We start from the raw sequence: 57,671 nt of genomic DNA, 5'->3' as shown, positions 1-57,671 counted from the left end.
CAACGCCTTTACATCGATCACCGTTTTCGCCGGCGCGTGCGTTGCGGCAGGTTGTACTTCCTTTGCAGCTTTTTCGATTACAATGGGTACAGGAGCAGGCGCATGGGCAGCGAGTCCTCCCAATGCAGGCTCATGGATTTCGATGTTTCTGGAAGGCGGCACAGACTGGCCCAGGTAACCCAGTACCACGTCGCGTTGCGCCTGAATGAGGTATTTGACGCTATTCAGGTATTCGTGGACAACGCGTTCGGCCTCGGTACCTGCGGCAACATGTGCTGCTACCGGCTGCTGGAATGCGGCCAGTTTCAACGGCTCGGTTACCGGCAGTGCGCCGTGGTCGGGCAGCTTGCCGTTCAGCGGGAGCGCCATTTGACCGTCTACGAGCCAGGTCGTGAGGCTCTTGCGGTATTGCTCCGGCTTGTCGAGGTCCAGCACGCGCGCGTCGCGGTCTTCGAATAGTTTATTGAAATCAATATTTCTGCCCGTGGCGACATAGCCAGCCAGGGTGTGCAGCAGTTGCACGATACCCGGCTGGTCTTTGTCTTCGGTGTGGAGACAAATTTCTTCTTTACCCAAAATCGATGTGGTAAGGCCTGTAAGCACTTTGCCCGGGCCTACTTCTACAAAAATGCGGGCGCCGTCCTCGTACATCTGCGCGACTTCCTCCGAAAAACGGACCGGCCGCACCAGGTGATCGGCCAGGCGTTCCTTAATGGCTTCGGGCGAAACGGGGTAGGGGGCCGCGGTGGTATTCGACCAGACGGTCAATGCGGGTTCACTAAACGCTACTTCGCTTAGTACGGTTGCATAAAGGTCTTTCGAACCGGCCAAAAGCGGGCTGTGGAATGCACAGGCTACTTCCAACTGTCGGAAGGAAATTTTCAGTTCGGTCAGTTTAGCCGTCAGTTCGGCGATGGCCGGCGTGGTGCCTGCGAGTACCCACTGGCGCGGGGAGTTGTGGTTCACCGGATAAATATGGTTGATCTCCGACACAATACGCGTCAGTTCATCTTCCGGGCAATTCACAGCTACCATCGCTCCATTATCGTCGCCGATTGCGTCGAGAATGGATTTTGCGCGTTTTTCGCTGAGCGGTACGAGTTGGCTGGCTTCAAATATACCTGCAAAACACAATGCGGGCAATTCGCCGTAACTGTGGCCTGCTACCATGTCTGGTTGTATGCCAAAACCTTTCAGCAATTCGGCAATCGCAAGGTCAACTATACCTAACAGCGGCTGGGCCAGGCGGGTATCTTTGATTTGCTCTTTTTGCGCCTTAGCCGATGCCTCATTGAAGACAGCGTCGGGGAAGATAACCTGCTGGTAAGAAGGATATTTTTTCAACAACTTCCGCATGGCAGGGAATGCCACGAACAAATCGCGGGCCATATCCACCCGCTGGCTACCCTGGCCGGGGAACATGAATGCCACTTTACCGGCGGTCGCATTGGTATAGTAAATGCCCTTATCGGCTGGCGCGAAGGTCTCCCTACCGGTTGGCGCAAAGGTCTCCCTACCGGTTGGCGCGAAGGTCTCCTTCGTGCCTCCCCCCGATGCTACCAAGCTCTGCTTGGCATGAGCAAGCGCCACGTCTAGCTTGGCCCGTGCATCCGTATGGTTTTCAGCTACCATACAAATTTGTACAGCTTTCTCACTATACAAATTCAAGCTATGAGCCACATCGCGCAACGAAACCGATTCATTTTCGAGAATATCATGCGCAGCCTTCAAAAGTTGCTGCGCTTCCGCAAGTGTTTCTCCTCTGAAAATCAGCAATTCGGCAGGCCACGCCTTCACCGATTTCTTCGGCTTTTTAGCGGAAGCACTTTCGATGACAGCGTGGAAGTTAGTCCCTCCGAAACCGAATGCGCTGATTCCCGCTACACGGCGATCATCTGTCCAGAGCGCGGGCTTCGTCTGGAACGCAAACGGACTGGTTTCCGGATTATAGTAAGTGTTTGGCGTTTTCAGGTTAATGGTCGGCGGCTTGATCCCGTGGTACACGGCCAATGCAGCCTTCATGAGGCCCGCGAGGCCCGCGGCGCATTTGGTATGGCCGATCTGCGTTTTCACGGAGCCTAAATGCGTCTGGCTGGTCAATGCGCCGGAGGCCAGCATCATTTCGGTCAATGCGCTGAGCTCGGTTTTGTCGCCAACGACGGTTCCGGTACCATGTGCTTCCACAAGGCCCAGCTCGGCCGGCGAAATACCCGCCTGATCGTAAGCGCGTTCCAGGGCTTTTACCTGGCCAGACTTGCGCGGGGCGGTAAGGCCCAGGCTCTTGCCGTCGCTCGAACCGCCTACGCCTTTGATGACCGCATAAATTGTATCACCATCGCGCAATGCGTCCTCTTCGCGTTTCAGTACCACCATCGCCACACCTTCGCCCAATGCGATACCATCGGCTTCGGAGTCGAACGTGGCGCAGCGGCCCTTGCGTGAGAGCGCGTGGGTGCTGGAAAACATCAGGTAGTCATTGATACCGTTGTGCAAATCGGCACCGCCGGCGAGGACCATTTCGGAGCGACCCAGGATCAGTTCCTGGCAAGCGAGGTCGATCGCCGCGAGCGACGAGGCACAAGCCGCGTCGACGGTATAGTTGCGGCCTCCCAGGTTAAGGCGGTTGGTAATACGGCCGGAAATGACGTTAGCCAGTACGCCGGGGAACGAATCCTCGGTCAGCCTGGGCAATGCTTCGTCGAGTTCTTTGGGAATTTCTCCAAAAAACTGGGTAAAAAGCGAGCGGAAACCATAGTTGTTGGCCAGGTCGTTACCGCCTTCCGCGCCGATGATCACCGACACGTTATCGCGGTTCGCATCCGCCCCGTAGCCCGCATTTTCCAGCGCTTGCTTTGCTACGAGCAAGCTCAGCAGCTGTGTAGGGTCGATGGCAGCCAGCGATTGCGGCGGTATGCCGAATTCAACAGGATCGAAATCGATTTTGGGAATAAAACCACCCCATTTCGAATGCGATTTGCTGCCGTCGGAAACGGTCGGGTCGTAGTACAACGCCTTGTTCCAGCGGTCGTCGGGCACTTCCGTCACCCAGTCTTTGCCGGCCAGGATATTGCCCCAGAACTCTTCGATATTGCGCGCGCCGGGATAAATACAGGCCATTCCGACGATGGCGACATTCAATGCTTTTTTCTTTCTTCTCGGTGGTTTAGGCAGGTTTGCCCGGCCGATATATGCGTAATTGCCGGTTGCGACGTCTTCGTGCAACTCGTTCATCGTCATGATTTTGTCGAGCATCGCGGCTGCCTGGCCGATCATGTACATGCCGCGGCTCATTTGCTCTGCTTCGCCTATTTCCACCAGGTTATCGGCTTGGCGCTCAATTCCCTTGGCAGCAATGCGGAGCCGGCCTACATTGAGTTTTTCGAGCTCTGCCCAGATCTCTTTTTTATCCAGACCGGCCTGCTCCATTCTTTCTTTCTCCGCATTGAAATCGGCGGCGAAAGGCGATTCCAGGCAGCGGGTTTCGTGGCCGGGAGCAGTTTCGAGCAGGACGGTTTCGGTGTGTTCCAATGCCTGGGCCTGGAATTGCGGCAGGATAGCGCCCGTAGCAACGGCTTCCTGCGTGTACAGGTAAGCGGTGCCCATCAGCACGCCGACTTTTACGCCGCGCGCTGTCAATGGAGCAGCCATGACGGAGATCATCGCCGCGGAAAACGCGTCGTGGATTCCTCCGGCGAAGAACACTTCGAGCTGTTCGGTCTGCTCTTCCTGCAAAAGCCGGTTAATCTGTTTTTCCCAAAGTACAAAGCTCGAAAGCGGCCCCACGTGGCCGCCGCATTCACGCCCCTCGAAAATGAACCGTTTGGCTCCTTCTTTGAGGAACATATCGAGCAACGGTGCGGAAGGCACGTGCAGGAATGTTTTGATACCCAGCTTTTCCAGTGGTTTTGCCTGTGACGGACGGCCACCGGCGATCAGTACGACGGGCGGCTTCTCCTCGGTGATGTAGCCAAGCTGTTCTTCGCGGAGCTCGGCGTCTGCAAAGCCGAGGATTCCCACGCCCCAGAGCTTGTCGCCTGCGAGCGCACGGGTTTCGCGGATCAGATTGCGGGCTTTCTCGCCTTTCAGAAGCGATAATGCCACAAAAGGCAATGCGCCGGCCTCGGCGACGGCTGCGGCAAACGCAGGTACGTCGCTGACGCGCGTCATAGGGCCTTGTGCAATAGGGTAGTGTGTGCCGAGCGTCTTGGCCAGCGGGTTGTGCGCCGCCAGTGGATTGAGGTGTTTAGCTTGCCGCAAATGGCCGTACATCGCCTCTTTGAAAGCGAATATGAGCCGTGGGAGCTTTTTGTATTGTCTGAAAAGGTCTGTACCGATGGCAATGTCCTGTCCCATAGGAATATAACCCTGGTCGAGATCGAGTGTGTGCAGGTAGGAGCGCAGGTCCTCCCGGGTGGGTGTTGCAGGCAATGCGGGCGAGTTGGGCCGCACGAGCACGCGGAAACCGTCGATCACGCGGGTTTCGTTGCCGTTGAGCTTCTCGCTGATGTTTTTGAGCGAAGCTGGCGCAGCGCATTCGGGGAAAGGAAGCAGCTGGCTGTCGAGCACCACGCCGCGCCCGCCGAGAGCCGTCACGGCTGCCGCATTGTGAATGCCGATCCCGCCTTGTACCCAAACCGGGATATCGCTAACCTCCCTCATTATACGTTGAAACAAAATGAAGGACGAATCGTTGCTCACCAGACCGGATCCCTCGTTGCCTTTGGCGATGATGCCCGTGGCACCGGCCGCTTTGGCCTGTTTCGCTTCGGTTACGCTGCGGACCTGGAAAATGATTTGAATGGAATTGGCAGGGTTAGGAAAAGTCAGACCATATGGTAGAATTGCTAGTTTAACTTGCTGAGGTAAAGTAATCGTCAACGGGGTATTCTCTGAATAACATACGCCAAATGGTTTTTTGCTTTTGGCGGCCATTTTCTCCAACGCATTCGTAGCGATTTGCTGATCTCTTCCAAGGTGGATTACTGGGAAAGCTCCGGCTTCTGAGAGCGCTAGTGCCAGGGTCACATCCGGTCGCTCCATCGGGCCTATACCGATCATTTCCAGGTTTTTCATAACGTAGTTCTTTTTAGTAAGTCTCTATAAATCAGCTCAGTTTGAGGGTGGTAGCTGGCGGGGTCAGGAGAATTACGGATGGTTTTAACTGATATCGTCCGGTTCATGGCGAAATATACGTAAATTATAATACGGGAAATTACTTCGAATCTCAAATTGAAATTTTACTACAAGAAATCGTCACCAGTGTGGTATTTATTTGTGAAATAATTTTAACATTTCGATTACACTGATTGACAGCATGATAAAAGAGAAAAGCCGCCCCGCTGCTCTGAGACAGCGATGGCGGCTTTTTGTGATATTTGCCTGCCGGCAATACCCGGGTTACCAGTACCGTTTGAGGCCGGTCATGTAGAGGTCGTACCCTCCTTTGCCGCCAGGACGGTTGGAAGAGAAGATCATTAGCCAGTAGTTGAAATTCGACAAGCGCGGAAGGATCGGACGGTACTCGTTATAGGCGGTATTGATCCGTGATCCGGCATTGATCGGCGTCGACCATTTGCCGTCTTTGTACTCGGAATAATAAATGTCCTCGCCGCCTTGTCCGCCGGGGCGGTCTGACACGAAAACCATCATGTCCTCCTGGATGTAAGGGCATTTATCGTTGTACGGACCCGATAGTTCTTCTACTTTTCTCAACTCATATTTAGCAGGTGCCACGAGGCTTTCTAACGTAATATGCTCCGTTTCTTTGCGCGGAATTTTTACCTCGTAAATATCGAAGTTGCCGCCACGGTCGGAACAAAAGTACAGGCGGTCGCCCATCCTGGAAAATGTAGGGTAGGCATCGTTTGCCGGTGAATTGAGGTATTTGACGGGTTCGGGACCCGAAGGGCCACGTTTGGCATATTTAATATCCATTTTGCCGGAGGAATCGTCGGCATAAAAAAGAAACAGATCGTCCTCCGCCCCTCCAAAAGAATTGAGGTCGTCGTGAAGTGAAATCAGCCTCGGACCGTAGACATTGAAATTGCCGTTTGCTTTGCCAATAAGCTGCCCTACATTATCATAAATATCACCCAAGAAAACCCCGCCGTTTTGCTTTCTGCCTTTTCGAAGACTCAGGCGCTTGTCGTAATCCAGATAAGCATGCATATGAACGAGATTCAGTACGTCTTTCTTCTCCCGTCTAGACGAAAATACGAGTTCCAGATCTCCGCGACGATTGCTGGGAAGATCGGAATTGTAATCGTCGTACTCCGAATTGATCTCTTCCAGATTAACGACGTCCGAAAGGAACTTGCCATCCTTTTTATCAGGGTCCATCCCCGGAGGCCAGCAGCCGAACACCAAAAAGAGGATGATAACAGGCAGGAGCTTTTTCATATTCACAGCGGTTTAAGTTTGTAGACGAATAGACACAAAAAAGCTCCCGAAGTGTTGCGGCGTTGTTACTTTATAACGTATCACAGTAACCAAGAAGCCGCGCCAAATCCGCTTCTTTGCCGAAGTTAACGGGCTTTTCCCGCAAGTATTGGTCGATCTGTTTCCTGTGGGCCGGATAGAGTTTTTTGACGCTCCCCGCGGTGGGAACGTAGAAACGATTGTTGTTGTCGATCAGGTAATGTGCTGTGCGGTAGGTGAATACGCCTTCTGCGTTGGTGTTGAGTTTTTTGGATGTTTGAGCCTGATCGCTGGAATAGGAACGGTACGTGGTAACCGACGACGCCGTGTAGGAAATGCCATAAGGCCCGCCCTTCTCGGTGCCGATTCTGGCAAGTACTTCGCGTTTGGCCAGGCTGGCGCGATTGTACGAGCCCACGATTTCGGCGTATCCGAAGCGCTTGTCGAACCGGTATGATTTTTCCCCGACTGTAATACCTTTCAGGAGTGCCTGATCGATGATTTCCAGCGTGTCCAGCTTTGCATCGAGAAAAAGGATATGTCCGCCGATGTAATTGTAGTTGAAGCGTGCCTGAGAAGTACGTCCGTCGATGAAATCCGCCTTTCCGGTTGTGAACTGGCTGAGTTGGTAGCGGTCGGCGTAGGGTATTACTTTATCGGGATACTCGCCTGCTTTGATCTTGAATACTTTCTGAGCCTGCGCAAAACAGGGGCAGGCAGCCAGGAGGAGAAAGAGGGTTATAGGTTTTTTCATATGCGTTTTTTTGAAATTTCAGTCTTTTAATTCGATCCATACCGGGGCGTGATCGCTGGTTTTTTCCCACCCGCGCACCTGCTTGTCCACGCCTGCGCCCGTGAGCCTGGGTGCAAGTTGCGGGCTGAGCAGGAAATGATCAATGCGCAGGCCGGCATTGCGCCCGAAAGCATTGCGGAAATAATCCCAGAAGGTGTAGATCTTTTCATGGGGATACAATATCCGGATAGCATCGGTCCAGCCCTGTGCAGTCAGTTTGGCGAACGCGGCGCGGGTTTCGGGGCGGAAAAGCGCATCGTCGACCCAACTTTCGGGTTTGTAAACATCCAGCTCGGTAGGCATTACGTTGAAATCGCCGGTAAGCAGCACGGGCTTGTCGGCCGCCAGAAGACTCTCGGCATGCGTATGGAGGCGGTCGAACCAGCGTAGCTTATAGTCAAATTTCGGTCCCGGCGCCGGATTTCCATTCGGCAGGTATAGCCCGCCGATCGTCAGTCCGCCGATTTCGGCCTCGATGTATCGGCTGTGGACATCCTCCGGGTCGCCCGGGAGCGTACGGCGGATTTCGTGCGGGAGGTCACCGCGGGACAGGATTGCTACGCCATTCCAGCTTTTCTGTCCGTGCCAGATTGCCTTGTAACCGGTATCGAGAATAGCCTGTTCGGGAAATTTTTCCTGCGGCGCCTTCAATTCCTGCAAGCACACAATATCGGGCGCGGTTTCTTCCAGCCAGCGCAATAGCACAGGTAGCCTGCCATTCACTCCATTGACGTTGTACGTAGCGATTTTCATAAGTGACCAGGTCGGATTAATAGGGCAATGGTAGCATGATTACAAATGTCGTGCCCTTGCCGGGATTGACTTCCGCTTTGATAACACCCTTGTGATTCCGCACGATTTTGCGGCAATAGGCCAGCCCTACGCCTTCGCCTTGCCTGAATGAGCCGGTCGGCAGACGGGCGAAAATATCGAATACTTTTTCCAGCTGGGAATCTTCTATGCCGATGCCGTTATCTTCTACCCTGATTTCCACATAGGCCATTTGAAGCGGCTCGGGCAGCAGGTCGTCGATTTCGTGCAGCGCCAGCTCACGACTGGTAATGCGGATGCGCGGCGGGTTTTCGTGGCCCGCGAATTTGACCGCATTGTCGAGCAACTGGAAAAAAAGCTGTTCCATTTGCTCGGGGATAGCCATAACGGACGGCAGGCGATCGGTTTCGACGATGATGCTCCGCCGTTCGATCTGCGACATCAGCTGTGTGGTAACGTCGGCCAGCACATGATCCAGGTGGACCTGCGTAAATGCATTGCTGTTGTTAAGTCCGGAGAAGTCGGACAGATCTTTGATCATCATCGAAAACTGCCTGGCGCTGCTCCGAATCTTGACGGCCAGTTCCTTGGCCTTTTCGGCCTCGTAACGATCGGTGGCATTTACGAGCATATCACTGAAAACGCGCAGCTTACGAAGCGGTTCCTGCAAATTGTGGCTCGAAATGTGACGGTACTGCCTGTTTTCATCGTCCGACACGAGCAGCTGGGCGGCCAGGTCGTGCATGGCTGTGCGTGTGCGTTCCATGAGCGAGAGGCTGTCGAGGTGAAAGGCCAGCAATTCGGCAAAAAGATGGAACATCCCTATCACCCGCGGGTTCTGCAACTGGTTCGGCTTGGGATCAATGGCGCAGAGCGTCCCGAAAAACTCTCCGCTCTTCAATTTGATAGGAAGAGAAATATAGCTTTTGAAACCATACATCCGGGGTGTGGGATGCCCGGCGTAGATTTCGTTTTCATCCACATGATCGATCACCACGGCTTGCCCGCTGTCCCGGATTTCATTGCAGATCGTCGTCCCGATTTCCAGCTCCTCGCCGGGTTTCAGCCCGAAGCCGATCTCGTCCTGCACACTGCAGGCGATCCACCGGTCTTCCGTCACACGCGCCACGGCTGCGAACCCCATACCCGTTGAGCGACAGATCACTTCCAGTACGGTTCTGACGATCGGTATCTGGTTTACCTTTTCAACGTCGGCAAATAAAAAGTCGTCAGGTTGTACCATTTTTTTCCTGTGGGATAGCGGGTGGATTAGTAAATTTAGGTGCCGGGTCCCGGATAACCTAAACTTACTTATTATGAAAGTCTTCTTTCTTTCCCTGCTGATTGCAGTGGCGGCTTATCTGGTTGCGGCGGTAGGAGGGTATTTCCTGATCAATAAATTGTCGTCGAACACGCACGATAAATCGATGGAAGCGACCATGACGGCGGCGTTCGTATTAGGGCCTATCGCCGCGATCATCGCATTTATTGCCGGGTATTTTTATCTCCGCTCGCATTAATGGCCGCCAGGCGTTCCGCGAGTTGGGTAAAGCCGGGGGGAGGAGTCTGTCCCCAGCTCGTGAATTGCTTCGACTGGTAATCTACGGCCTGAAAAATGTCCCAACCGCTTTGTGTTTTGTAATTAGGATCGGCCCCGTGATCGAGCATGACATTGCAAATGTCCCAGGCTTCGGCGCTGGCGGCTGACAGGAGCATGGAAGTAACAATGACGCGCTCGTCTTGTTGGGGCGGGATGATATTGGGGTCGGCGCCGTGGTCGAGCAGCAGCCGTACTTTTTCTGTCTTGGTGGTATCGGATCTGTCGCGGTGGATGGCCTGGAAAAGAATGGGCGTGCCGGTTCCGGCTTCGCGGGCATTTGCGTCGGCACCGTGTTCGAGGAACCATTTCAGCAGGACAGGGTCGTAGTCGATTACCTTGAAATGCGTGGGTGAATGCTTCGGATCGCCGTTGTCGATTTTAGCTCCGTTTTTTAGTAATACTTCAAAACACGCTATCAACCGGGCCGGATCGGCTTCGAAGCCTTGCAGGGCCACGAAGTCGAGCAGGGTAACTTGCTCACGGCCGGTTTGGTTGAGCTCCGGGACGGGCTGGGTCATATCTGCGCGAAGCAGTTCCGCGTTGAGCGAAGCAATGTCTGCGGCGAGTTTTTGCCGGGCCGCATCTTTGAAATAATAGGAACCATTGGCCCGTGCGGTGTCTTCGTCGGCCCAGCTGGCGCTGCGCCACTTCTGTATGATCGGAGAGGCGATCAGCATAATCAAGGCCATTAGGGCGGGTGCAACGCTGAGTACGAGCACCATGATGCGCGTAAACGGGAATGGGAGCAGGTTGATCGCCGCCAGAATACCCAGTGGAATAAACAGCATGATCACATAGCCGCTGGCAATGCGGTCGTCCGAGGAACCGGAGCGGGCGAACAGCAGCAATCCAATGAGTATTGCCGTGTAGAGACCCAAAAGGCACCAGCTTACGAGGGTAATTGTTTTCATGCCGCAAATTAGCTAGCCGGAGTGTCGCTCCATGATTGGTCAATCAGCTATTTATTGAGCGGCTTGGTGCCCCGCAGTCTCCCGGCGTATGCGCGCTTAGTGAGCGGCGATGAATTCGTCGAGCATTGCCTTTACCGGATGGTAATAGACTTCCGCGCGACGGCTCGGGCGGATATCCCAGCCGCGGTCGTAATTGACGATACAAGCGCCGATGAAGTTGTTCGTCGCTTTCCTCACCGCCGGATCCCAGATGGATAGTTTCGAGATTCGACCTTTTTCCATGGCCGTTTTGGCGGGCGTTTTAAGGATTAATGCCGAAAACTCGTACTGGTTCACGGTTCCTGATACCCATACCGCACCTTCGATCTGCGGATCGTTGCTTTGATCTTTTACTTTCGTGCGGATCTGCGCCTGGCTTTTCAGGGGCACGTCGGTCTTCTTGGATTTCAGATAGGCGTCGATGGCACGCATCGCATGCTCCGCCGGATCGACCCCGTCGAACTCGCTGAGTTCGTATAGTCTTTTGATTTGAAATTCAGTAAGTTGTATGTGTTTTCGATAGACTTTTTGCTTCACCATAACCCTTCTAAGTAGCGCACATTCAAACATACACAGCTTCCGGGACGGATTCAACGGCTTGCCTGCTTTTTGTGCCTGGGGTATAGAAATTTGGATTTATACCGATTCTTGATAAGGTGTTTGTGATCCGGGGTTGCTTCGAAGCGTTTTCAAACCGTTACGATTACCCGTAGCCATACCAGGGTATTGTATTTGAATAGTGCAATATATACTTCGATTGTTTTTCAATTTTTATTCAAAAGTAAATAATCGAAAATGTGTCGATTTTACACTAACATGTGTTTGGGTAGAACTTCTACTACCCACTGCAAACGTTCCCGGTATCGTGTGCAGAAATAAATCTTGCCAAATGTTTGCCTGCAATGAGGGGCTTAAATAGACTTGATCGTGGTTTCAATTGGACTTTATCAATGAAATCCGGCGAATGTCTTGAAATAGTTATATTCTAAATGACTCAATTACATGAGAAAACCACTTCTACTCATCTTCACCCTGCTGCTGACGGCTTTGGCCGCTCACGCGCAGAACCGCGTACTGAAAGGTGTTGTGATCGATGGCGTTTCGAAGGAACCGATGCCTGGGGTTTCGATCCTGATTTCGGGGACCAACTCGGGAACGGCCACCGACGCCGAGGGAAAGTTTACTTTGAATGTGCCGGAAAGCGGCGCTAACGTGATTATCAGCTATGTCGGGTTTGTGAAACAGACGATCGACGTGGCCAACCGGGGCTCGCTCACGGTGGTGCTCGAACCGGATGTGAAAGCACTCGAAGATGTGGTGGTGGTAGGTTATGGCGAGCAGAAACGCTCACACCTGACAGGCGCCGTCGCGACGGTGAAAATGAAGGACGTCGACGAACTGCCCGTGGGCGATATTTCTTCCGCACTGGTAGGGAAACTGCCGGGCGTCAATATCTCGGGTGGTACGGCGCGGCCGGGCACGCCTGCGTCTATCGTAATCCGTAACCCTACGAAAGCGTCCAAAGACGGCGGAAGCAACTCGCCACTCTACATTATCGACGACGTGATCCGTTCGGAAGCGGATTTCCAGTTGCTGGATGCTTCCGAGATCGAAAACCTGTCGATTTTGAAAGATGGCGCGGCCGCCGTGTATGGGGCGCGTGCGGCATTAGGTGTTGTGGTCGTGCGTACCAAGCGCGGGAAAGCGGGTAAGCCGACTGTCAGCTACACGACGACCGTGGGCGTTTCGGATGCTGCCTATAAGTCCAAAATGATGAATGGCGTTCAGCTGGCCACTTATCTCAACGATTTCAACCGCAGCCGCGGCCTGGCAGCCAACGATCCGGAATATTACTCGCCCGACGAGCTCGAATATTTCAAAAACAACAATAACAACTGGTTTGATATGGCCTGGAAGCCTTCGCTGAACACCCGGCATGCGGTGAATATCAGCGGTGGTACCGAGCGTGCAACGTTTTTCGCGGGCGCTACCTATTTCGCGCAGAACGGGAATGTCGATAACATCAGCTACAAGAAATGGAACTTCCGCGCGAGCGCCGACGTGAACGTGACGAAGCACATTAAAGTAGGTTTGGGCGTAAGCGGTAATTTGTCCGACAACAAGCTGTTTTACCTCAAACAAGGCGGCGAGAACGTGGAAAAAGACGTGACGAACCTGCTCAACACGCCGCAGTTCATTCCGCCTTATGTGGATGGTCTGCCGGTATTGCTGCCGGGCGGCTCGGGTGCAACGGGTTTCCATTTTTTCGAGGCACAAAAACTGAACAACTACACCCGCTCCCGCAATGTGGTGCTGAATGTAAATGCATATCTGGAATACAATGTGCCATTCATCCGCGGCCTGAAACTCCGCACGGTGTACAACAAGAACCTCGGCAACGACTGGGGCAAGCAGTTCGGTACCTATTATAAGGTATATGGCTTCTCGATGCTGGGCGAAAACAAGCACATCTTCGGAGGCACGCCCAATGCGCCCACGCGCCTGAACAACGGCGACCGCCTGCGCTTCAACCCCGGCTATACCGACGGTTACCAGTTGAACTTCAACCTGAGTTACGCCCGCGATTTCGGTCGGCATTCGGTAAGCGCGCTGGCGCTGGTGGAGCAATCGGAGATTTATACCGAAAGCATTGCTACCATGAAGGAAGGGATTTTCGAAGGTGGTAACGATTACCTGATGTCGGCATTTGGTGCGAAAGACATTGGTCCGAATGCGGCGAATGAGAGCGGGATACTCTCTTATGTGGGCCGTTTGAACTACTCCTTCGCCGACCGCTATTTGTTCGAGGTTTCGTTCCGCCGCGATGCTTCCACGAAATTTGCGCCGGAATACCGCTGGGGTACATTTCCGCAGCTTTCGGCAGGGTGGGTGATGTCCGAAGAACGCTTTTTCCGTGAAAAATTACCTTTCATCAACAACCTGAAACTGCGTGCGTCGATAGGTTTCCTGGGCGGCGACCGCACGGCGGCCTGGCAATGGCTGCAACGCTACACGCCGCAGGCTTCCAATGGTGCGGTGTTTGGCGGCAACAGCGACCGCACGGTGGGTATCAAACTCGAAAAGCTGCCTAACTACTTCGGTCGCTGGGATGACGTGACCAAAAAGAATGTCGGTATCGACGCTGCATTCCTGAACAACCGTCTGTCGACCACCATCGATGCTTACCACGACCACGGCTATAATTTGCTGACTACGCTCGCCTCGTCGGTGCCGCTCACGATTGGCTCGGTCATGCCAGCCGAGAATTATGAAACCGTAAACTCGTTCGGTCTGGAATTTGCAACCGGTTGGAGCGACCGCATCGGCAAGAATATCGATTACAACATCGGCGCATTCCTTGCTTGGAGCGATAACAAGAACATCCTCGTGGATGTTGCTGCCACCAACCGCGGCAGCTGGCAGGATCCGACCGGCCGGTCGAGCGACCGCGGTTTGCAGGGCTACCGCTACCTCGGTATGTTCCGTTCGCAGGAAGAGGTGGATCGTTACCTCGAAAAGAACCCGGATTACACCATTATGGGTTATGCGCCGAAGCCGGGAATGCTCTATTACCAGGATATCCGCGGCCCGCGCCAGACCGACGGCACCTATGCCGCCCCGGATGGTAAGATCACCGAGGACGACCAGGAGTACCTGACCAAAAAGGAGAATAACCATTACACGTTCGGTCTGTCGTTCGGTTTCGGGTTCAAAGGATTTAAAGTGGACGTAGTCACAGCCGGTTCTTTCGGCGGACAGGGGATTGTGGATGGTGACGCGCGCAAGAAGGCTGCGAAGGATGTTTCCCGCCCCGTTTTTTGGGCAGATCATTACACGCCTGAAAACACGAATGCAAAATACCCCGACCCTTACTGGGAAGAGACCTATTCGATGGTGTCGTCATTCTGGTTCCGCAATGCATTCGCATTCAACATGCGCAGCCTCAATGTGTCGTACCAGCTGAGCCAGAATGTGGCGAAAAGATTGGGGATCAGCTCGGCGAAAATCATTGGTGTGGGCATGAACCCGATCACTTTCTTCAACCCCTACGACTACAAGGCTGCCTCGGGCGCCTATAACGTGTACCCGCAGATGCGCACGTGGTCATTGGGATTAAACCTTACACTCTAAAAATCGGTACAGCGATGAAAAAGCATTGGATAATAGCCGCATTTCTCGGTCTTGCATTGACCGGCTGCGAAAATATACTCGACAAAACAGACCTTTCGGCCTTCAATGAGGAGCAGGTTTTCAACGATACCCTGCTGGCCAAAGGTTATGTGGATTATGTGTATGACCAGAACTTGCCTACCTGGCCGACAGGCGATTTTCTGAAATGTACCGATGAAATCGGCGGTGAGAGCCGGTTTTTCGAAGGTACGGTGCAGGTAAATACCGTGCAGGATTTCGGGATCGGCGTGAATGCGACGAATAATTACGGTAAGCTCCGTTCTATCAACCAGTTCCTGGCCAAGCTGCCGACCGGCGGTTTGAGTGAAGATGCCAAGAAACGCCTGATGGGGCAAGTGACGTTCTTCCGCGCGTTCCGCTACTGGGACCTGGTGCAGCTTTACGGCGGCGTGCCGATGGTGCTCGAACCGCTCGAAGGTGTGGGGGAGGAGGCGAAGGAAGAAGCAGCCATTCCGCGCAGCAGCACTTCGGAAAGCATTGCGCTGATCGTGAAGGACCTGGATTACAGCATTGCCAGCTTGCCGGGCCGTTGGAGCAATACCAACGACTGGGGCCGCATTACCAGCGGTGCCGCGGCCGGTTTCAAGGGCCGCATTCTCCTGCATTATGCGAGCCCGCAACATAATCCCAACGACCTCACCGAGCGTTGGCAGGCTGCCTATGATGCCAACAAAAAGGCGATGGAGCTGCTTTCTGCGAACGGCTTCAAGCTGCATAGCAGTTTCAGCGACCTGTGGTTCCAGGAGGTGAATAACCCCGAGGCGGTTTGGGTGGCCTGTTACAATAATAAGGTGGGTGACCAGATCAACAAGAACATGACCTGGGATAACAATACACGGCCTTCTTACCTTGGTACGGCGGGCGGTTCCAACCAGCCTACCTGGGAAGTCGTGCAAGCGTTTCCAATGAAAACCGGCAAGAATATCGAGGAAAAAGGCTCGGGTTACGATGCACAGCTTTTCTATAAGAACCGCGACCCGCGTTTTAGCCAGACCATCGCGTTCAACGGTGCTACCTGGACCATCAATGGTAATCCTAACTATCGTTTGTGGACGTATTTTGTAAACAATAAAACCGTCGAGCAAAAGGCCACGTCCACCGGCTTCTACGTGCGTAAGGCTATCGACCCGAACCTCGCAGCAGGCGCAGTTGCCAATGCCGGTACGGACTGGATCGAAATGCGTTATGCGGAGGTGATGCTCAATATGGCCGAAGCTGCCTGCGGTGTGAACAAACTGGATGAAGCCTACGCGCAGCTGACGGCTTTACGTAAACGTGCCGGTATCGAACCGGGTGCAGATGGGTATTATGGGTTGAACCCACAAATGTCCCGTGCGGAAATGTTTGAAGCTATTTTGCACGAGCGGCAAGTGGAGCTTGCATTTGAAGGCAAGCGCTTCTACGACCTGCGCCGCTGGAAGAAATTCGAAACGGTACTGAACGGCAAAAGCCGTAACGGGGTGACCATCAATCTGAAATCATCGGCCCCCGACGATTTCGCAGCAAAACGCGACGGCATGAACCTTGATTCTGTTTACAAAAACTATATGGAAATCGTACCTAAAAAACTGGATACCAAATACCTCGTGAACTGGAAGCCTGAGTATTACTTCTTCGCGATCCCGCAGCAGGCATTGACCAATAACCCAAGGCTCGAACAGAACGTTGGCTGGCCATCGGGGACGTTTGACCCGTTGAAATGATTAACGGTATTGATATGACGGTTAATCATCATGGTGCATTACATCACAATCATTCCGATGCATCTACAATTATTACGGTGCTCTGCACCTCGTCATTAACCGATGGCTATTTATCTGCTACAAATATTACGGCGCTCTGCGCCTTCACGACAAGGCGCAGAGCGCCGTAATATTTGTAGATAAGAAGGCCGTAACAGAAACGCATCAGGTGCAGCGCACCGCAAGAATTGTAAACGTAAAACAAATATGAATCCTATCCCTAAACATTCACTCCAACTGGCATTAGCGGGCCTGCTTCTTGCCCCGGTCGCCTTCGCCCAGTATCCGAAAATCCCCGCTGCCGCGAAGAAAACGAGCGACTCACTCCTCGCGGAGGCCGAGCGCAAATCTGAAATCGCTTGGCAGAAAGCATTGCCGGTCATTGAAGCGGAAGCCAAAAAAGGGAAGCCCTACATTCCCTGGGCGGCGCGTCCGGTGGATTTGCCGCAGTCCGACATTCCGGCGTTTCCGGGTGCCGAGGGTGGTGGTGCATTCAGTTTCGGCGGCCGGGGCGGACAGGTGTATGTGGTGAAAAGCCTGGCGGATAGTGGTCCGGGAACGCTGCGCGATGCCTGTGAGAAAGGCGGAGCGCGTATTATCGTGTTCAATGTGGCAGGGATTATCCGTTTGAAAACCCCGCTCATCATCCGTGCGCCGTACATTACCATTGCAGGGCAGACGGCACCGGGCGACGGCGTTTGCGTGGCGGGCGAGAGTGTGTGGATCAATACGCACGACGTGGTGATCCGCCACATGCGCTTCCGGCGCGGCGAAACGTTCGTAGGCCGCCGCGACGATTCCATCGGCGGCAACCCGATCGGCAACATCATGATCGACCACGTGTCGGCAAGCTGGGGATTGGACGAAAACATGTCGATGTACCGGCATATGTACAACGACAGCACCGGCGCGCAGGAACAGAAGCTGCCGACCGTGAACATTACCATTCAGAACTCGATTTTCTCCGAAACACTCGATACCTGGAACCACGCTTTCGGCAGCACATTGGGCGGCGAGAACTGCACGTTCATGCGCAACCTCTGGGCGAATAATGCGGGCCGCAACCCGTCTATCGGCTGGTTTGGGATATTCAATTTTGTCAACAATGTGGTGTTCAACTGGGTGCACCGGTCTATCGACGGCGGCGACTACCGGGCGATGTATAATATTGTAAACAACTATTTCAAACCAGGCCCCGAAACACCGAAGGACTCGCCGATCGGCTACCGCATTCTGAAACCGGAAGCAGGCCGGAGCAAGCTGAAATACCAGGTTTACGGCCGCGCCTACGTGAGCGGCAACATTATGGAAGGTTACGACAAAGTCACCAAAAACAACTGGGATGGCGGCGTGCAGGTGGAAGATCAGCCGAATGCAGGCAAATACACCGATAATATCAAATGGCACGAGCCGCTTCCGATGCCGACATTCCCGATCATGACCGCAAAAGAGTCGTTCGATTATGTGATCGCGAATGCAGGTGCCACGCTCCCGCGCCGCGACCCCGTGGATGCGCGCGTGACGACACAGGTACGTACAGGAAAGATCAATCCGCTGGATAATGTAAAATTGCCGGAGAAGCAGTTTGAGCATCGCCGCCTGCCGATTGATTCCTACAAAAACGGCATTATCACCGACATTTCGCAGGTAGGAGGTTACCCCGAATACAAGGGCACGCCTTACGAGGATTCCGACGACGACGGCATGCCGAACGACTGGGAAATCAAATACGGCTTGAACCCGAAAGACCCGTCGGATGCCCGTAAAGACATGAGCGGGGACGGTTATTCCAATATCGAGAAATTCATCAACGGCATCGATCCGAAGAAGAAAATGGATTGGAAAAACCCTAAAAATAACCACGATACCCTGGCATCGCTGAAAGGCGGCCAAAAATAGTACTCCATTGGACAAACTCAGAAACTTGGTTAAGGTGATGAAATTCGATACGATCCTGTCGCTGGCAGGATTGTATTTTCTTTTGATACCCATTGCATTTGGTCAGAAGAAACCTAAAAGGCCATCACCAGTTGTCCCGGCCGAAGATGGGCGGCTCGCATATGCTCCCGATTCGCTCGGTAACCGCATTGTGGATTTCTCGTACGCGGGCTACATGGCGGGTGCGCAGGCGATCCCGGATGCGCCCATACGCGTAACCGTCCCTGCACGTGAGGATGACGCCACGGCGCGCATCCAGGCGGCGATCGACTATGTGGGCGGGTTGCCTGTCGATGCGAACGGGTTGCGGGGGGCGGTGTTGCTGGGTGCGGGTACGCATCGGGTTTTGTCAGGTGTTGTCATTAAAAAGTCAGGTGTTGTTTTGCGGGGCTCTGGAATGGGAGGGAATGGAACGGTATTGCTTGGCGATGGGCGGACGCGGGAGACGGTGATCCGGGTTGTAGGGCAGGATAATGTGGTATTAAAACCTAAACTGCGCATTACCGATGCCTATGTTCCGGTAAATGCGATGCAATTCGAGGTTGAAAATGCAGGTTCGCTGAAACCGGGAGATCGCATTCGCGTGGTGCGGCCTTCGACGGCGGAATGGATCAGGGGTCTGAAAATGGAGGAATTTGGTGGTGAAACCGGCTGGCTCGGCTGGAAGCCGGGGCAGCGGGACGTTACCTGGGACCGGACGATAACGGCCGTTTCCGGCAACAGCATTACGATAGATGCGCCCATTACCACCGCGTTGGACGAGAAGCTGGGCGGCGGGTTGGTGGTTCCTTATCAATGGACGGGCCGCATTAGTCAAGTTGGCGTGGAGAACCTCCGCATCGAATCGACATTTGACCAGCATAACTCCAAAGATGAGAACCATCGCTGGATGGGTGTTACTTTTGAAAATATTGAAAACGCCTGGGTAAGGCAGGTTACGTTCAGGCACCTAGCCGGCTCGGCGGTGGCGGTTTACGAATCGGGGTCGAAAATTACGGTCGAGGATTGCAAGTCGCTGGAACCGGTTTCCGAAATTGCCGGGCAGCGGCGGAACACGTTTTTTACGCAGGGCGGGCAGACGCTCTTCCAGCGCTGTTATGCTGAAAATGGCTTGCATGATTTCGCCACAGGTTACCTGGCGCCGGGTCCGAATGCATTTGTGCAATGCGAGTCGCACCTGCCGAACGGTTTCAGCGGTGCCATCGATAGCTGGGCTTCCGGCGTGTTGTTTGATATCGTGAATGTGGATGGCCAGGCATTGAGTTTCAAAAATCGTGGGCAGGACGGGCAGGGTGCCGGATGGACGGCCGCTAACTCGGTGTTCTGGCAATGCTCGGCGTCGCGCATGGAGAATTTTGCACCGCCGGGAACGCAAAACTTTGCATTCGGGGCGTGGGCCGCTTTTGCCGGTGATGGTTTTTGGGAAAATGTGAATGAGCATATCCAGCCCAGGAGTTTGTATTACGCGCAGCTCTCCGACCGGCTGGGCAAGCAGGTTTTGGCTAAATCGTTCCTCGTACCCAAAGAAACCGAGGCGTCCAGCAGTCCAAGCCTCGAACAGGCGGCTGCATTGGTCGCGGGTTCACATCAATCCGCCGTTTTGCTCGCCGACTGGATCGATCAATCTGTGCAGCGCAACCCAATCACAGTGGTCGTTACTGCGGAGGTTTCCTCCGTGGCTCCCCGAGTGAAATCCATTGATGAAATCAATTTTAATCAAATCAAAAACACGCACACACTGCCTGCGCTAACGATCCGAAATGGACGACTGGTACGCGGCAACGAATTGGTAACCGGCGCACGGCATGAGGTGCCCTGGTGGCGCGGAAGCATTCGCCTGCACGACGTGCGGGCCGCGAAGCCGCACATTACCCGTTATGTGCCTGGGCGCGCAGGCAAGGGCTTCACCGACGATCTTGCCGAAATGACCGACTCGCTCCAAGCACAGCACATCACCGTCGTGGACCATAATTACGGCCTCTGGTACGATCGCCGACGCGATGACCACGAACGCGTCCGCCGCATCGACGGCGAAACATGGCCGCCGTTTTACGAGCAGCCGTTTGCCAGAAGCGGACAGGGCGCCGCCTGGGACAACCTTAGCAAATATGATTTGACGCACTATAACGAATGGTACTGGAACCGTCTGCGCGAGTTTGTATCACTGGCCGATCAGAAGGGGCTTTTGTTGTACCATCAAAACTATTTCCAGCACAACATCCTCGAAGCGGGGGCGCATTATGCCGATTTCCCCTGGCGGACTGCTAACAATATCAATCAGCCCGGCTTCCCCGAACCGCCACCTTACGCGGGCGACAAGCGGATATTCATCGCTGATCAGTTTTATGACATCAGCAATCCCGAACGCAGGGCATTGCACCGGGCCTATATCCGGCAGTGTCTCGATAATTTTGCCGGGCAAAGCGGTGTGATCCAGTTTATTAGTGCCGAGTACACGGGGCCGTTGCATTTTGTGCAGTTTTGGCTGGATGTGATCGGCGAATGGGAGCGGGAGAAGGCCCAAAATGCCTTGGTAGCATTGAGTACGACCAAAGATGTGCAAGACGCGATCCTGACCGATCCGAAATATACCGCATTGGTGGATATCATCGACATTCGCTACTGGCACCGCCGCGAAAATGGTACCGATTATGCGCCGGAAGGCGGCAAAAATCTGGCTCCGAGGCAGCACGCGCGCATTCAGAAAGTGGGTAAGGTGTCGTTCGGTTCGGTGTACAATGCGGTTTTGGAATACAAAAAGAAATATCCAACGAAAGCCGTGCTTTACAACGCGAATGGCGCGGAACAAAATGCCTGGGCGGTGCTGCTTGCCGGTGGCTCGGTCAGTGCGGTACCCGTATTGCCGAAGGGATTTTTGGAGGCAGTGTCCGCGATGGAGCCTGTGGATTTGAAAGAGCGTGCGGAACGGCAATCGGAATTGCTGCCGCGGGATAACCGGCAATATGTTTTATCCAAAGCGGGCGAGGGGCTTGTCATTTACCAGGAGAATAATGCGGTTTCGCAAGCGGATCTCACGCAGTTCAATGGGAATTATCAAATGCAGCGTATTAATGCACGAACGGGTGCCGTGTTGGGAAAACCTGAAAAAATAAAAGGAGGAAAAGTGGTTTCAATAACTTCCAAAGAAGCTGGTCCGGTGATTTATTGGTTTTCGAAAAAATGATGGGGTATTTAAAAATTGGGTTGGGAGTAATAGGCATCGCTCTGGTGGGCCTGACAGGCTGTGCGAGAAAAGCGACCGGTCCTGCGGTTTTGAAAGCGGAGGACTACCGGCACCACGTGGCGTATTTCAACCGGATGGAGGATGAGAATAAGGTGAATGCGATCCCGAATGCGCAGTCGTGGGAGTGGATGAAGGCCAATATCCCGCTGTTCGACTGTCCGCAGGATAATTTCCGGGAGATTTACTACTACCGCTGGTGGACGTACCGGAAGCATATTCATAACACGCCGCAGGGGTTTGTGATCACCGAGTTTCTGGTCGACCGGAATTACGCAGATCAGTACAATATGATCAGTTGCGCCCTCGGCCATCATATTTACGAAGGCAGGTGGCTGCACGACCAGCGTTACCTGAATGATAATGTACACGTGTGGTTCCGGGGGAATAACGGCGCACGCATGAAAAAGCTGCTCAATTTCAGCAGCTGGACCGCCGATGCATTGTACAACCGCTATAAAGTGACGCAGGACAAGGTATTCCTGCTTGATATGCTTCCTGACCTCGATTCGGAATACAAAGCCTGGGAAAAAGACCGTCGAACCGAAAGCGGGCTTTTCTGGCAGACCGATGTGAAAGACGGCATGGAAGAATCGCTGAGCGGAGGCCGTCGCGAGCAGAATGCGCGCCCCACGATCAACAGTTATATGTATGGTAATGCCAAAGCGCTTTCGGCCATTGCGGCATTGAAAGGCGATCAGGCGATGGCCGGACTTTACGAAAGCAAGGCGGATACTTTGAAGCGATTGATCGATAGTAAGTTATGGAATGCCGATAGCGCCTTTTTTGAAACAGTAAAGAAGCGCGGAAAAGGGCCTTTTGCGGGTGTGCGCGAGGCGATCGGCTTCGTACCGTGGTATTTCAATTTACCGGATGAGCAGCACGATGCGGCCTGGCGGCAGGTGTCGGACCCGACGGGCTTCCAGGCGCCATTCGGCCTTACTACCGCCGAGCGTCGCCACCCCGAATTTCGCACACATGGCTGCTGCCAATGCGAATGGGACGGTGCCGTCTGGCCTTTCGCTACCGCTCAGACGCTGACAGGCCTGGCCAATCGCCTGAATGCGCCGAAACCCACGGTAGTAGCGGATACGACCTATTTCGGATTGCTGGAAAAATATGTGGAATCGCAGTATTACCGTGGCAAGCCTTACATCGGCGAATACCTCGATGAAAAGACCGGTTACTGGCTCAAAGGCGACCAGGAGCGCAGCCGCTACTACAACCATTCGACGTTCAACGACCTGATCATTACCGGCCTCGTCGGCCTGCGCCCGCGTGCGGATGAGGTAATCGAGGTGAACCCGCTCATACCGCAGGATAAATGGGACTGGTTTTGTCTCGACGATGTGCATTACCACGGCAAGCGCCTCACCATTCTCTGGGACCGCGATGGCAGCCACTATAAAAAGGGCCGGGGCTTGCAGGTTTTTGTGAACGGCCAAAAAGCGGGCTCCTCCGAGCGAATTTCAAAGATTTTAATTAACCCTTAAACCCTGCATTAACCTACATTCCAATGCAAAAAACCATGCGAAAAACATTGCTTAAATGGCTGCTATGCGGCACCGCGGCTCTTTTGACGCAGCCTGTCGATGCACAGAGCTTTAAAGACGGTATCCTCGTCGATGAAAACATTTTTGAAGCCGCGCCATTTCCGGAAAGCCACGCTTCCACCATTGCCGAGACGCCCGCGGGGCTGGTAGCAGCCTGGTTTGGAGGTACAAAAGAGCGTAACCCCGATGTGGGTATCTGGGTGAGCCGTATCGAAAACGGTAAGTGGACGGCGCCCGTAGAAGTGGCGAACGGCATTGTGAACGAAAAGCTGCGCTATGCCTGCTGGAACCCGGTTTTGTACCAGATACCGAAGGGCGAGCTGATGCTTTTTTACAAGGTAGGGCCTAATGTGCCGGGCTGGAAGGGATTTCTGATCACCTCCAAAGACAATGGCAAAACGTGGTCGAAGCCGGCTGAATTGCAGGAAGGCTTTTTGGGGCCTATTAAAAACAAACCGGTACTGCTGGCGAATGGCGAGCTGTGGTGCCCGTCGAGTACTGAGGGAGAAGGCGGCTGGCGGGTGCATTTCGAGGTGACGCCCGATTTTGGTAAGACCTGGCGGAAGGTTGGGCCGCTGAATGACGGAAAAACCGTTAAAGCTATCCAGCCGAGCCTGTTGACCTATGCCAATGGCGATATGCAGATCCTGTGCCGAAGCCAGAGCCGCTCGATTGTGGAGTCGTGGTCGAAAGACGGGGGGAAGACTTGGTCGGAGGTGGTGCCCTCGACGTTACCGAATAACAACTCGGGTACCGACGCCGTGACGTTGAAGGATGGCCGGCAGCTGCTCGTTTACAACCACGTGAAACCGCCGGTTGGTCAGCCGAAAGGACCGCGTACCCCGCTGAATGTGGCTGTTTCCAAAGACGGCAAAAACTGGGAGGCGGTATTGGTTTTGGAAGATTCGCCGATCAGCCAGTATTCGTACCCGTCGGTGATCCAGACGGCCGACGGGATGGTTCACATCGTTTACACCTGGCGCCGGCAGCGCATCAAGCACGTGAAAATCGACCCGTCGAAGCTCAAAGGCAAGGCGATCGTGGAGGAACAGTGGCCCATTTGACTCTGAATCATGAAAAGAAGAAATTTTTTGAATGTCTGCGCTGCCGGAATCGTGGCAGCACCGTTTTCGTCGTGGGCATCGGAAATATCCGGAATGCGCATTACATCGAAAAAAGCACGGTACAAGATTGCGGTGATCGATCTGATGATTTTGAAGAGGCAGAAAATCAGTGCATTGCCTCTCGCAGGCGAAATCGGGGCCGATGGCCTGGAAGTGGATATGGGCGGCCTGGGCGACCGGCCGACGTTCGACAACAAGCTGGCCGACCCGGCTGTGCGGCAGCAATATCTCGATAAAGCCAAAGCGCTGAACCTGGAAATCTGTTCGCTGGCTATGACCGGTTTTTATGCACAATCGTTTGCCAAACGCGACGGTGCAGAGAAAATGGTGGGCGACTGCATTGAGACGATGAAACAAATGAATATCAAAACCGCATTTCTGCCGCTGGGTATTCAGGGCGATCTGGTTAAAAATCCGGAACTGAGGCCAGCGATTGTGGAAAGGCTGAAAACGGTAGGCAAAATGGCTGAGAAGGCCGGTGTGGTGATCGGTATTGAAACTGCGCTGGATGCGAAAGGAGAGGTGGAGCTGCTGAAAGAGATCGGCTCTAAAAGCATTCAGATCTATTTCAATTTTTCCAATCCGCTCAAAGAGGGCCGCGACTTGTGCGACGAGCTGCGCATTTTGGGTAAAAACCGCATTTGCCAGATCCATTGTACCGATGAGGACGGTGTCTGGCTTCAAAACAATACACGGCTCGACATGCAGAAAGTGAAGGCTACGCTCGACAAAATGGGCTGGAAAGGCTGGCTCGTGATCGAGCGCTCGCGCGATGCGAATAAGCCGCGCGACGTGAAAGGTAATTTCAGTGCCAATACTGCTTTTATGAAAACCGTTTTTCAGTCCTGATTTTTCAATTCTGCCATTTCATGCTTAGTAGCTATTGCCGGTTCGCTCTGATTTTATTCTTGATTGTCAATAGTTTGCCGGCCGTGGCGCAAGGGTTTTTACCGGAGCAGTACAACTTGAAATGGGCGAGCCAAAGCCGGAATTCGGGTGAATCGATGCCTTGCGGAGGCGGTGATATCGGGTTGAATGTGTGGGTTGAGCAGGGTGATTTGCTTTTCTACATTTCGCGCAGCGGCGTTTTTGATGAAAATAATGTGCTTCCCAAGCTCGGGCGCGTGCGTGTGAGGCTTTCTCCTAATCTCTTTGATGCGGGCGAACGCTTTCAGCAAGAGTTGAAGTTGCAGCAGGGGTATGTGGAGGTCTCAGGAAAAAAAGGAAAGCTGAATGTTACGGTAAAAGTTTGGGTGGATGTTTTCAAGCCGGTGGTGCATGTTGATATCGATGGCAGCAGCCCCGTTTCGGCGCAAACCTGGTACGAAAGCTGGCGAACGGAGCCAACGGATCTAAAAGGAAATGCAAGAAGTGCCAGTTCCTACAAATGGGCCGCGCCGAAAGTGCCCGTTTTTCCGGACAGTGTAAGGCACGAGGGCAATGGCGTGTTGTTCTACCACCAGAACCGGGATTCTACGATTTTTGATCTGACCGTCGGCCAGCAAAAGCTGGAAGCCGTGAAATCCAAACTCTGGAATCCACTGGCTAACCTGACTTATGGTGGCTGGATGGCGGGGGAAAACATGGTCGCCGATCCGTCGGTTGTCACAGGCCGGTATGCCGATGCGGCATTCAAAGGCTTTGGATTGAAAAGCAAATCCCCTTCACGCAGTATCCAACTGAGCATTTACTTGCATACTGACCAGCAAAAGGATGTTGCCGTTTGGAAAAAGGGCCTTTTGGAAACCATTGCCCGCGCTAAGACAGAGGAGAAAATGGCGCGGACTAAAACGCTCGAATGGTGGAAACAATACTGGCAGCGGAGCCATATTGCCTTGAATGTGAGCAAAAAAGATAGTGCTTCGCGCGTTTGGCAGGTGGGGCGTAACTACCAGCTTTTCCGCTACATGCTCGGGTGCAATGCATTCGGAACATACCCGACCAAATTCAACGGCGGTCTGTTTACCTACGACCCGGTTTGGGTAGATACTTCCTACCATTTCACGGCCGACCATCGCAACTGGGGCGGGGGTATTTTCACGGCGCAGAACCAGCGGCTTGTTTACTGGCCCATGCTCAAAAGCGGTGATTTTGACATGATGACGCCGCAATTTGAGTTTTATCAACGCATTTTAAGCAATGCTGAAATGCGCACGCAGCACTATTGGGGTCATAAAGGGGCCTCGTTTACCGAGCAAATCGAGAACTTCGGTCTGCCCAACTATGCCGAATACACTTCGAAACGCCCGGCCGGTTATGACCCGGGACTGGAATACAACAAGTGGCTGGAATATCTCTGGGACACATCGCTGGAATTCTGTCTGATGATTCTCGACCAGCAGCATTTCACCGGCACGGATATCTCACGTTACCTTCTGTTGATTGAAAGCTGCGTGGTGTTTTTCGATGAGCATTATCAATTTCTGGCCGCCCAACGGAGCGCGGCAAAGCTGGATCAGAACGGCCACCTTGTCCTTTTTCCGGGGAGCGCGGCAGAAACCTATAAAATGGCCTACAATTCAGCTACGACCGTGGCGGGACTCCAAACCGTGCTGGGACGAATGCTGGCATTACCTGCTCAATATGGTGACGAGGCGCAGCGCAAACACTGGCAGGAGATGTTGAGCAGGATCCCGCCATTGAGTTTCCGCGAAATGCAGGGCCATCGCACGATAGCGCCTGCGAGAGCGTGGGAACGCATCCAGAACACCGAAATTCCGCAGCTGTACCCGGTATTTCCCTACGGCATTTATGGTATCGGCAAGCCCGACCTGGAAACGGCCATCAATACCTGGAAATATGATACGGAAGCTATCAAAAACCGCAACCATACCAGCTGGCACCAGGATAACATCTTTTGTGCACGCCTGGGGCTTACCGAAGAGGCTGCCGCATTAACCATCAAAAAATTACAGGACTCCGGCCGGCGCTTCCCCGCATTCTGGGGTCCGGGCCACGACTGGGTTCCCGATCACAACTGGGGCGGCTCAGGGATGATTGGCTTGCAGGAAATGCTCATGCAGACGCCCGGGGATTTCATCAATCTTTTGCCTGCCTGGCCGGATGACTGGGACGTCCAATTCAAGCTTCATGCGCCAAAGAATACAGTGGTGGAAGGGGAGTGGAAAGCGGGTAAATTAGTGAGCCTGAAAGTAACGCCGGAGAGCCGCAGAAGTGATGTAATCTGCTCAAAATGTGGGTATGGCGCGGTTAGGTAGTGGTTGTATTTTACAACCTAAGAAAATGTGACGTGCAAAAGATTGTTTCTAGATTTGTGAGGTCAATCTATCAATCAAACTAAACCACGCACTTCAATCATGAGCTCACGCAACCAAGTTAAAACAGAATCTTTCACTTACATCACCTTCGGCGGGGCCATCGGCCTGGTGTTGGGCGCTATGTTTGGGCCTCCTGGTGCGTTGGTCGGTGTACCTCTCGGTGCAATGCTGGGAGTGTGGTTTGATAAGAAGTATCCTGAGACAAATCACCGCTCCAACGCCGAATCAGGCAAGAGTGCTGCCCAAGAAGCCGAAATTCATTAACTACAACCACTATTCATATCTGATGGTTGTATGGAAAGCCATTTTAATCATTATGTGATTTCGTTGACGACGTGCTTGGTAGGGTGTGTCGTGTATGTGGTATTTGCCGCCACCCGTCATGGACTTGAGAATGTTCAGGAAAGTATGCTCATAAGGGTGTTCGGCGATCTTCTGATGATTTGCGCTGCATCGAGGGTCGTAGTTCTTTCATTCGATGAGGCACTGTGCAGTTCAGTCGCCAAGATCGATATGGCTTTTATGACCGTAGGCGCGATCTTGATCATGATTGTTACAATGAAAGATTTTATCTCAAAATTCAAGTAGGAGGAGGCTTCGTAAATTGCACCCTGGCTAATATATTACATAAATAAATCAATATTTTTTAGCTTTGTTTTCGATTGTTTTTCTTTTCTTTGTTTTAGTAAATAAAGAATGGTTCCACAAGTTGAAAACAAGGCTTCCGGAATGTTGAACGGCCCATTTGTTCTGGCGATCGATCAGGGTACGAGTAGTACTAAAACCGTCATTTTTAATGAGAGAGGGAAAGTGGTGGCGCGGGGCAGCGAGCCCCTGCACACGATGTATCTCGATGGAGGTTTGGTGGAGCAGGACCCACAAGAGATTTATGGGAATGTGCTGGCGTCGGTAGCCAAATGTATTGCCGATTTCACAGCGAAGGATGGACGTATAGAGGATATCCGTTCGTGCGGCATTTCTAATCAGCGCGAAACATTTGTGCTCTGGGATAAGGACGGCAAGCCGCTGCATCATGCGGTGGTGTGGCAATGCAAACGCTCAACTGCCGTGTGCGAGCAATTACGTGCTGCTGGATTAGAAGAAATGATCCGGCAAAAGACCGGTTTGCTGGCGGATCCCTACTTTTCGGGGTCGAAAGTGATTTGGCTGAACATTTATAATGAGGTTGTAAAGACAGCCCTTGCGCAGGGCAATGCGTTTTTTGGTACGGTAGATACCTGGTTGCTGTACAAGCTGACTGGCGGTGCGGCTTATCTGACCGACCACACCAACGCGTCGCGCACATTATTTTTTAACCTTGAAACACTGTCATGGGATGAAGAACTGATCCGGTCGTTCGGATTGGATGGATTGCATTTGCCTGATATTCAGGTATCTTCTTCGCATTTCGGGGTAACGGACTTTGGTGGTTTGTTGCCGGTACCTGTGCCGGTCACCGCGATGATCGGCGATTCGCACGCGGCGGCGTTCGGGGAAGGATGCTTCGGCCCCGGAATTGCAAAGGCAACTTTGGGTACTGGTTCTTCGATATTGATGAACATAGGTCCGGAGCCGAAACCGTCGCAGCAAGGAATGGTGACGACAATCGGTTGGAGTGCGGGCGACAGGGTGGAGTATGCGCTCGAAGGTGTGATTGTGACTTGCGGCGCGACGATCGAATGGCTGAAAACGAATCTTGGTTTATTCAGCGACGTTGGGGAAACAGAGCCTATGGCGCGCGCCGTGAGCGACAGCGGCGGCGTTTACCTTGTTCCGGCGTTTAGCGGGCTGGGTGCTCCGCATTGGGATATGAACAGAAAAGCGTCCATTACAGGCCTGACATTCAACTCAAATAAAAACCACATTGTGCGCGCGGCGCTGGAATCCATTCCTTTTCAGATCAAGGATGTGATCGTGGCGATGGAATCGGATACGGGCATTGCGTTGCGGGAATTGAAAATAGACGGAGGGTTAACTTCCAATTCTTTCGTCGTACAGATGCTGGCCGATTTGCTCGAAAAGCCGGTTGTGAACCTGGGTTTTCCGGAAGTTTCGGCTTTGGGTGCGGCTTATCTTTCAGGATTGTATTCAGGCGTTTATCCTGATATTGACTATTTGAAAAAATTGAGTGAGAGCCATTCATCGATACAGCCCAACGCTGCCAATGAAGCAGTGAAAGTAAGCTATAGGGGTTGGCAGGAAGCAGTTGGGGCTGTGCCACAAATTTACATAACACATTGATCATGAAGTTTCTTTATTTGCTTGCTGTTCTATTTGGGTTTTCGCTTTCTGTTTTAGGTCAGGATCGGGCGGCGACGAGCGTGGAACGCTGGGAGCGGTTCGAGGTGGTGCTGACCGGCCCGCAAACCGGTAATCCCTTTGCGGATGTCAGTTTGTCCGCCGAGTTTTCGAACGGGACGGAAAGAATCAAGGTGGACGGATTCTACGACGGAAACGGGCAATATAAAGTGCGTTTCATGCCGCAAAAGACGGGAGAGTGGAAGTACAAAACGATCAGTTCAAATAAGTCATTAAACGGGAAAACGGGGGTATTCTCTTGCGTGGAACCCGGCAAGGATAATCATGGTCCTGTGCAAGTGGCTGATACCTATCACTTTAAATATGCTGACGGCACGCGTTACTATCCTTTCGGGACGACGTTGTACGCCTGGACGCATCAGCCCGAAGGTTTGGAAGAGGTTACCCTGAAAACGCTTTCGAATGCACCATTCAACAAGGTCAGAATGTGCGTTTTCCCGAAATACTATTCGCATGTGGAGAACGAGCCGCCGTATTATCCCTATGTGAAAAAGTCGGAGACCAAGGATGCGAAGGGGAGACCGAAATTTCAGTGGGATTTATCACGCTTCGAGCCGGCGTTTTTTCAGCATTTGGAAAAACGGATCGATGACCTGAAAAAGCTGGGCATTGAAGCCGATATCATTGTTTTTCACCCGTATGATAAGGGTCATTGGGGATTTGACAGTCTTGGTAAAGAGAACGACCTGAAATATATCCGTTACCTGACGGCCCGTTTGGCGTCGTTCCGGAATGTGTGGTGGTCGATGGCCAACGAATTCGATTATGTCAAAACGAAACCTCGCGCCGATTGGGACATTTATACCAAAGCGGTGGTGAATGCAGACCCATACGGCCACCTCTGTTCGATCCATAACGGGAGTGTTTACTATGACAACTGGAAGCCGGAGTTTACGCACGTCAGTATTCAGAATGGCTCGACCGTAGAGGATTTCGGACGGGCGACGTTGCTCAGAGATGTGTTTTTTAAACCGATGGTATATGACGAAGTATGCTATGAGGGGGATTTACAACAGCGCTGGGGGCATTTGAGTGGTGAGGAAATGACGGAGGCATTCTGGCAGGGCGTGATAGCGGGCACGTATGTGACGCATGGAGAGACGTACAAAAATGCCGGCGATACGATTTTTTGGGCCAAAGGCGGCCGGTTAATCGGTAGCAGCCCGGCACGGATCGGTTTTTTGAGGAAAATACTCGAAGAGGCACCAGGGCCGCTGGAATTGTCGGATCCCTGGAAAGACCACCATACCTCGCGAGCCGACAGCAGTTATTACCTGGTGTATTTGGGCAGGAATATGCAGTCGGAATGGGAATTCAGTCTCCCGCGCAAAGGCGGGCCGAAGGCGGGACGGAAGTTTAAGGTGGAAGTAATCGATACCTGGAATATGACGATCGACGAGCGTCCTGAGGTTTTTGAAATCGCCGAAACCAGTGAGTACCGGATTTACGACAAGAAGCGAACATCGATCCGCCTGCCGGTGACGCCTTATCTGGCGTTACGGATTAAAGAGTATTTGGAATGATCATGATTTTGATTGGTTAACATAGATAGTAAAGGATTAAAAAGACCGGATCATGTCCGGTCTTTTTTTGTTTTTGGCTTTGATGTGCGGGTGTATTTAGTTAAATTTCGAAATGATTAGAATATAAACGAAAGTAAAAATCGTTTCGCTTCGCCTTAGAGAGGATAACTTGACTTTTCCGGAAATGCATTCATGAAACCAGTAACATTAGGTCTGATCCACACTTCGGCTACGCTCGTGCCGATCTTTCAGCAATTGTGCAGCGAATATCTGCCGGGCGTAAATGTGTTCAATATTGTTGACGACAGCCTGATCAAAGATGTGATCGCAAAAGGCAAACTTATGCCGGCAACGGCGCGTCGGGTTGTCGACTATGTGGCTTCTGCCGAAGCTGCCGGCGCCGATCGCATTCTTGTGACCTGTTCATCCATCGGAAGGGCTGTGGAAGCTGCGGATGCGCTTTCTTCCGTGCCGGTGCTCCGGGTCGATCAGCCAATGGCCGATCTGGCCGTTGCCAAAGGCACGAGAATCGGGGTGGTAGCGACACTTCCCACCACACTGGAGCCGACTGCCGACCTCGTAAAACGCCGTGCGCAAGCAGCTGGCAAAGAAATTCAGCTGACCAGCAGGCTTTGCGAAGGGGCATTTGATGCGCTGATGGGCGGCAATCCGGCTTTGCACGACCAAATGGTGGCGGATGCTTTGCGAGAATTATCTGCGCAAGTGGATGTGATCCTGCTCGCACAGGCATCGATGGCGCGGGTGGTCGATACGCTGCCGGATGCGGAAAAAACCGTTCCGATTATAGCGAGTCCTCCGGAAGCCGTTCGTTATCTGGCTTCGGTCATTGGTAAAGTTTAAATATGTTGATAATCAGGAAAATATGTCTTGCATTCGCCGTGGCCGGCATTGCATTACTCGCATTCGCCTGGCTGACGCAGGCGGACGTACTTTTCAAAGCGGCAGGACTGGGTACAGCGCTTGCATGGGCAGTCGGTATTGGGGCGATCCCACGCCTGCAAGGCTACCAATACACCGCCTGGATAGTCGCCGCTGTTGTGGCGGGAATGACCTATCCGCAATCCTTTCTGCACGTTGGTGATTTTGACCTGAGAAATAAGTGGCTCATACTCATCGTGGTGCAGTTTGTGATGTTCGGGATGGGTATTCAAATGAGCCTGCGCGATTTTTCGGAACTGGCTACTTCCGGGAAGGGTGTTTTGATTGGCTTGTGCAGCCATTTTACCATTATGCCGCTCACGGGGTTTGCATTGACTAAAATCTTCCATTTCGATCCCGAAATTGCGGCAGGCATTATCCTGCTGGGATCGTGTTCGAGCGGACTGGCATCCAATGTCATGGTGTACATCGCCAGGGCTAACCTGGTGCTTTCTGTGGCCGTAACCGCCATGACCACCCTCGCGGCGCCGTTTTTGACTCCGTTTCTGATGAAAATCCTGGCCGGGACGCTCATTCATATCCGCTTCCTCGACATGATGATGGAAATTATCAAGATCGTGATTGTGCCGATCGGCGCGGCGTTGGTTCACGACTTTTTGAAGACAGCACCGACACGTGGGCGGAGAAACGTTTATAGTTTAGCGTTAGTATCTCTGGCGTGGCTCGGGGCGCTGGTTTTGGGTATGTGGTCGTCGTTGGGTGGCGTCGTTTCGGAAGCGACACTGCAGTCACTCGAAGTGCTTTCGTTTTTCGCAGGCGCGGTGATAGTCGGTTTGGCGTATCATTGGATCACACTATCATTCCAAAACCTTGACCGGTATATGCCTTATGTGTCGATGTTTGGCATTATATACTTCACTACTGTTACCACGGCAGCCGGGCGCGACAATCTCTTGCAGGTCGGGTTTCTGCTCTTTTTCGTGTCGGTCGTGCATAATTCGGCCGGGTATTTCTTTGGATATTGGTTGAGCCGGTTGTTGGGCCTGGACAAGGCCTCGGCGCGTACAATGGCGTTTGAGGTGGGTTTGCAGAACGGCGGAATGGCTTCCGGGCTTGCCGGTACGATGGGGAAACTGGGCACCGTCGGGCTTGCGGCGGCCGTATTTAGCCCCTGGATGAATATTTCAGGATCGATTTTGGCTAATTATTGGCGGAAGCGGGAAGGGGACGGGAAAGCAGAGTTTTAGAATTTTCTTCCCCGCTCGCGGCAAATTCAAGCGCAGCGAGGATATCTTCACGAGTTACCAGGCTCCTGTAATGCATTAGCAAGCAGGTGTTTCGATCTAATGAGTGGTTTCAAGACGTCCTTTTCTAACTACTTCAAAATACTCCTCCCCACCAACTTGCCCGCCTTTGAAATTAACCTCCAATCCATCCGCGGGTGAACCGGGGGCAAATGCCCGGCAGAGTGGGGCGCCGGGAGAAAGCGGGGCGATCATTTCAACGGCTTTAATGCCCAGCGTCCGCGCTACTGCGCCCGATGTATCGCCGCCGGCGATGACAATGCGCTGGACCGGGGTTGCTGCTATGACGCCTCGGGCAATGCTGCCCAGTGCCTGGCCGTACAGCGAGGAAGTCAATGTTTGAGCTTCGATGAGGGGTAAGCCTTTGCTTTTGAGGATGTTATTTGATTGGATGAATCGTTCGTCCTGTGTGCTTTTGCTGGTGTGTATGATAATGCTTTTCCCTTTTTGAATAAGTAGGATGGCTCTTTCAATTTCAACTGAAAATGTTGGATTGTGGGTTCCGGCGGCGATGGCAGGTGTATTGAGGGGAATTTCTTCGAATCCTTGTGCCAATGCGTAGTCGATCTGCCGGGCGGTGACGGGCGAGCAGCTGCCGGAAACCACGAGCAATGGCGAGGCCTTGCCGGGTGCTGGCCAATGCGTACGGTTTTGTATGGTTCCTTGTGTATTCCAAAAGCCGGTCAGGGCCATTTCGACACCGGATGATCCTGCGGAAAAGTGTGGGGACTCGTGACTGCCGTATGGATCGATGAGTGCACCAATGCGGGACATCTGGTATTCGTAGAGTCCGTCGAAAAGCACAACGTCGTTTTCCTTGCTATTTACTTCGAGTAATGCGCAGGCTTCCTGATGCGGCATTTCAATCTGCAAAATGTCGATCAATCCGCACGATTTTAGTGTTTGTTTGCTTAAATGCAGTCGTAAATCGCTTTCGTCTGCGGGTGTGGTGGGGTGTTTGCTCATGCTTGGGTGGCGGTCGAGGCGGTGAATCTGGCCGTTGCTGCCGATGCCCATCCTGGCAAACAGGTTCCCGAATGCGCAATAGCGACCCAGTGCCGGGGCCGCCACAATGAGTGAAACAAACTCCGGGTTAAACACTTCGGTACCAATGTCTATGGCTTTGCCGATGCTGCCGATAGTTGGGGAGGAATCGAACGTGGAGCATACCTTGTAATGAATGTGCCGCGCACCGACGGTTTTGAGCATTTCGAACGCGGGCCGGAGTATCTTCTCCATTTGCGCGGGCGTCATCGCCCGTGTCATGCCCGCGACTCCGAACGCGCGTATGTGCGGGAATCGCCTGAGATCTTCCGGCGTCGGTGGTTCGATAAACAGGGCAGTGCGCACGCCGGCGCGTTCGAGTATTTCCATGGCGTCGGTAGAGCCGGTGAAGTCGTCGCCGTAAAATGCCAGTAAGAGATCGTTGGATGTCATGCGCGGCTGAATTGCAGTTTCCCGAACTTTTCTACCGACTGGCGGAATTCCTTGTATTGCCGCGCAGCATCTTCGAGCTTCAAGCCGGTCACGGCGCCTTCCCAGGCTTGCTGTAATGCTGTTACACCGGCTGCCGGTCCGCCAGGGTGAGCCATGATACCGCCTCCTGCCATGTAAAGAAGGTCGGTGGTTTGCGTGCGCCGGTAGGTTTCGAATGCTTGCCCGCCCCATTGCCCGGAAGAAACGACCGGCAGCACCGGCTTACCCAGCGGCGCCGGATCGAGGCAGGATGCGATTGAGCGTACCACCGAGTCGTCCGACTCCCAGAACTTGTTTTGAATGCCATTCACATGCAGCTGGTCGACGCCCGCGAGCCGCCAGAGTTTTTGGTACGCGGGGAATTCGATGCCCAGCAGCGGATGGCGGTTGAGCATGCCCCATCCGTTGCGGTGGCCATGAATGGCCAGCTCGCCCAGATCGCAGATACGTTTGGCGCCAGTCAGCCCGACGCTGTTGAGGCTGATCATCGCGCAGGTGCCACCTGCTTGAAGTACATATTCGTATTTCCGCAGCATAGGCTCCAATTCATCGCTGATATTGAATGCGTACATGACTTTTTTGCCGGTGCGGTCGGCGTGGCGGTTGATTACGCGCATCACGGCGTCGACACGATCTTCGAAGCGCGAGTTGGCGGTGGAAGTCATCAGTTCATCATCCTTAATGAAGTCGATACCTGCCTGGGCGAGCGTGTCGACGATTTCCGCAGTTTGTGCTGGCGTCAGGCCTACACTGGGCTTGATGATCGTTCCGAGGAGCGGCCTTCCCGAAGTTACGCCGGTAAGCGACCGGCAGCCGTCGATGCCGAAGCGCGGGCCACGGTAGCTATTTGCATAGGATTCCGGAAAATGGATGTCCATGAGTTTGAGCCCGGTAAACTGCGTGATTTCGTACAGATTGCCCTGCAATGTCGAAACCAGGGTGGGGAGGTTGTGTCCGAAGTTCTCCACTGACCACGAAACATCGACCATTGCGCGCCGATACGATCCATCCGGCGAAGAAGCGCCGGGGATAGCCGGTTCTGAAACCGTTTCAAGGTGTTCGATATGTTCTACTTGGGCTGCAAACTGGTTTTTGAGTTCTTCCGTCTCGCCGGGTACCGCCACGAATGTTCCCGATGATTGTTCTCCCGCTAATACGGCTGCGGCCTTTTCCACTGCGTAGGGGGTTTCAATGTAATATCGCGCTGTGATTCTTTCCATTAATTTCCTGGTAGCCTATTTATGCTTACGAATATAGTCTTTTTTGATTCGATTTAAGGGTTGTTATTTGAGTGCTTTACCCGCCACCTGGTGGACAAAACTGGTTTTAAACAACTTTTTATAAAAATAAGATAGAAAATATTTACAAATGTTTTTTTAAAATAAAATAGTTCCTATTTTTCGTAAAAATTAGAATAAAAAAGAAAGAAAAAGAAAATTCACTACTTCCCTAATCGTTTGAAATGTTTATGAAACAACTCTTACGCATCATGCTGGTATGTCTGCTGGTAGCCCCCGCGGTGCATGCTCAGACGCTGTCCGTGAAGGGCAGGGTAACGGGTGTAAGCGACGCCGACCCGCTTCCGGGTGTGAGCGTCGTGATTAAGGGCACGCAGCGCGGTACGACCACCAATTCGGATGGGGCGTTCCAGATCGATGTGCCCGACCAGGCTACTGTGCTGGTATTCAGTTTTGTGGGCTACAAGTCCGTGGAGGAAACCGTCGGTACCCGTACAGACATTGGTGTAAGGCTTGTGCCTGAAAACAAATCGCTGGAAGAGGTGGTAGTGGTCGGTTACGGAACGCAGAGCAAGCGGGCGGTGACCGGCGCGGTGATTTCCGTCAATTATGACAAGTTCAAGGACCGTTCATTCAGTAATGTTAGCCAGTCGCTTGCCGGAACGCTGCCTGGCGTAAACATTTCGCAATCGCAGGGTGCGCCCGGCGCTTCACCAGTAATCAAAATCCGTGGGATCAGTTCGATCACCGCAGGTACTAACCCGCTGATTGTCGTAGATGGGGTGCCATTGGAGAACTTTAACCTGAACCTGATCAACCCGCAGGACATCGAGTCGATCGAAGTCCTGAAAGATGCCTCTTCGGCGGCTATTTACGGTTCGCGGGGATCGAGCGGGGTGATTATCGTGACGACCAAAACCGGCAAGCCAGGCAAAGTGAACGTGAGCGCGAACGTCGAGTATGGTTCGCAGAAAGTGACGCGGCGCGTTAAAATGATGGACGCGCAGCAGTTTATTGAGACATATATCGATGCGAAAAACAATGCATGGACGGCACAGGGAGGCAATGCGAGCGATCCAAACAGCGCCCGGCCGGCTACACTCCGCATTCCGGAGGATTTTACGACTAACCCGCAGCAATTCGGAAAGGGTACCGACTGGCAGGACGTCATGTTCCGCACAGCGCCGTCGTTCAACGCACAGGTGACTGTGACCGGCGGTACCGAAAAGACCCAGTACATGTTTTCGGGTGCCTATCTGGACCAGACGGCGGTACTGGATGCCAACTACTACAAACGTCTGGCACTTCGTTCGAATCTTAAAACGCAGATTTCCAAGCGGCTTAGCGCGGGTTTGAATATTGGCATAACCTCCATTTTCGATCGCACGGAAGGTACCCAAGGCAAAAGCGATGTGATCAGCCTCGGCCTGCAAAGCGACCCTATTTTCCCGGTTTATAATGAAAACGGCAACCTCGGTTTCCGTGACCCGAATTCGACCTGGTTCCGGTTTACGCAATATGCCGATATGAACCTCTGGCACCCGTACTCGCTCACGCGCGAGGTCGACAAGGGGCGGAAGTCGTTTAACACCCTTGCTACGGGTTACCTGGAATACGAATTCATCGATGGGCTGCGGTTCCGCACCAGTCTGAGCGGTAACCTGTACAATATGCGCAGCAATTTTTATTGGAATGATAAACAGAAATACGGCTATTCGGCGGTGCTGGCTGCCCAGGGTAACGCGAGCGATGCATATATGCTGAACTGGCTGAGCGAGAATACATTGACTTATGATAAGAAATTCGGCGAGCACGCATTTACCGGGCTGCTAGGCTACACGAGCCAGAAGCAGCGCGATGAAACGATGTATGTAGCGGCCAACAATTTCCCGAACGACCTCGTGCATACGCTCAACGCCGGAACGGTAACTGCCGGAAATACGACCGCCAGCGAGTGGTCACTGCTTTCGTACCTGGCGAGGGTTCAGTATAATTTCAAAAACCGTTATTTCCTCACGGGTGCGCTACGCCGCGATGGGATGTCGCGCTTTGGCGAGAACAACAAATGGGGGTATTTTCCATCTGTGTCGGCGGGTTGGTTGCTGTCGGATGAAGCATTCATGTCGGGGGTGACGGCGGTGAATAACCTGAAACTTCGCGCGAGCTACGGGGTGACGGGTAACAACCAGATACCTAATTACGGGGCGATCAGTCTGCTGGCTGCGGCGCAGTATGTAAACGGCTCGAATCTGGCCAATGGTTTGAAAGTGAGCAGCCTAGCAAACCCGAACCTGAAATGGGAGAAGACCAATCAGTTTAACATAGGTGTTGATCTGGGCCTTTTCAATAACCGCATTAACCTTTCGGCAGAGTATTACAATTCGCTTACCCGCGATATGCTGCTATTCGTGCCGGTGCCTGATATTACCGGTTTCTCTACTCAGCTCACCAACATCGGTAAAATGCGTAACCGCGGTGTGGAATTGAATATTTCTACCAAAAACCTGACGGGCACATGGACCTGGACAACGGATTTCAACATTTCCAGAAACCGCAACAAAGTGCTCCAACTCGGTCCGGGTAACGCGCCGATCCAGTATGTCGACAACGTCGTGACGGTGCGTACCGAAGTCGGCCAGCCGGTTTCGAACTTCTATGGCTACGTTTTCGACGGGGTGTTCAAAAATCAGGCGGAAATCGATGCATATCCGCACCACAGCAGCACCACGCCGGGAGATCCGAAGGTACGCGACGTGAATGGCGACGGCAAGATCAGCGATGCCGACCGGACGATCCTGGGTAACTATCAGCCGAATTTCACCGCAGGTATTACCAATACAGTAGGTTACAAGGGTTTCGAGCTGTCGTTCCTGTTCCAGGGCTCCTTCGGCGGCGAGATCGCCAACAACAATGTGCGCTACCTCGGTACCTGGGACAATGGACGGAACTTCTTTGCCGATATGTACAACTACTGGCGTTCGGAGAGCAACCCTGGCGACGGAAAGCATTTCAAGCCTTCGGTGAATTACCTCGGGTTGCAGAAGCAGTTTTCTTCGTACTGGGTCGAAGATGCTTCGTTCGTGCGGCTGCGGAATGTGCGCGTGTCGTACGCGGTACCAGCGAAATGGGTTTCGAAGCTGAAAGTGAGCGGGGCCCGGGTGTATGTGAATGCGGAAAATGTGCATTTGTGGAGCAAATACATCGGGTATGATCCTGAGAATACTACTTACGGCACCACTTCCTATTCATCGAGTATGGAGACTTCGGGCTCGTACAGCAGCGGGAATGCGCCCGTGCCAGGAGCATTTCAGGGGGTGGATTATGGATCGTATCCGCTGCCCCGGGTGATTACTGTTGGGATTAAGGCTGATTTTTAAAGTATCAAAAAATGAAAAGATATATCAAATCGATAGCCTTTGCAGCACTCATTGCCACCAGTTGGAGCTGCAAGGACTCATTCCTCGAACTGGCGCCGGTATCCAATCCTAGCGCGGAGAATTTTTACAAAACAAAATCGGATTTCGACCTCGCTGCCAATGCGGCCTACAACACGCTTTACACCGTGTACCACCCGCAAGGCCCGGTTTCCTACGCCGGCGAATTGATGTCCGACAATGTCACGATCTATAACATTTCCGGTAATCAGGCCGATAAATGGCAGTTCCGCGACTACACGCTCGCGCCTGCGAACACGATGGTGTACCAGTTCTGGCAGGATTTCTACCGCTCGATCTACAACATCAATATCATTCTCGACAAAATCCAGAATGCCGACCTCGATGCTACTTACAAAGCGCAAACGCAGGGCGAAATGCTCTTCCTGCGCTCGTTGTACTACTTCAACATGGTGCAGCTCTGGGGTGATGTGCCGCTGGTAACGCGTCCGGTGAGCGCTGCGGAAGCCTATGATATCCTGCGTACACCTGCGACGGATATTTACGCGCAAATCACAAAAGACCTCGCCGACGCGAAATCCAAACTCCCGGCGACTTCAACCATTGCCGGCAGGGCTACGAAAGGCGCTGCGCAGGCATTGCTTGGAAAGGTGTACCTCACAACGGGCGACAAGGCCAATGGCGTGAAGGAGCTCAAAGAAGTGTACGACAGCAAGCAATACGAATTGCTGCCTGCATATACTTCTATTTGGGACGCCAAAACCAAGAATACGAAAGAATCGATCTTCGAAATACAGTTTCTGGGCGGCTCCGCGACATCTCCGTATAGCAATTATTACCTCGAATTTTTCCCAAATTCCAATGCATTGGGCTTCTATGGCGCGGGTATGAACCAGGTCGTGGAAGATATCTGGAATGAGTACGAGAAAGGGGACGGCCGCCGCGAAGCTTCGATCGACACAGGCTTTACCGATGCAAAAGGGAATTTTACCAAAGCGAAATTCCCTAAAAAATGGCAGGATAAAACTGCACCACTGATTAACCAGAACATTGCTGCTAACAACAACTTCATCGTGTTGCGCTATGCGGATGTGCTGTTGCTGCTCTCGGAAGCCACCGGCGATGTCGCCTACCTGAACCAGGTACGTAAGCGCGCCGGGCTGCCATTGTACGGAGAAGCCGGCTATCCCGCAAAATACAACACGGTGGCGTTGGCAGTAGAGCACGAACGCCGCGTGGAGCTCGCATTCGAGTTCCACCGGTGGTTTGATTTGAAACGTACCAATCGGGTGGTCGATGTCCTGACGGCGAAAGGCAAACCTGTCACGCAGAACAAGCTTGTTTTCCCGATCCCGAATATTGTCAGGGACCAGAATGCCAAGATTACGCAGAATGCAGGGTATTAGAATAATACGAATTTGGACGATGCTTCTTTGTGCCGGTTTTATTGCCGGCACAAAGCCTGTTTATAGCCAGTCGCAAACGCTGAAAATCTCGGAAAACAAGCGGTTTTTTACAGATCAGAACGGGGAGCCGTTCTTCTGGCTGGCTGATACGGGCTGGTTGCTCTTCAATCGTCTTACCCGCGAAGAGGCCGATCGCTACCTGACCGATCGACAGCAAAAGGGCTTCAATGTGGTGCAGGTCATGGTGGTACAGGCGCTGCGCACTGTGAATGTATATGGCGATTCCGCATTGGTAAGCCACGACTTGGGCGTGCCCAAAGTGACTGACGGGAATGCATTTGAAAATCAGGAACAATACGATTACTGGGACCACGTCGATTATGTCGTCGGAAAGGCTGCCGAAAAGGGAATCAAAATCGGTATGGTGCCGATTTGGGGTAATGCCGTGAAGAATGGAAAGACGAGCGCATCGCAGGCGAAGGCTTACGCACAGTTTCTGGCACGGCGCTACCGCGACCGGCCGAATATTGTGTGGATCAATGGCGGGGATATTCAGGGTGACGTCGTGCCGGGTGTGTGGGAAGCGATCGGCAGTACACTGCGTGCCGAAGATCCGAATCACCTCATTACTTTTCACCCGTTTGGCCGGATGCAGTCTTCGAAATGGTTTCATGACCGGGAGTGGCTGGATTTCAATATGTTCCAATCGGGGCATCGCACCTACGCGCAGGATAATGAAGCCAAAGACTTGCGTTATGGTGAGGATAACTGGCGTTACGTGGAAGCGGATTACGCCCGCACGCCTGTAAAACCTGTGCTCGACGGCGAGCCTTCGTATGAAAACATCTGGCACGGCCTGCACGACAAAACACTGCCCGTTTGGACGGCTGACGACGTTCGGCGGTATGCTTACTGGTCGGTTTTTGCGGGTGCATGCGGGTTCACTTACGGGAACAACGCGGTAATGCAGATGCGGCATGCGAATGATCCCAAGCTACCTTCCTGGGAGGAAGCGACTGACGATCCTGGCGCTAGTCAAATGGTGCATTTGAAAAACTTAATGCTTTCGAAGCCTTACTTCGAACGCGTGCCCGACCAGGCGCTGATTGCAGAAAACGGTGAACGGTACGATCGTCTGCTCGCGACGCGGGGTAAGGATTATGCATTGATTTACACCTGGAATGGCCGTGATATGAAGGTCAATATGGGTAAAATAGGCGGGGCGCGCGTGAATGCAAGCTGGTACGACCCGCGCACGGGACAAACCCGGGTTTTAGGAAAAATCAAAAACAAGGGCATCAAAACATTTAACCCGCCCGGGGAGGTTAGAAACGGGAATGATTGGGTTTTGGTGTTGGAAAAATAGGATTATGCAGAAAGAATTGACAGGAATGCTGGCCTTATGCCTGGCTATTGGTGCAGCAAATGCGCAGGATACGATCCGTTACACGGGCAAAGCGCTCGTGAATGTGGATTACCATCATGGCCAGCTTGCCCCGGCGATCGGCGTGCATTCGTACCAGACGCTGCGTGCCAACCGGACCGACGCGAGCGGGGATTCGGCGATAACCTGGACGTACAACCACGCGCCGATGCTGGCCTATTGGAATGGGACATTTTATCTGAATTACCTCAGTAACCCGGTTGGCGAGCACATTCCACCGGGCCAGACCCTTTTACAAACTTCCAAAGACGGCAAGGTCTGGACGAAGCCGGTCGCGATTTTTCCGCCTTACAAAATCCCCGACGGTACTAAAAAGGAGGGGCATCCCGGCGTAGCGAAAGATCTGTACGCCGTCATGCACCAGCGCATGGGTTTCTATGTATCCCAAAGCGGCCGGCTGCTCACATTGGCCTATTTCGGAATGGTGCTCGATGCGAAAGACGACCCGAACGACGGTCATGGCATCGGCAGGGTAGTGCGGGAGATTAAACAAGATGGTACTTACGGCCCGATTTACTTCATCAGGCACAATGCCTCCTGGAAGCAGCCATCGGATTATCCCATGTATACGGAAAGTAAGGATAAAGGCTTTGTAGAGGCCTGTGATGAACTGCTTGCCAACAAGCTGGTGACCCAGCAATGGGTGGAAGAGGCCGACCGCAACGACCCGGTAATTAGTTTGAAGGGAGAATATAAGGCATTCAGCTACTATCATTTGCCGGATGGGCGTGTGGTGGGTCTGTGGAAAAATGCACTGACGAGCATTAGTAAGAATGAGGGCAAAACCTGGCTTTACAATCCCAAACGTGCGCCGGGTTTTGTGAATAGCAATGCGAAGATATGGGGGCAGAAAACGTCAGACGGTAAATATGCGACGGTTTATAATCCCTCCGAATTTCGCTGGCCGCTGGCTGTTTCGGTCAGTGACGATGGTTTGAACTACAAAAACCTGCTGCTGGTGAATGGCGAGATTACTTCAATGCGCTATGGAGGCAACTACAAATCCTATGGGCCGCAATATGTTCGCGGTATTTCCGAGGGCGACGGTACGCCGCCCGACGGCAACCTCTGGGTGACTTACAGCATGAATAAGGAGGATATTTGGGTGTCCGAAATCCCTGTTCCCGTGCGAGACAAGGCCGAAAAGCACGCATCCGACCGCTTTGCCCAAATGCCAGCAGGCAAGGAGCTGGATGAATGGAACATTTACAGTCCGCTGCAAGCGCCGGTCGGTATCGGTACGGGGCGGAACGGTAAGGCTCTGATGATCAAAGATGCCGATCATTTCGATTACGCCCGGGTGGAACGTGTGATCCCTGCTACGAAAAAGCTGGTAGCCGAGTTTTCGGTCACGCCCGATCAAAACAATACCGGTTTGCTGGATATCGAATTTCTCGATGCCAAGGGTACGCCGGGGATTCGTTTGTCTTTTGACTCAACGGGTGTGTTTCGGTTGAAAGCGGGGTATCGGAATAAGACGCTTTTGGAATACCAAAAAGGACAACGCTACGAAATCAAAGTGCAGGCCAATACTGAAACACGGCTTTATTCTGTGGTTGTGAACGGCAAGCAGGTTGGTACCGGCGTGCTTTTCGCGCCGCTGGAAACGGTGAGCCGCATTGCATTCCGCACCGGCGACACCCGCCGCTTTCCGGATGCAGATACGCCCACCGACCAGATGTACGACCTGCCCAATGGCGGTGTGAAGGATCCGGAAGCTGTTTTTGCCATTGATTATCTGACTACCAAGTCATTCTAATGCGGTTTTGCCGAAAACGCGAGGCCGGTTTTTGAAAATATGAAAACTACCAAGACTATTATTGCGCTTTCACTGGGGCTGAGCTTCAACGCATTTGCCCAGGAAAAAGCGCTGGTAAATACCTCTCAGAGCAAGTTTGCCAAACTTCATGGCGCGGATATGGCCGCTGTGCAATGGACACAGGGCTTCTGGGCTGACCGGTTCAAGGTGTGCCGCGAAACCATGGTGCCGCAACTCTGGAAAACCTACACCGACCCGAACCTGAGCCATTCGTTCCGCAATTTCGAGATCGCGGCGGGACTGGAACCGGGCAATTTCAAAGGTCCGTCTTTCCATGACGGGGATTTTTACAAGACATTCGAAGCAGTAGCCAGTCTTTATGCCGCCACCCGGGATCCGAAACTGGATGAACTGATGGACAAAACCATTGCGGTGATCGCGAAAGCACAGCGGGAGGACGGGTACATTTATACCAAAGCCATTATTGAGCAAAAGCAGCAAGGCGAAGGCAAGATGTTCGCCGACCGGCTCAGTTTCGAGGCTTATAATTTCGGGCACCTGATGACCGCCGCCTGCGTGCATTACCGCGCTACCGGCAAAACCACCATGCTCGACGTCGCCAGAAAGGCCGCCGATTTTTTGATTACCTTTTACAATGCAGCTACTCCCGAGCAGAGCCGTAATGCCATTTGTCCGGCGCATTACATGGGTCTTTCGGAACTGTATCGCACCACGCACGATGAAAAATACCTGACGCTCGTCAAGCATCTGATCGCCATTAAAGGCGCCACGGAAGGCACGGACGATAACCAGGACCGGATTCCGTTTTTGAAGCAAACCAAAGTCATGGGCCACGCCGTGCGCGCCAACTACCTGTACGCGGGCGTGGCGGATGTGTACGCGGAAACGGGCGACGAAGCATTGCTAGCCCAGCTGCACACGATGTGGGATGATGTCACGCAGCACAAAATGTATGTTACCGGCGGCTGCGGTGCGCTCTACGATGGCGTCTCGCCCGATGGCACGTCTTACAAACCCGACGAAGTCCAGAAAATCCACCAGGCATACGGCCGCGATTATCAGCTCCCCAACTTCACGGCCCACAACGAAACCTGCGCCAACATTGGCAACGTCCTGTGGAACTGGCGCATGTTGCAAATCACCGGCGATGCTAAGTATGCCGACATCGTGGAGCTTGCATTGTATAACAGCGTGCTTTCGGGGATCAACCTCAAAGGAGATAAGTTTTTGTATACCAATCCATTAGCATATTCCGACGCATTGCCGTTCAAGCAGCGTTGGGAAAAGGACCGGCAAGCCTACATTTCCAAATCCAACTGCTGCCCGCCGAACACCGTACGTACCGTTGCCGAGGTGAGCCAATATGCTTACAGCCTTTCCGATGCCGGGGTATTCTTCAACTTATATGGAGGTAATAAATTCCAAACAGCCGTTAAAGGCGGTCAACTGCGCCTGACGCAAACCACCGATTATCCGTGGAATGGCAAGATTACCATCGCAATGGAAGAGGCGCCGAAAGAAGCCGTGTCATTGTTCTTTCGCATTCCGGGCTGGTGCAGCAAGGCCACTTTACTGGTGAATGGTAAAAATGAGTCTGCTAAACTCGCTTCGGGCTCGTATGTCGAAGTGAAAAGAACCTGGAAATCAGGCGATAAAATCGAGCTAACACTTGACATGCCCGTCAAGTTGATCGAATCCAATCCATTGGTTGAAGAAACCCGCAACCAGGTGGCCGTGAAACGCGGACCGGTGGTTTACTGTGTGGAATCCATTGATTTGCCCAAAGGCAAAACTATTTTCGACGTGGCTATCGGCGCCCGGAATAATTTCAAGCCTGCGTTGCTAACCATTGAAAATAGCCCGGTTATGAGCCTGCAAGGCGATGCAGTGCTCGTGGATAATTCGGATTGGAGCAAGAAGTTGTATCGCGAAATCTCGGGCGAAGCTCCCAAAACCATTCCGGTGCGGCTCGTGCCGTATTATGCCTGGGGGAATAGGGGGCACGGGGACATGTCGGTTTGGTTGCCGCTGGTAAGGTGAATTAAGATGAGATGGTTTGGCAGCGTGAGGCATTGTCGGGCATTTGTTGTAGCGTGCCTACGGCACTTTCTAAACACGCTGTGATTGTTTTGCTACCGATGTTACATCCCTGACGGGATTTTTTCGTAGGATATGTAGTCCCGCTGGGGACGAAACATTGGTAGTAAATGCGTTGTAGCAAGTAGATTGAAAATGCCGGAGGCATGTAACAACATTGAGAAGGTTGTCTTGGCCGCTAAATTACGCGAACCGTGGGAATACGAATGGCGCGGGTATCCTGTTTGTAGCAATTACGCGAACGCAAATTTCGCCAAGCTCCATCGGAGCTTCCTTAATGCACAGACGTCAGGAGGCTCCGACGGAGCCATTGATCCATGTAAGATTTGTTGGTCTATAAGCAGGTGGCCGCGCCGCGGCAGGGCGTTTCCGCAAAGATGTTGTTTAACTGTTTCTGCTATGCGTTGTCTAATAAAACACCGGGATCGATATCCAGTTTCTGATAAACTGCTTTTAAGAATGTAACGTCGGGCTGGTGTTTGCCATTAAGGATTTGGGAAAGGGTTGTCTTTCCTAATCCTGGTAATTCGGCAAGACCGGAAATGGTCAGATTGAGTTCAAACGCTTTTGTTCTACCATTTCGGGTACTGATTTGGGTAATGGGAAAGGGTAATGTATATCTTCATAAGCCTGAATGGCTAATGCAAGTGTCTCTACCCGGTCTGCATCTTCGTCCGAAATATGATCGTCACCCTTTTTCATCAAGTCATTAACCTCTTCGAGCGCATCCTCATACTCTTTTTCAGATTTTATAGTTTCCATATGTCCTTCTTACAGTTTAGACAAATCAACTTCAAACGGCGTTTACCTACAACTCCCTAACCCAGATATTCCGAAAACTTACCCTGCTACCATGCTCCTGCAACTGCAATGGCAGCTTCGTATCATGGTATTTATATTTCGGATACCCCTGATACACCATCGGTCCTTTTAATTCCACATGGTTTAAAATCAATACATTATTATGGAAAACGGTCATAAAGGCCGGTTTTTCGAGCGTTTTGTCGGTCCGGAAAACGGGGGCTTCGAAAATGACGTCGTAGGTCTGCCAGGTTTGGGGTTTGCGGGCGGCGTTTACCAATGGGGTGTGTTGTTTGTATATGCTGCCGGCCTGGCCGTTGTAGTAGATTTTGGTGTTGTAATTCCAGGATTCGTAGATCTGTAATTCATAGAGGCCCATGATGAGGACGCCGCTGTTGCCGCGGTTGAAGTCCTTGTCTTCGGATGGGTCGGGCGTGCGCCATTCGAGGTGGAGCTGCATGTTGCCGAACTTTTGCTTTGTCCGAATGTCGGTGGCTTTGGGAACGATTGTGATCGCGTCGCCGTCGGTTTTCCATTTGACCGGCGAGCCGTCGGGGTGTTCCCATTTGCTAAGATCGGCCTGGGTGCCGTACAGGACAATGGCGTCCGAAGGTGGTTGGGCGCAGGTTTCGCCGGGCGTTACCAGCGGAGGTTTGAACGACCAGTCCTCTGTGGCGGAAGGCGGAGGTAATTTTTCTTCTTTTTCGGATTGCGCAGTCGCGTGTGTGCTGAGGCTGAGCGCGAGTGCGCCGATGAACAGGTTCTGAATGACGTGTTTGCGCTGCATAGGCGGAATTGCAAAATCAAGCATAAATCGAATGGTTGTGGTTATACAAAGAAATAATAGCACAATAACTCACTATTATTTTCAATTTTCTCTTTTTATTTTCCTTTATTTACGTAAATTTGCTTTTGATAAGTTTAAGTGTTCTATTTGAGCTGTGAATAGGTTTATTTTTTGTCGGTATGTGACGAATTGTTTCTTTTCCATCTATTTTTAGGTAAAAAACAAAAGTTGATACAATGCTGGCAAATCAGAGAAGAGAGAAAATTCTTGAACTGTTGAAAGAAGACGGCTCGGCGAAGGTGATTGACCTTGCCAGGCTTTTTAAAGTGACCGAGGTGACCATCCGGCAGGATCTGGATAAGCTCGAAAAAGACGGCCTGGTGATCAAGGAGCACGGCGGGGCGTTCTTGAAAAATGTCGAAGACCAGGTGCGCAATTTTTCGCTGGCCAACCAGGAGAACCTCGATAAAAAGGAGCTGATCGCAGCCAAATGCCTTGAATTTATTTCCAATGGCGATACGATCATCCTCGATTCGGGGTCGACCACGACGGAGATTGCGAAGAAGCTGCGGGGCAGCAACAAGCACCTGACGGTGATCACGAATGCATTGAATATCGCATTGATCCTGGGGGCTGAAACGGGGATTGAAGTGATCATGACCGGGGGCGAGTTTAAGCCGCCTACCTTGTCGCTCACGGGCCAGAAAGCCGCCGACTTTTTCAAAGGGCTGAATGTGCAGAAGCTCTTCCTGGCCACGGCAGGTTTGTCGCTGAAAGCAGGGCTTACGTACCCGAGTATCGCCGACCTGGTCGTGAAAAAGGCCATGATCGACGCCGCGGACACGACTTATCTCGTAGCGGATTCAACCAAAGTAGGAAAAAGTGCATTCGCGAGCCTGGGAGCTCTTTCGCTGATCGATTACATCATTACCGACGCGGGGATTGAAGAGAAGTTTCAGCAGCTTTTTCACGATAACGAAATTGAGCTGATTATTGCGGAATGATGTTGGGAGGATGGAGGAAAGGGAGGATGGAGGAAGGAGTCTGGTGATAGTCAACTGTGGTCAGGAGGTCGTCAGGTATGGTCAAGAAGGAGCCGGGTACTAGTCAGGTATGGTCAGGTAGTAGTCAGGAGGGTAAGTAATAGTCAAGAATTCCATAGTCAATCAATGACAACACTTGACTACAAATATCAATACATGACCACCATGACAACACTTGACTACAAATAACAATACATGACCAACCATGACAACACTTGACTACAAATGACAATGACTGACCAGAACGCACCGTGCCGCTGACCGAACAAAGTAACAAACCATGAACATGAAAAGTATCGGAGTCATTATTGGTAACAGGGATTTCTTTCCGGACCGGCTGGTAGCCGAGGCAAGGGTGGAGATTGTTGATTTACTTAAAAAGTTAAATATCAATGGAGTAATGCTCGATACCGAAGCCACAAAACTCGGTGGTGTCGAGACATTCCAGGATGCACAGAAATGCGCGGCGTTGTTCCGGGCGCACCGCGACGAGATTATCGGTGTGCTGGTGGTACTGCCCAACTTCGGTGACGAGCGGGGTATTGCAGAGACGTTGAAACTGGCTGATCTGAATGTGCCTGTACTGGTTCAAGGTTATCCGGACGACCTCGACAAGCTGGATGTAGCCCGCCGCCGCGATTCATGGTGCGGAAAGATCTCAGCCTGTAACAATCTGTATCAGTTCGGTATTAAATATACGCTTACCACGAAGCACGTCGTGCATCCGACCGACCCTTCATTCATCAAGGATCTGAATGATTTCGTGGCGGTTTGCCGGGTGACCAAAGGGCTTCGTAATGTGCGCATTGGCGCCATCGGTGCCCGTCCGGGTGGCTTCAATACGGTGCGTTACAGTGAAAAAATATTGCAGCGCAACGGCATTTCGGTCGTGACGGTCGATCTGTCGGAGATTTTGGGTAATGCCAACAAACTGACGGCCCAGGATTCGAAAGTGAAGGAACGTTTGGATAAAATCACTTCCTACGCCTCGCGCGGGCGCACGCCTGACGACGCATTGATTCAAATGGCGAAGCTGGATGTGGTTTTGGGTGAATTCATGGCGGCTAATGCGCTGGACGCGACGGCAATCCAATGCTGGACATCCGTGCAGCAGAATTATGGGTGCAATGTGTGCACGAGCATGAGTATTATGAGTGAAAACATGATGCCCAGCGGCTGCGAGGTGGATGTGACGGGTACATTAAGTATGTATGCGTTGCAACTAGCTTCGGGTTCGCCGAGCGCGCTGGTGGATTGGAATAATAATTACGCCAACGACGACAACAAATGTGTGCTGTTCCATTGCGGTAATTGGGCGAAATCGTTTTTGCCGGATATCGAAATCGCGACGGCGCCGATCCTGGGAACGTCGGTGGGAGAGGAGAATACCTGGGGTGCATTGGCTGGTCGCACGCCTGCGATGCCGCTCACTTACGGGCGCATCAGTACGGACGACCCGCGCGGAGTGATGAAGGCGTATATAGGCGAGGGGCGTCTCACGGACGACACGTTGAAAACCTTTGGCAACCGTGCCGTAGCCGAAATTCCGAACCTGCAAAACCTGATGCAATACATCTGTCGCAATGGTTTCGAACACCACGTGGTCATGAATGCGTCCAAAACGGCAGGTATTCTGAAAGAGGCATTGGGGAACTATATGGGCTGGGAAGTGCAGGTGTTCGACGAACCCGCACAGCAACCGTACCCTTCCCGCGTGCCCGACCGCGAACTCGTTTCGCAAAACTGAACCCTGAACTATCGGAAATTTACGAATACCGGTCGAGAGGCCGGACTAATGCTAAAAGTCATGTCGGAAAAGGAGCTGGCGCAGAAATCGGTGGAGTACCGTAAGAAAATACTCAAATATATCTACCAGGCCAAAGCAGGTCATACCGGCGGCAGCCTGTCGTGTATCGATATTTTGAATGTGCTCTACAATCATACGATGAACGTCGGCCCCGATACTTTCGACTCGCCCGATCGCGACCGCTACATTCAGAGCAAGGGGCATACGGTGGAAGCATTATATGTAGTGCTGGCATCGAGGGGTTTTTTCCCCGAGTCGGATTTGGAAACGCTTTGTAAGTACCAGTCGCATTACATCGGCCATCCCACCCGCAAGGTGCATGGGGTGGAGCAAAACACCGGCGCATTGGGTCACGGACTTTCGCTGAGCGTGGGTACCGCCATTGCCGGTAAGCTCGATAAGCGTGATTATCGCGTGTTTACCGTCCTCGGTGACGGCGAGCTGCCCGAAGGCTCCAACTGGGAAGCTGCATTATCGGCCTCGCATTACAAGCTGGACAACCTTTGCGCCATTTTGGATAAAAATACCCTGCAAATATCCGGCCCTACCAGCGCCGTATGCAATACCGACCCCGTGGACGAGAAATTCGAAGCATTCGGCTGGGCCGTGCGGCATGTGGATGGTCACGATATTGGTGAGCTGGTGACCGCATTGGATGCACTGCCATTCGAAGAGGGCAAGCCAAGCCTTATCATCGCGCACACCGTGAAGGGCAAAGGCGTGAGCTATATGGAAAACCAATTGAAATGGCACCACGGCGTACCTGATAAACAGCAGTATGCCGATGCGATACAGGAGCTGGACGCGCTGGAAGTAACACTGGCCTGAGCCGTTCCGGGAACCTGACTTGAATTTAAAATCGAAGAAATAGTGAATGCGACTATCGAGAACATTGCTGTGAGCCAGCGGGCTAATCTGGAAGTTTTTTCGGGCACATTGCAGCACCTCGCCCAATCCGACAGGGACATTATCGTGGTAACGAGCGATTCGCGCGGTTCAGGCAAGCTGGTACCGTTCGGGCAGAAATTTCCCGAGCAGATCATCGAAGTGGGCATTGCCGAGCAGAATCTCGTGGGCGTTGCCGCAGGTCTGGCTTCGGCAGGCAAGAAGGTTTTTGCGGTTTCTCCGGCCTGCTTTCTGACGGCGCGGGCATTGGAGCAGATCAAAAACGACGTGGCTTATTCCGACAACCCGGTGAAGCTGATCGGCATCAGCGCCGGTGTGAGCTACGGTGCATTGGGTTCCACGCACCACAGTTTGCACGATTTCGCGGTTTTAAGAACCATTAATAACCTCATTGTAGTAGCCCCGGCCGATAATTTCGAGACGGAGCAGGCCATTCTGCTTGCCGCGGAAACCGATGTGCCCGTGTACATCCGGTTTGGCAAAAAGCAAATGCCTCTGCTTTCCGAAGAGGAGAAAACATTTGAATTCGGGAAAGGGCGCGTCGTGCGCGAGGGGAGCGATGTGACCATCATCGGTACCGGTGAAACGGTTGCGCCGGCCATACTGGCGGCCGACAAGCTGGAACGTGAGCATAATATCTCGGCTACGGTAGTGAGCATGCACACCATCAAGCCGCTCGATTACGATCTTTTGCGAAATATTGCCGCTTCCGGCCAGCCTATTATTACGGTAGAAGAGCACAGCATTTACGGCGGTCTCGGCGAGGCGTGCGCTTCGTTTTTGATCCAGAACGACTTCCATAACCGGTTCAAGATCATCGGTATTCCCGACGAGTACACGGTCACCGGCTCCCAAACGGAGATTTTCAATCATTACGGTATTTCGGAAGGGGGCATTGCCGCTGCGGCACTTGGCCTTGTCAGGTAAGCAATCGCTTGTGTAAGTGTAAACAGGCGGTTAGTTAGTCATTGTAAAATCAGGTCTTTTTCAAATAGGGTTATTTGGTTAGAATTTATGAAACTGATAAGACAAGTGTTCTGTGGTGCCGCGTTGCTGTTGGCCGGCCTATCCGGGTCTGGCTTCGCGCAGGCGCAGGAAGCGCCTAAGCGTCGGGTATTGGTGCTCACAGACATTGAAAACGAACCGGACGATACGCAGTCGATGATCCGGTTTTTGACCTATTCCAATCAATGGGATGTCGAGGGCCTCGTAGCCACGACTTCCATTCACCAGCAAAAACGTGTTGCGCCGGAGAAGATCAAGCAGCTCATAGAGGCTTACCGGAAAGTGCGTCCGAACCTGCTTTTGCATGAAAAAGGATATCCCGAGGCCGATTACCTCATTGGTATTACCAAAAGCGCCTATCCCGATTTCGGTTTGAATGCGGTGGGTAAGGGCAAGGATTCGGAGGGTTCGGAATGGATTATTAAAGTAGTGGATAAAAAGGACGACCGACCGGTGTGGATTCCCGTCTGGGGCGGCGCCAACTGCCTCGCGCAGGCACTCTGGAAAGTGAAAATGACGCGCTCACCCGAGGACGTGAAGAAATTTGTATCCAAAATCCGCATGTACACTATTTCGGACCAGGACGATACCGGTCCGTGGATCCGCAAGAATTTTCCCGAATTGTTTTATGTGGGCAGCCCGGGTTACCACGCGGCCGGCGCTTACCATTATGCGACGTGGTCGGGCATCAGCGGCGACAAGTTTCACGGCCGGTTCGCAGGTGCCAATTTTGAAATCGTAGACAACCCCTGGCTCGACGAGCATGTGCGCAGCCACGGTCCGATGGGTAAGGAATATCCGTTTACCAAGTTCCTCATGGAAGGCGACACGCCGTCATTTTTAGGGTTGGTCGATAACGGCCTGAACGATCCCGAGCATCCCGAATATGGCGGCTGGGGCGGACGATATGAACTTTACACGCCGCGCACACTTAAATATTTCTACGAACCGGAAACCCGTCCGATTTACACCGACGCCATGGACGAAGTGAAAGGCGTCGACGGCGCTTACCACACTAGCAACAAAGCCACATTATGGCGCTGGCGCGAGGCATTCCAATATGATTTCGCCGCGCGGATGGACTGGACGATCAAGCCCTACAAAGAAGCCAATCACCCGCCGAAAGCCGTTGTGAAAGGCGGTACCCTCATCAATGCCAAAGTGGGCGAACCCGTGCAGCTGAATGCAGAAGGCTCGCAGGACCCCGATGGCCATACATTGGCTTACGAATGGATCTATTACCCCGAGCCGGGCAGCTACAATATCAAAGAATCGCTCGGCATTAAGGATATAAAAGCAGCGCAGACGTCTTTTGTGGCTCCAAAGGTGGAAAAACCGGAAACGATCCACATTGTACTCGCCGTCACCGACAATGGTACGCCTGCGCTGACGCGGTACCAGCGCGTGATCGTGACTGTATACCCCTAGCCGGGCGCCCCTGAGCGCGGTTTCTTAAACCTATTTAAGTATGAAAGGCAGCATGTATTACCGGATAGCGTTTTTTTGCATCCTTTTAGGAATTGGATTTATAGGTTGTAAAACAAAACAATCCAAAGACGAGCCCAAAAAGATCGCGATTGTGGTGTCGACACTCAATAACCCGTGGTTCGTTTTCCTCGCGCAAAAAGCCGAGGCGAAAGCGAAGCAGCTCGGCTACGAATCCAAAATTTTTGATTCCCAGAATAATACCGCGCAGGAAACCGACCATTTCGACAACGCGATCGCCTCGGGTTACGACGCGATCCTGTTCAATCCTACGGATGCCGACGGCTCCATTGTGAATGTGAAGAATGCAGTAGCGGCCGGTGTGCCGGTGTTTTGTATGGATAGGGAAGTGAATGCGAACGGCGCGGCTACTTCGCAGATTTTGTCGGACAGCTACTCCGGCTGCGTAGCGATCGGGAAGTACTTCGTTGAGACTTTGAATAAGAAGGGTAAATACGTCGAAATTCTCGGGATGGTGGGTGATAACAATACCTGGAACCGCTCCAAGGGCTTTCACAGTGTGGTGGATTTTTATCCGGGCTTGAAGATGGTCGCCCAGCAAAGCGCCGATTTCGACCGGAATAAGGCCATGGAGGTTATGGAATCGATCCTGCAAGCGCACCCGGATATCGACGGTGTGTTCTGCGGCAACGACGCCATGGCTATGGGCGCCTATCAGGCATTGGTAGCGTCCGGGAAAGCCGATCGCGTGAAAGTATTCGGGTTCGATGGGGCCGAGGACGTGGTGAAATCCATTCAGGATGGGAAAATTCTGGCCACGGGAATGCAGTTCCCCGAAGTAATGGCGCAAACCGCCGCCACATTTGCCGACGAGTATTTCAAAGGCAAACGCGATTTCCCCGGCAAAATGCCGGTAGCCGTGGAACTGGTGAAGAAGGATAATGTCGAAAACTATGCCGCATACGGCGAAAAAGAATAGCTATGCCCAAACCGATCCGATACCTGCTTTACGTAGCGGTGATTGTATTACTGGCTTATAATTCGGTGTATTTCAAAAAGCTGGATGAGGTGAAGGCCGGTACTGCGGCATTTGACGCTGCCGCTTATGCCAAAGATTTCTGGGAAAAGAAGCTCACGCCGGGTTTGTCGAAAGCGGTGGAATTGGGTGCATTAACCGCGCAGCTTAAAACTGAAAAGGACAAGGCGTTTGAACAGCATTCGCACGCGCTGGGCATTGGTAATATCCGCTATTTTCTGGTGAAAGGGCAGGGGATCGTGACGGATGTAAGTGAAAATGAAGTGTCTGTGAAACTGGCAGATACAGGTGAAAGCTCTGGAAATGTGCGCATTGCAACCGAGTACATTTTCGGCAATGCCGTTCGCGATGCGTCCGGCCAGATTGACATTAATGCATTTACCAATTCCATGGATTTCAACAACGTGTCGGCGGAAATCAACAAACTGATACGCGGGAAAGTGGTGCCGCCATTCAAATCAGAAGTTAAAAAAGGCGACCGGGTGGCGTTCCACGGTGCTATTGAACTGAATCGAGAGCATTTGCAGCTGAATAACATCGAAATTATCCCGGTAAGTCTTCAAATCGAAAAACCATGACGGACACAGCGACCTTGTTGGAAGTGAGGCACATCACGAAGCGGTTTCCGGGCGTAGTGGCATTGGATGATGTTTCGCTTGCGATTGAAGCAGGTAAAGTAACCGCGCTGATCGGTGAGAACGGAGCGGGGAAATCGACATTAATGAAGATACTCTCCGGGGTTTATCCTGATTTTGAGGGAGATATTTACTACAAAGGCGAAGCGGCGAAGTTCGCCGGGCCGAAAGACGCACAGCAGCAGGGCGTGGTGATCATTCACCAGGAACTCAATTTGATTCCCTATTTAACCATCACCGAGAACATTTTCCTCGGTCGCGAATTGGTGACGCAGTACGGCACGATGGATAAAGGCCGTATGCGCAAGCGCACGCAGGAGTTGCTCGACCGCCTGAAACTAAAAGTGAACCCCGATTCGCAGGTTTTTAAACTCAAAGTGGGCCAGCAGCAGATCGTCGAAATTGCCAAAGCACTGCTGACCGACGCCGAACTGATCATTATGGACGAGCCTACTTCGGCCATTACCGGCGCAGAAGTGGAAGTTCTGTTTGATATTATCACTGATCTCAAAGCGCAAAATAAGGCGATCGTCTACGTTTCGCACAAGCTCGACGAGCTTTTCCGCATTGCCGACCATTACGTCGTGCTTCGCGACGGCAAGAGCATCGAATCCGGCAAAATGGAGGGTATGACCCAGGACCTGCTGATCAGCAAAATGGTAGGACGGAAAATCGAAGTGATGCGGAAAATCCACGACCGTGGTGCTTGTGAGCGGTTACTGGAAGTGAAAAACCTGAACCTGAAAAGCCGTGTGAAGACGGGGAACGTGCTAAGCAATATCTCTTTTAATATAGGTAAGGGAGAAATTGTGGGGCTTTTCGGCCTGATGGGAGCGGGGAGGACTGAGCTGTTGGAATCGGTTTTCGGGCTGCATCCCGCGCATTCGACCGGCGAGGTGCTGATCGGCGGCCAACCCATTTGCTGCGACTCTCCCGCACGTGCGATCGCGGCCGGGCTCGCGCTCGTGCCCGAGGACCGGAAGAAGGACGGCCTGGTGCTTGGGCTGGGTGTAAAAAACAACATCAGCCTCACCACATTGGAAGAAATGGAAAGCCTCGGCACGCTGAGCGACGCAAAAGAGTGCGAACTGGCGGATCATTACATCAGCGAGTTACGCATTAAAACGCCCTCCAAAGAACAACAGGCCCGAAACCTGAGCGGAGGCAACCAGCAGAAGATCGTACTCGCCAAATGGCTGGCCACCCGCCCGAAAGTGCTCCTGCTCGACGAACCAACCCGGGGTATCGATATCAATGCCAAAACAGAGATTTATAAACTGATTATACGCCTCGCCGACGAAGGGCTGGGCATTCTGGTAGTGTCTTCGGAATTACCCGAAATCCTGGCCGTTTCCGACCGCATTCTGGTAATGTCGGAAGGACGCATTACCGGCGAATTTTCAGCAAGCGAAGCGTCGGAAGATGGAATACTTAAAGCAGCCATAGGCGCAAGCCCAAAGGCAGTCGGCGGTCAAACGCAATAATAAAACGAACCAACGCATATGCCACAAGACATTCATCCAATAGCGGGGGACAAGCCTGCGGCTGACCGCCGACCGGCGACTGCCGACGGCCAATCACTTACCTTGCAGAGCCGCTTCCCGATCGCGCGCTTTCAGTCCCTGATCGCATTGTTCCTGCTGTGCCTTGCATTGAGCATTCTGTCGGACAAGTTCCTGTCGTTTTCGAATCTCTGGAACGTGATGCGGCAGATTTCGGTCAATA

Annotated in this window: 41 protein-coding genes (2 of these 41 only partly in view); 29 read left to right on the top strand and 12 right to left on the bottom strand. The window is 52.6% G+C overall.

What is annotated here, in order from left to right; genetic code table 11:
- From CLV60_RS16600 to CLV60_RS16580, 5 genes are all read right to left on the bottom strand, one after another.
- On the bottom strand, positions 1-5,073 hold the 5' portion of the coding sequence (locus tag CLV60_RS16600; protein WP_106596483.1) for a type I polyketide synthase. 2,067 nt of this gene lie to the left of the window's left edge; only the first 5,073 of its 7,140 coding nucleotides appear in the window; the start codon lies at positions 5,071-5,073; the stop codon falls past the left edge of the window.
- A gap of 324 nt (positions 5,074-5,397) precedes the next feature.
- Positions 5,398-6,399: a TolB family protein gene (locus tag CLV60_RS16595; protein ID WP_229211002.1), complete on the bottom strand. Its 1,002-nt coding sequence runs from the start codon at positions 6,397-6,399 to the stop codon at positions 5,398-5,400.
- A 70-nt stretch (positions 6,400-6,469) separates the two neighbouring features.
- Positions 6,470-7,171 (bottom strand): hypothetical protein, encoded by a 702-nt coding sequence (locus CLV60_RS16590; RefSeq protein ID WP_106596482.1) that lies wholly within the window; start codon positions 7,169-7,171, stop codon positions 6,470-6,472.
- Between the two features lie 18 nt (positions 7,172-7,189).
- Positions 7,190-7,963: an exodeoxyribonuclease III gene (xth, locus tag CLV60_RS16585; protein WP_106596481.1), complete on the bottom strand. Its 774-nt coding sequence runs from the start codon at positions 7,961-7,963 to the stop codon at positions 7,190-7,192.
- A gap of 16 nt (positions 7,964-7,979) precedes the next feature.
- Positions 7,980-9,224 (bottom strand): GAF domain-containing sensor histidine kinase, encoded by a 1,245-nt coding sequence (locus CLV60_RS16580; RefSeq protein ID WP_106596480.1) that lies wholly within the window; start codon positions 9,222-9,224, stop codon positions 7,980-7,982.
- Between the two features lie 73 nt (positions 9,225-9,297).
- Between CLV60_RS16580 and CLV60_RS16575 the strand changes: the two genes are divergently transcribed.
- Positions 9,298-9,501, top strand: coding sequence for a hypothetical protein (locus CLV60_RS16575; protein WP_106596479.1), 204 nt, complete (start codon positions 9,298-9,300; stop codon positions 9,499-9,501).
- Here the strand turns inward: CLV60_RS16575 and CLV60_RS16570 are convergent.
- Entirely contained in the window at positions 9,467-10,492 is a 1,026-nt protein-coding gene (locus CLV60_RS16570; RefSeq protein ID WP_146151561.1) for a hypothetical protein, read from the bottom strand. The genes CLV60_RS16575 and CLV60_RS16570 overlap by 35 nt on opposite strands.
- A gap of 96 nt (positions 10,493-10,588) precedes the next feature.
- Positions 10,589-11,071 (bottom strand): DUF7678 domain-containing protein, encoded by a 483-nt coding sequence (locus CLV60_RS16565; protein ID WP_106596477.1) that lies wholly within the window; start codon positions 11,069-11,071, stop codon positions 10,589-10,591.
- Between the two features lie 462 nt (positions 11,072-11,533).
- Here CLV60_RS16565 and CLV60_RS16560 point away from each other — a divergent pair, with 462 nt between their 5' ends.
- The 14 genes from CLV60_RS16560 (at position 11,534) to CLV60_RS16495 (ending at position 33,587) form a co-directional block, all read left to right on the top strand.
- Positions 11,534-14,662 (top strand): SusC/RagA family TonB-linked outer membrane protein, encoded by a 3,129-nt coding sequence (locus CLV60_RS16560; protein WP_106596476.1) that lies wholly within the window; start codon positions 11,534-11,536, stop codon positions 14,660-14,662.
- A gap of 14 nt (positions 14,663-14,676) precedes the next feature.
- On the top strand, positions 14,677-16,425 hold the full coding sequence (locus CLV60_RS16555) for a RagB/SusD family nutrient uptake outer membrane protein (protein WP_106596475.1): 1,749 nt from the start codon (positions 14,677-14,679) through the stop codon (positions 16,423-16,425).
- 246 nt (positions 16,426-16,671) lie between these two features.
- Positions 16,672-18,363: a pectate lyase family protein gene (locus CLV60_RS16550; protein WP_211302244.1), complete on the top strand. Its 1,692-nt coding sequence runs from the start codon at positions 16,672-16,674 to the stop codon at positions 18,361-18,363.
- A gap of 37 nt (positions 18,364-18,400) precedes the next feature.
- Complete coding sequence (locus CLV60_RS16545) at positions 18,401-21,586, top strand: DUF6298 domain-containing protein (protein ID WP_106596561.1); 3,186 nt, start codon at positions 18,401-18,403, stop codon at positions 21,584-21,586.
- Entirely contained in the window at positions 21,583-23,136 is a 1,554-nt protein-coding gene (locus CLV60_RS16540; protein WP_229211001.1) for an MGH1-like glycoside hydrolase domain-containing protein, read from the top strand. Before CLV60_RS16545 ends, CLV60_RS16540 begins: the two co-directional genes overlap by 4 nt.
- A gap of 35 nt (positions 23,137-23,171) precedes the next feature.
- A complete protein-coding gene (locus tag CLV60_RS16535) occupies positions 23,172-24,260 on the top strand; it encodes a sialidase family protein (RefSeq protein WP_106596558.1) in 1,089 nt (362 codons plus the stop codon).
- 9 nt (positions 24,261-24,269) lie between these two features.
- Positions 24,270-25,169, top strand: a complete 900-nt coding sequence (locus CLV60_RS16530; RefSeq protein ID WP_106596474.1) for a sugar phosphate isomerase/epimerase family protein — start codon at positions 24,270-24,272, stop codon at positions 25,167-25,169.
- A 20-nt stretch (positions 25,170-25,189) separates the two neighbouring features.
- Positions 25,190-27,538, top strand: a complete 2,349-nt coding sequence (locus tag CLV60_RS16525) for a DUF5703 domain-containing protein (protein ID WP_106596473.1) — start codon at positions 25,190-25,192, stop codon at positions 27,536-27,538.
- 99 nt (positions 27,539-27,637) lie between these two features.
- Entirely contained in the window at positions 27,638-27,862 is a 225-nt protein-coding gene (locus CLV60_RS16520; protein ID WP_106596472.1) for a DUF4564 domain-containing protein, read from the top strand.
- 30 nt (positions 27,863-27,892) lie between these two features.
- Positions 27,893-28,186: a hypothetical protein gene (locus CLV60_RS16515; protein ID WP_106596471.1), complete on the top strand. Its 294-nt coding sequence runs from the start codon at positions 27,893-27,895 to the stop codon at positions 28,184-28,186.
- A gap of 108 nt (positions 28,187-28,294) precedes the next feature.
- Positions 28,295-29,839, top strand: a complete 1,545-nt coding sequence (locus CLV60_RS16510) for an FGGY family carbohydrate kinase (RefSeq protein WP_229211000.1) — start codon at positions 28,295-28,297, stop codon at positions 29,837-29,839.
- 2 nt (positions 29,840-29,841) lie between these two features.
- Positions 29,842-31,440 (top strand): DUF5060 domain-containing protein, encoded by a 1,599-nt coding sequence (locus CLV60_RS16505; protein ID WP_106596469.1) that lies wholly within the window; start codon positions 29,842-29,844, stop codon positions 31,438-31,440.
- Positions 31,441-31,632: 192 nt separating this feature from the next.
- Positions 31,633-32,301, top strand: a complete 669-nt coding sequence (locus CLV60_RS16500) for an aspartate/glutamate racemase family protein (RefSeq protein ID WP_106596468.1) — start codon at positions 31,633-31,635, stop codon at positions 32,299-32,301.
- A gap of 2 nt (positions 32,302-32,303) precedes the next feature.
- Positions 32,304-33,587 carry a bile acid:sodium symporter family protein gene (locus CLV60_RS16495; RefSeq protein ID WP_106596467.1) on the top strand — a complete coding sequence of 428 codons (1,284 nt, stop codon included), beginning with the start codon at positions 32,304-32,306 and terminating at the stop codon, positions 33,585-33,587.
- Positions 33,588-33,683: 96 nt separating this feature from the next.
- Here CLV60_RS16495 and CLV60_RS16490 read toward each other — a convergent pair whose 3' ends face one another.
- Entirely contained in the window at positions 33,684-35,081 is a 1,398-nt protein-coding gene (locus CLV60_RS16490; protein ID WP_106596466.1) for a four-carbon acid sugar kinase family protein, read from the bottom strand.
- The gene (locus CLV60_RS16485; protein ID WP_106596465.1) at positions 35,078-36,340 is read right to left on the bottom strand and encodes a ribulose-bisphosphate carboxylase large subunit family protein; all 1,263 of its coding nucleotides are present in this window, start codon (positions 36,338-36,340) and stop codon (positions 35,078-35,080) included. Before CLV60_RS16485 ends, CLV60_RS16490 begins: the two co-directional genes overlap by 4 nt.
- A 248-nt stretch (positions 36,341-36,588) precedes the next feature.
- Between CLV60_RS16485 and CLV60_RS16480 the strand changes: the two genes are divergently transcribed.
- The 5 genes from CLV60_RS16480 to CLV60_RS16460 are packed head-to-tail and all read left to right on the top strand — an operon-like array spanning position 36,589 to position 46,423.
- On the top strand, positions 36,589-39,735 hold the full coding sequence (locus CLV60_RS16480) for a SusC/RagA family TonB-linked outer membrane protein (RefSeq protein ID WP_229210999.1): 3,147 nt from the start codon (positions 36,589-36,591) through the stop codon (positions 39,733-39,735).
- Between the two features lie 11 nt (positions 39,736-39,746).
- Positions 39,747-41,159, top strand: a complete 1,413-nt coding sequence (locus CLV60_RS16475; protein ID WP_106596463.1) for a RagB/SusD family nutrient uptake outer membrane protein — start codon at positions 39,747-39,749, stop codon at positions 41,157-41,159.
- Between the two features lie 19 nt (positions 41,160-41,178).
- Positions 41,179-42,525, top strand: coding sequence for a glycoside hydrolase family 140 protein (locus CLV60_RS16470; RefSeq protein ID WP_106596462.1), 1,347 nt, complete (start codon positions 41,179-41,181; stop codon positions 42,523-42,525).
- A 4-nt stretch (positions 42,526-42,529) separates the two neighbouring features.
- Positions 42,530-44,362, top strand: coding sequence for a sialidase/neuraminidase family protein (locus CLV60_RS16465; RefSeq protein WP_106596461.1), 1,833 nt, complete (start codon positions 42,530-42,532; stop codon positions 44,360-44,362).
- A 39-nt stretch (positions 44,363-44,401) separates the two neighbouring features.
- Entirely contained in the window at positions 44,402-46,423 is a 2,022-nt protein-coding gene (locus CLV60_RS16460; RefSeq protein WP_106596460.1) for an aceric acid hydrolase, read from the top strand.
- A gap of 454 nt (positions 46,424-46,877) precedes the next feature.
- On the opposite strand, the gene CLV60_RS35025 is transcribed toward CLV60_RS16460, so the two are convergent.
- The 3 genes from CLV60_RS35025 to CLV60_RS16445 are packed head-to-tail and all read right to left on the bottom strand — an operon-like array spanning position 46,878 to position 48,092.
- The gene (locus CLV60_RS35025) at positions 46,878-47,024 is read right to left on the bottom strand and encodes a helix-turn-helix domain-containing protein (RefSeq protein ID WP_374755650.1); all 147 of its coding nucleotides are present in this window, start codon (positions 47,022-47,024) and stop codon (positions 46,878-46,880) included.
- A gap of 2 nt (positions 47,025-47,026) precedes the next feature.
- On the bottom strand, positions 47,027-47,242 hold the full coding sequence (locus CLV60_RS16450; protein ID WP_106596459.1) for a transcriptional regulator: 216 nt from the start codon (positions 47,240-47,242) through the stop codon (positions 47,027-47,029).
- 46 nt (positions 47,243-47,288) lie between these two features.
- Entirely contained in the window at positions 47,289-48,092 is an 804-nt protein-coding gene (locus CLV60_RS16445) for a 3-keto-disaccharide hydrolase (RefSeq protein WP_229210998.1), read from the bottom strand.
- 212 nt (positions 48,093-48,304) lie between these two features.
- Between CLV60_RS16445 and CLV60_RS16440 the strand changes: the two genes are divergently transcribed.
- From CLV60_RS16440 to CLV60_RS16400, 9 genes are all read left to right on the top strand, one after another.
- Entirely contained in the window at positions 48,305-49,072 is a 768-nt protein-coding gene (locus CLV60_RS16440) for a DeoR/GlpR family DNA-binding transcription regulator (protein ID WP_106596458.1), read from the top strand.
- A 325-nt stretch (positions 49,073-49,397) separates the two neighbouring features.
- Positions 49,398-50,858 carry an L-fucose/L-arabinose isomerase family protein gene (locus CLV60_RS16435; protein ID WP_374755648.1) on the top strand — a complete coding sequence of 487 codons (1,461 nt, stop codon included), beginning with the start codon at positions 49,398-49,400 and terminating at the stop codon, positions 50,856-50,858.
- Positions 50,859-50,918: 60 nt separating this feature from the next.
- A complete protein-coding gene (locus CLV60_RS16430; RefSeq protein WP_106596456.1) occupies positions 50,919-51,746 on the top strand; it encodes a transketolase in 828 nt (275 codons plus the stop codon).
- Positions 51,747-51,788: 42 nt separating this feature from the next.
- Entirely contained in the window at positions 51,789-52,751 is a 963-nt protein-coding gene (locus CLV60_RS16425) for a transketolase family protein (protein ID WP_106596455.1), read from the top strand.
- Between the two features lie 87 nt (positions 52,752-52,838).
- A complete protein-coding gene (locus tag CLV60_RS16420; RefSeq protein ID WP_106596454.1) occupies positions 52,839-54,257 on the top strand; it encodes a DUF1593 domain-containing protein in 1,419 nt (472 codons plus the stop codon).
- A 40-nt stretch (positions 54,258-54,297) separates the two neighbouring features.
- The gene (locus CLV60_RS16415) at positions 54,298-55,254 is read left to right on the top strand and encodes a D-ribose ABC transporter substrate-binding protein (RefSeq protein ID WP_106596453.1); all 957 of its coding nucleotides are present in this window, start codon (positions 54,298-54,300) and stop codon (positions 55,252-55,254) included.
- A 2-nt stretch (positions 55,255-55,256) separates the two neighbouring features.
- Positions 55,257-55,889 carry a DUF2291 domain-containing protein gene (locus CLV60_RS16410; RefSeq protein WP_106596452.1) on the top strand — a complete coding sequence of 211 codons (633 nt, stop codon included), beginning with the start codon at positions 55,257-55,259 and terminating at the stop codon, positions 55,887-55,889.
- The gene (locus CLV60_RS16405; protein ID WP_106596451.1) at positions 55,886-57,430 is read left to right on the top strand and encodes a sugar ABC transporter ATP-binding protein; all 1,545 of its coding nucleotides are present in this window, start codon (positions 55,886-55,888) and stop codon (positions 57,428-57,430) included. Before CLV60_RS16410 ends, CLV60_RS16405 begins: the two co-directional genes overlap by 4 nt.
- Positions 57,431-57,448: 18 nt before the next feature.
- Positions 57,449-57,671 carry the 5' portion of an ABC transporter permease gene (locus tag CLV60_RS16400; protein WP_229210997.1) on the top strand. The gene runs 827 nt beyond the window's last position, so the window shows 223 of its 1,050 coding nt (coding positions 1-223); its start codon is at positions 57,449-57,451; the stop codon falls past the right edge of the window.

This window comes from Dyadobacter jiangsuensis, from assembly GCF_003014695.1.
In the GTDB taxonomy this organism is placed as follows: Bacteria; Bacteroidota; Bacteroidia; order Cytophagales; family Spirosomataceae; genus Dyadobacter; species Dyadobacter jiangsuensis.
Note: the sequence above shows the minus strand (reverse complement) of the source record. Positions and strands in the feature narration are given on the sequence as shown.

Coding starts and splice junctions, on each gene's coding strand:
- CLV60_RS16430 (WP_106596456.1), top strand. CDS start 50,919: ATGTCGGAAAAGGAGCTGGCGCAGAAATCGGTGGAGTACCGTAAGAAA.
- CLV60_RS16435 (WP_374755648.1), top strand. CDS start 49,398: ATGAAAAGTATCGGAGTCATTATTGGTAACAGGGATTTCTTTCCGGAC.
- CLV60_RS16535 (WP_106596558.1), top strand. CDS start 23,172: ATGCGAAAAACATTGCTTAAATGGCTGCTATGCGGCACCGCGGCTCTT.
- CLV60_RS16525 (WP_106596473.1), top strand. CDS start 25,190: ATGCTTAGTAGCTATTGCCGGTTCGCTCTGATTTTATTCTTGATTGTC.
- CLV60_RS16460 (WP_106596460.1), top strand. CDS start 44,402: ATGAAAACTACCAAGACTATTATTGCGCTTTCACTGGGGCTGAGCTTC.
- CLV60_RS16560 (WP_106596476.1), top strand. CDS start 11,534: ATGAGAAAACCACTTCTACTCATCTTCACCCTGCTGCTGACGGCTTTG.
- CLV60_RS16565 (WP_106596477.1), bottom strand. CDS start 11,071: ATGGTGAAGCAAAAAGTCTATCGAAAACACATACAACTTACTGAATTT.
- CLV60_RS16440 (WP_106596458.1), top strand. CDS start 48,305: ATGCTGGCAAATCAGAGAAGAGAGAAAATTCTTGAACTGTTGAAAGAA.
- CLV60_RS16540 (WP_229211001.1), top strand. CDS start 21,583: ATGATGGGGTATTTAAAAATTGGGTTGGGAGTAATAGGCATCGCTCTG.
- CLV60_RS16505 (WP_106596469.1), top strand. CDS start 29,842: ATGAAGTTTCTTTATTTGCTTGCTGTTCTATTTGGGTTTTCGCTTTCT.
- CLV60_RS16495 (WP_106596467.1), top strand. CDS start 32,304: ATGTTGATAATCAGGAAAATATGTCTTGCATTCGCCGTGGCCGGCATT.
- CLV60_RS16580 (WP_106596480.1), bottom strand. CDS start 9,224: ATGGTACAACCTGACGACTTTTTATTTGCCGACGTTGAAAAGGTAAAC.
- CLV60_RS16520 (WP_106596472.1), top strand. CDS start 27,638: ATGAGCTCACGCAACCAAGTTAAAACAGAATCTTTCACTTACATCACC.
- CLV60_RS16595 (WP_229211002.1), bottom strand. CDS start 6,399: ATGAAAAAGCTCCTGCCTGTTATCATCCTCTTTTTGGTGTTCGGCTGC.
- CLV60_RS16415 (WP_106596453.1), top strand. CDS start 54,298: ATGAAAGGCAGCATGTATTACCGGATAGCGTTTTTTTGCATCCTTTTA.
- CLV60_RS16490 (WP_106596466.1), bottom strand. CDS start 35,081: ATGACATCCAACGATCTCTTACTGGCATTTTACGGCGACGACTTCACC.
- CLV60_RS16465 (WP_106596461.1), top strand. CDS start 42,530: ATGCAGAAAGAATTGACAGGAATGCTGGCCTTATGCCTGGCTATTGGT.
- CLV60_RS16575 (WP_106596479.1), top strand. CDS start 9,298: ATGAAAGTCTTCTTTCTTTCCCTGCTGATTGCAGTGGCGGCTTATCTG.
- CLV60_RS16550 (WP_211302244.1), top strand. CDS start 16,672: ATGAATCCTATCCCTAAACATTCACTCCAACTGGCATTAGCGGGCCTG.
- CLV60_RS16510 (WP_229211000.1), top strand. CDS start 28,295: ATGGTTCCACAAGTTGAAAACAAGGCTTCCGGAATGTTGAACGGCCCA.
- CLV60_RS16480 (WP_229210999.1), top strand. CDS start 36,589: ATGAAACAACTCTTACGCATCATGCTGGTATGTCTGCTGGTAGCCCCC.
- CLV60_RS16450 (WP_106596459.1), bottom strand. CDS start 47,242: ATGGAAACTATAAAATCTGAAAAAGAGTATGAGGATGCGCTCGAAGAG.
- CLV60_RS16405 (WP_106596451.1), top strand. CDS start 55,886: ATGACGGACACAGCGACCTTGTTGGAAGTGAGGCACATCACGAAGCGG.
- CLV60_RS16410 (WP_106596452.1), top strand. CDS start 55,257: ATGCCCAAACCGATCCGATACCTGCTTTACGTAGCGGTGATTGTATTA.
- CLV60_RS16445 (WP_229210998.1), bottom strand. CDS start 48,092: ATGCTTGATTTTGCAATTCCGCCTATGCAGCGCAAACACGTCATTCAG.
- CLV60_RS16555 (WP_106596475.1), top strand. CDS start 14,677: ATGAAAAAGCATTGGATAATAGCCGCATTTCTCGGTCTTGCATTGACC.
- CLV60_RS16485 (WP_106596465.1), bottom strand. CDS start 36,340: ATGGAAAGAATCACAGCGCGATATTACATTGAAACCCCCTACGCAGTG.
- CLV60_RS16500 (WP_106596468.1), top strand. CDS start 31,633: ATGAAACCAGTAACATTAGGTCTGATCCACACTTCGGCTACGCTCGTG.
- CLV60_RS16570 (WP_146151561.1), bottom strand. CDS start 10,492: ATGAAAACAATTACCCTCGTAAGCTGGTGCCTTTTGGGTCTCTACACG.
- CLV60_RS16545 (WP_106596561.1), top strand. CDS start 18,401: ATGAAATTCGATACGATCCTGTCGCTGGCAGGATTGTATTTTCTTTTG.
- CLV60_RS16530 (WP_106596474.1), top strand. CDS start 24,270: ATGAAAAGAAGAAATTTTTTGAATGTCTGCGCTGCCGGAATCGTGGCA.
- CLV60_RS16515 (WP_106596471.1), top strand. CDS start 27,893: ATGGAAAGCCATTTTAATCATTATGTGATTTCGTTGACGACGTGCTTG.
- CLV60_RS16420 (WP_106596454.1), top strand. CDS start 52,839: ATGAAACTGATAAGACAAGTGTTCTGTGGTGCCGCGTTGCTGTTGGCC.
- xth (WP_106596481.1), bottom strand. CDS start 7,963: ATGAAAATCGCTACGTACAACGTCAATGGAGTGAATGGCAGGCTACCT.
- CLV60_RS16475 (WP_106596463.1), top strand. CDS start 39,747: ATGAAAAGATATATCAAATCGATAGCCTTTGCAGCACTCATTGCCACC.
- CLV60_RS16590 (WP_106596482.1), bottom strand. CDS start 7,171: ATGAAAAAACCTATAACCCTCTTTCTCCTCCTGGCTGCCTGCCCCTGT.
- CLV60_RS16470 (WP_106596462.1), top strand. CDS start 41,179: ATGCTTCTTTGTGCCGGTTTTATTGCCGGCACAAAGCCTGTTTATAGC.